Here is a 49,745-nt window from a genome sequence, read left to right as displayed (position 1 = left end):
TCCCCTTTAAAAGGGGGGTATTTTTAATTACTAATGTTCAAAAAGATTCTAGCTTTTTTTCAAGTAATGAATAAAAACATCCCGAATAGTTTCACCAGTAAAAATAATTTCTCCTGCTTTAAAAGCGGTAAAACCATCCCCTCCATAAGCAAGGTAATCACTTGTTACTACAGTATATATTTTATCTGGCTCTATTTCTTTTCCTATAGAATCTTTTAGCTCAATTATTTTATTTAATTTATTTTCTGTGTGGGTCATTTGATAACTAATTCCGCTAGATTGCAAAAGATTCTCTTTTTCGTGAGTCCATTGTTGGTTTAAAATGTTGATCAATTGTTGTCCAGTTACTTGCATTTTTACTAATTTGTGATTAAAAGGTAGTGACCTATAAATATCTTCAAGTGTGACCTTTCCTTTATTTAATGAAAACCTAATCCCTCCGTGATGCAGAAATGCAATGTCACTATTTGTTTTGTCTCGAATCGCCGAAACAATCATGCTTCCAAGTTCTGATTGTCCTTTAGTATTCTTTTTTCTAGAAAGATCATGAGGGAGTGAGGATATGATTTCGTTTGTTTGTCTAGAAAGCTTTTCCTCGTATTGAGTCAAAAGGTTTACTACAGTCTGGTCTGGGTTAATAAGAGAATGGAAGGTTAAATGAATGTCAGCTTTTTTGTTAATAATCTGACCATTTTGTGGATTGATTATAATTTTAACATCTGAAATGGCTTTTCCATAGGCATAACCTTGGACAATTAATTTATTATCTACAACTGTGTTGGCGTATCCATGACTGTGACCGGCAAATATAACATCCACTTCATCGTGTAGGAGAGGTGCCATTTTAATCATATCTAACTGAGGGTTTCCACCTTTTAAATTGGATTTAGCGGAAATATGTGCTAGTACAATAATGGAACGAACACCTTGATCGATAAGCTTTTCCGTTGCTAGATTTATTGCTGCAACTTCATCTGAAATTGTAATTTCTTGACGGTTTTCTGTAATGACAAATTTATTTGTTTCGGTAGTTAAAGCACCGATGAAACCTAATTTTACACCATTCATCTCTTTTATCGTGTATGGGGGGAGAAGGGGTGAGTTTGATTTATTTTCTATTACGTTTGCAGAAATATAAGTAGCAGTAGATCCTATAAAAAATCCATCTTTATTTCCTTCTACTAGTCTTAACATTTCTTGGACTCCTTCATCAAATTCATGGTTTCCAAGAGTACCTATATCAACATTTAGGTAGTTTAAAAACTCGATTGTAGGCTCATCATGGAATAGTGCTGAAAGTGGGGGGCTTCCTCCGACCATATCGCCTGAGTGAACAAGGAATGTGTTTTTGTATTGCTTCCTAAATTTATTGATATATGCTGATACATACTCTGCTCCACCAACTTTTTGGCCTAAAATGTTGTGGTGAGTGTTTAATTGACCGTGGAAATCGTTTAGTCCAAGTAAGTGAATTTCAATCGTATCTTCGGTTGACGTTAAGGTTGTTGCTGAATAAACGGTGGTTGATACAAGTAGTAAGCTAATAAGACAGTAAAGAATGATCATTTTATGTTTAGTCATAAGGGATCCCTCCTTCTTTTCTTACTATTAGCTTAGCAATGAAAAATGAACAGACAGCAAATATTCTGTAAAGTTTTAATGAATTTATTAAAAGTAACATAAGCTTTCCAATATGTAGGATTTTCACGATAATGTCTAGAATGTAAAGATAGGAGAACAAAAATAGCGGTTAGTTTCAATAGAATAGTCTATAAAGGCGGGATTTAATGGATACTTTTGAAAAAAATCTTCAAGATGAACAAATTAGAATAAATAATGTTTTACATAAATTGAAACATGATTTAATGGGTCTACAAAAACAAACGTCAACGGTGAAGACAGATATTATCGAAATAAGAAAGAATTTCTGGGAAGATGTAACGGTGAATTTTGATGATGCTGTAGAAGCAGGTGAAACAGCTACAAGTATAAAACAACAAGCTGAATTTTTAGCTGAACGAGAGCATCGACATAAAAATCTGGACCAAGACGAAAAAAACTTAAAACGACTTATTGAAGCACCGTATTTTGCAAGAATTGATTTTGTGGAAGAAGGGGAACAGGAGGTTGAAAGTATTTACTTAGGAATTGCATCTTACCTTGATCCGAGTACAGATGAGTTTCTTATCTATGATTGGCGTGCACCAATTTCTAGTTTATATTATGACTATTCTATAGGTTCTGCAGAATTTACTGCCCCAGGTGGGGTTGTTAGTGGGGAGCTTAAATTAAAAAGGCAGTTTATTATTAAAAACGGAAGCATTAAAAGTATGTTTGATACCGGAATTACAATTGGCGATGAACTTTTGCAGGAAGTGCTTGGAGATCAATCAAACACCCAAATGAAAAGCATTGTAGCTACCATCCAACAAGAACAGAATAAAGTAATTAGAAATGAAAAGGGGAAGCTACTATTTGTGCAAGGAACTGCCGGAAGTGGCAAGACGTCAGCGGCTCTTCAGCGCATGGCCTATTTACTATACAAGCATCGTGAGACTTTACAGGCAGAAGAAATTTTGTTGTTTTCTCCGAACTTTATGTTTAATAGCTATATACGTAATGTTTTACCTGAACTTGGTGAGGAAAATATGCAGCAAACAACATTTCAGCAATATTTACAACATTCACTTCGTGATCAGTATGAGGTGGAAGATCCATTCACTTCAATGGAATATATGTTAACGGAAAAAGATGATTCATTATATTCTGTTAGAAAAATGTCAGCTGCTTATAAATCTTCGTATGATTTTATGAGTGTAATTGATCAATATTTGGATTATTTGAGTAATGAAGGGTTATTGTTTCATAATATTACGTTTAGAGGAGATATTATTTTTAGATCAGATGACGTTTCATCGTATTTTTATTCGTTGAGCTCAACACTGTCTCTTTCTAATAGAGTGAAGCTTCTTTCAGAGTGGCTACTGAGCGAGTTAAAGAAAATGGAAAAAGGTGAGAGGGAAAAGTCATGGGTTGAAGAAGAAATTCAGTTTTTAAGTAAAGAAGAATACCAAATTTTTTATGAAAAATTAACGAAACAAAGAAAATTTACTGAAGATACGTTTGATGATTATGAGCGAGAGGAGAAAATGCTACGTAAATATGTTGTTAAGCGACATTTACGTTCAGTTCGAAAAGAAATCAATTCTCACTTATTCCTAAATATAAAGGAAATATATCGACAGTTATATAATATGCCTTCTCATTTTATGATTGGAAAAAATGAAAGCCTCTTAGAAGAAGAGTGGAAAGATGTTTGTTCTTTTACAATTTCCGAGATTAATCAAAACAGACTGCCTTATGAAGATGCAACTCCTTATTTGTATATAAAGGAGAAAATAACTGGATTTCAAGTGAATACGAGTGTAAAATATGTGTTTATTGATGAGGCACAAGATTATTCTGCGTTTCAATTTGCATTTATAAAGCAGCTTTTCCCGAACGCAAGATATACAGTGCTAGGTGATATAAACCAAGCAATTTATTCACACCATTCCAAATCTGGAATTGATGCATTAATGAGCTTATTTCAAGGAGATTCAATTGAAAAAATTACGTTAAACCGAAGTTATCGCTCAACCAAACCAATTATTGAGTTTACTCGTGAAATTCTTAATACTAAAAATGACATTGATCCTTTTAATCGACAGGGACCAAAACCTATTATTATTGAAAAAACAGAGCTCTCAAAAGTTGTTTCTAGCATAGTAAATAGAATCAGAACATTGGAGAACTACCAAACGATTGCGATCATTTGCAAGACTGCAAAGGAGTCACAGGAAGCTTATCAAGAACTTAAACAGCATATGAATGTACAGCTAATTGATAAAAAAAGCAATGAGTTCCAAAAAGGGATTATTGTCATCCCAGCATATCTTGCAAAAGGTATCGAATTTGATGCTGTTATTTTGTTCAATGCTTCTAAAGAGCAATATTATGAGGAAGATGTAAGAAATTTATTCTATACAGCCTGCACAAGAGCGATGCACGAATTATTTATCTATTCTGCAGGACAAGTGACTCCATTTGTTGAAAAAATCTCTAGTCATCTTTATAGCAAGGAAGAATAATGTCAAAAAGGAGGGACAATGTGGAAGTAATAGCTAACTTACCCTATATTACAGTCAAAAGAAATATTGAAGAAAATATTTTATTTCATAGAGAAGAACAACATAATATCACATTGTCTACTAGTGAAATTACCACTTCTTTTGAAACTTTCTTAATAAAGGATGTATTAGATATTTCGTATCGGATCATTTCAAAGGAAATAGGATTTCTTTACTTACATACAACAAGAGGTATGTATTCATTTCAAATGCGATCCAATCCTGAGCAATTTATCAAGGAGTTTAAAAAGATAAAATAAGGTTTTAAATAAAAGGGACAGATTTTTCAAGGAGAAATGAAAAATCTGTCCCTTTTACATATGTACCGAAGATTAAGTGCGTTTTTTTTCTTTTGCTTTTTGTTTCAAAAATTGTTTGAACTCTTCTTTACTAATATTGGACTTCATCGCTTCGAGTGTTAATTCTAAAACTTCATTTTTCCTGTCATTTTTCATAGCATCAGTCAAAATGTATCACCTCCGCAGTTAGTAAAGGATGCTTAGAAAGATACTAATTCTCTATACCCGGATGAAATACGATTAAAACCATTTTTCATTCATTTAATCATAATTTTTTAGAAATGTTAACTAAAATATATGTTAGATTAACAAATGAAAAACTGACAAGGAAAGTATTGTCAGTTTTATGATAAATCTTTACAAGTAAATCCCTGCTTCTTAAGCATTTTGGGTACGTCAGGGTAGTTATTATTATAATGTGAGCCTTTATAAAAGTTCGATATTCTTTCAGTCCACGAAGTATCTCTTTGACCATTTGTTTTATTGAGTTGGTGCTGTTTATACTGCTTGTTGTACTCTTCTATATATTTTTGTTGATTCTCATTATAGGACTCACTATGAACAAAAGCGTCTTTAGGTAATCGAGGGTTTAAACCGGGATCCTCTGAAGGGTAGCCAATACATAATCCTGATATCGGAATAACATATTCAGGTAATTGTAATAATTCAATTACTTCTAGTGGTCTTCGACGTATCCCACCTATTGGAACAGTTCCTAATCCTAATGATTCAGAAGCTGCTATTGCATTACTAAGTGCTATCCCAACATCTGTTGCACCAACTAATAAGGAATCAGCATCATTTACTACTTCAAAAGGAACATTTTCCATTTCACTTGCTATTTTCGCCCGGTAAAAATCCGCACAAAAAACTAAAAAGACTGGTGCCTGATCAATATGTTTTTGATTTCCACATAAAACAGAAAGCTCTTGCTTTTTCTCTTTATTTCTTATAACAATAACAGACACCTGCTGCCCGTTAATCCAATTCGGAGCTGCTTGAGCTGAGGAAAGAATCGCATTTAGGTGTTCTTGTTCAACCTGTTTATCTTCATATTGACGAAAAGAACGGTGACTTGTTAATGTGTTAATAACATCATTCACAAATTTTACCTCCTAACAATCTTCTTAATTGTACTTTACTTGATTTTACCTTTTCTTTCAAAGATTTGAATTTATGTGAGCGGTGTCCTAATATGAACAAGTAAAGGAGCTTGGAAATGTGAAGATGGTTCGTAAATTTAAAGAGAGCTTTCTATTCTCCAAAAGAAAACATCATGATATAAAAGGTAACTTCAAAGTTGTTGCACATCGAGGTGCTTCAGGGCATGCTCCTGAAAACACCATGGTAGCTTTTAATAGGGCAGTAGAGCTTGAAGCAGATTATATTGAACTTGATATACAGATGACAAAAGATGGTAAATTGGTTGTTATTCATGACCCTACCGTTGATAGGACAACGAATGGAACTGGTGAAGTCAAAGAATTTACATACGAGGAATTAAGAAAACTAGATGCTGGTTCTTGGTATCATAAGAAATTTTCTGGAGAAAAAGTTCCAAGTTTAGAAGAAGTATTGCTAACATTCAAAGGGAAAATAGGTTTGTTAATTGAAGTGAAAAATCCTGATTTATATGATGATCTTCATATGAAATTAGCTGAAGAACTTTATGTTTATAAGAAGGATATGTTTAAAAGTGAAGAGGTTATTGTTCAATCTTTTGATTTTGAATGGCTAGAGAAGTTTCATACTAAGTTAGCGCAGGTTCCTCTCGGCTTACTTGTTAAATATCGAGTGCAAGGAGTGTCAAATGTACAATTAAAAGATTGGTCTTCATTAGTCCAGTTTATAAATCCAAATAAAGCTCTTGTTACGAAAAGATTAGTAAAAAAAATTCACTCGTATAATATGAGGACTATGCCATACACAGTTAGAGATAAAAAAACAATTAAACCCCTACTAGATGCAAAAGTGGATGGAATCATAACAGACTATCCTGACTTTTTTATGAGCAACGAGAGATAAATGAACAGAAAAGAGGTTCACTTCGTGAGCCTCTTTGCATAAGGTTTAAAGATTTTCCTGCTGTTGACCAATTTCTTTTTCAGCAATTAATGAATTAGCTACTTCTTGGTTTTTATGCTCCATAACTGAATCACCATCAATATTTTTCTTATTAGGAAACGTACCATCCGTTTGTAATGTGAGTTGCTCTTGTTTTGGTGCATTAGATAGGTATTGTTCTTTTTTCATAAACAACATCCTCCTCCTTTATTTTGTATTCTTATGTTCCTCTAAAACATAGATATCATTCCAAAGAAGAAAATCCTTCAAGCTCTAACTTTTTTTTCTGAATACTAAAAATGAAAGCGTTTAATTTGTATATATAATAGAAGAAACTAGGAACAAGCTTACAAGGTAACTGAATGGGAAATCCCATTAATTTCTAATTTCATACAAACTAATAAATGTTATGATTAAGCAAGAGTTGACCTAGCAAAACCAAAGTCAACTCAGGTTGATTTATTGATATTGCTCTAGCATCGAGAAAAAGTCTTTTACAAACTTATAGAACACTTTTTCCGAAGGGGCAAGATCTCTTTTTTTCGAAACGATAATTCCAACTGAACGTCGAACTAAAGGAAGTTCAATTGGTATTTTTACTGTAAAGCGGGGAATGGACTCATGAAATGTACTTTCTGGTAACAAAGTAACACCCATTCCGGCAGAAACTAAACCTTTGATAGCGTCCAAATCTTCTCCTACAGAAGATATGTTTGGAACAAATCCTGCTTGCTTACATGCTTCCACCACAATTTCTTGTAAAACAAAGCCTCTAGGGAAAAGGACGAATGAGTCATTTCTTAACTCATTAAGCAGAATACTGCTTTTGGATGCTAGGTGGTGTGTTGATGGTATTAAAGCCGAAATGCTCTCTGTAAATAAAATTGTTCCTTCAATTTCAGGATTATTTTGAGGGACTGGTCCTAAAAATGCCAAATCAATTTCACGATTCACAACAGAATCAATTAAAAATTTATAAGAGCCTTGACGTAAATGAAAGGCAACATTTGGATGCTTATCCTTAAATGCTGATATAACGGTTGGCAACAAGTGACTTGCGAGACTTGTTGGAAAGCCAATCTTAATTGTTCCTCTCTCAGGGTCTAAGTACTCATCGATCTGTTTTTTCGCATAATCAATTGCTTTCATTGCAGTTTTTGTATGAGTAAGAAACACCTTTCCGATCGGTGTAAGCTTGACATTTCGACCTTCTCTTTCAAATAAGGTAACACCTAGTTCCGCTTCCAGATTAGCAATTTGTCTACTTATTGCTGATTGAGCAACATGTAAATATTGAGCAGCTTCAGATACATGCTCACGCTCGGCTACTTCCATAAAATAACGTAATTGTCGTAATTCCATTATAGGCCTCCAAACTATTTATATCAAAATGAGATTGATTTAATCTAAATTATATATTGTTAACATTAATTTTGAAAGATATAATGTAATTATCTGAAAATTCTCGGGTGTAAGATTATCTAACGGGGGGAGATATACATGACTTACAATCAAATACCTAAAGCACAAGGTCTCTACCGTCCTGAATTTGAACATGATGCATGCGGTATCGGTTTATACGCTCATATTAAAGGCCATGCTACACATGATATTGTAAAAAAAGGACTTAGTATGCTTTGTCAATTAGACCACAGGGGTGGACAAGGCAGTGACCCATTAACAGGAGATGGTGCCGGATTAATGGTACAAATTCCTGATGCATACTTTAAAAAGGCTTGTCAGGAAATGACCCTTCCTGAAAGTGGACGCTACGGTGTCGGGATGATGTTTTTCTCAAATGACGATTCAGAACGTCTACAGATTGAAGAACAACTAAACAACTTTATTGAAGCTGAAGGTCAAACTTTATTAGGTTGGAGAGATGTACCAGTAAACGCAGAGGAAATTGGACCAGTAGCTAAATTAAGCTGCCCAGTTGTTCGTCAGGTGTTTATTGGAGCAGATGAATCAATTCAAGATAACATTACGTTTGAACGTAAATTATATGTGATCCGTAAACAAGCAGAAAACTGGGCAAGAGAGCGTGAACTACGTTTCTATTTTACTAGTCTTTCAAGCAGCACAATTGTCTACAAAGGATTATTAACTCCTGAACAGGTTGATGCATTCTATCTTGATCTACAGGATGAAGATTTCGTATCTGCTTTCTCACTAGTTCACTCACGCTTTAGTACAAATACATTCCCAAGTTGGGAAAGAGCACATCCAAATCGCTATTTAATCCATAACGGAGAAATTAACACACTTCGTGGAAACATGAATTGGATGAAAGCAAGAGAACAACAATTCGTGTCAGAAGCATTTGGCGAAGATTTAAATAAAGTACTACCAATTTTAGATGCAGACGGAAGTGACTCATCTATTTTAGATAACGCATTTGAATTCTTTGTTTTAGCTGGTCGTAAGCCAGCACATGCTGCAATGATGATGATTCCAGAACCTTGGACTGAGAATCCTCATATGAGTCCTGAAAAAAGAGCGTTCTATGAATATCATAGTTGCTTAATGGAGCCATGGGATGGTCCAACCGCAATTTCGTTTACAAATGGTAAACAAATTGGTGCGATTCTAGATCGTAATGGTCTTCGTCCAGCACGTTATTATGTAACAAAAGACGACTACATCATCTTCTCATCTGAAGTAGGTGTTATTGAAGTCGATGAAAAAGATGTTTTATACAAAGATCGCTTAAGCCCAGGGAAAATGTTGTTAATTGACTTAGAACAAGGGCGTATCATCTCTGATGAAGAGATTAAAGAAGAGATGGCGCAAGAAGAGCCATATCAAGAATGGTTAAATGAACAGCTTATTAAGCTTGATGGCCAAGCGGCAGATTTAGAAGAAGAAGTTGTAACAGATATTGCTGAGCGTCAACAAGCTTTTGGTTATACGTACGAAGATATTCAAAAATATTTACTTCCTATTATTACAGAAGGTAAAGACCCACTAGGATCAATGGGTAATGACACTCCACTTGCGGTATTGTCAGATCGCCCACAATCTTTATTTAACTACTTTAAGCAATTATTTGCTCAAGTAACAAACCCGCCAATTGATGCAATTAGGGAACAAATTGTTACATCTACAATGACTTTATTAGGTACTGAAGGAAATATTCTTCATCCTACGAAAGAAAATGCACGTAGAATTCAAATAGATTCACCTGTTCTTTCAAATGGTCAATTAGCACAATTACGTTTAAACCTACACTCTAGTTTCAAGAGTAAAACACTTCAAGCATTGTTTACGGATAATCTTGATGCAGCAGTAAATGACTTATGTGCAGAAGCAGATCAAGCAATTGCTGATGGTGTAAATATCATCATCATCTCAGATCGTGCTATGAACTCTGACAAAGTTGCTATTCCAGCACTTTTAGCAGTAGGTGCACTTCACCAACATTTAGTACGTCAAGGAACACGTACAAAGGCGAGCCTTGTCATTGAATCTGGTGAAGCAAGAGAAGTTCACCATTTCGCTGCATTAATCGGTTATGGAGTGGATGCAATTAACCCTTATTTAGCTTTTGCAACTTATAAAGAAGCTGTTTTAGATGGCAGTCTTTCATATAGCTATGATGAGGTTGTTTCAAAATACATCAAAGGTGTTACTGAAGGTGTTGTAAAAGTAATGTCTAAGATGGGGATTTCTACTGTTCAAAGCTACCGTGGTGCTCAAATCTTTGAAGCAGTTGGAATCAGCCAAGGAGTTGTCGATCGATTCTTTACTGGCACAGCGACACAGCTTGGTGGAATTGATCTAGAAACAATTGCAAAAGAAGCTGTTTTACGTCATAAAGATGCTTTTTCTGAAAAAGTTGATAAAGTATTGGATTCTGGTAGTGACTTCCAATGGAGAAAGAATGGGGAACACCATGCATTCAATCCTAAGACAATTCATACGTTACAGTGGGCTTGTCGTAAAAATGATTACAGCCTCTTTAAACAATATTCAGAAGCTGCAAATGAAGAGAGAATTGGTTTCTTACGTAATCTATTCTCATTCAACAGCAAGAAACAATCCATTTCAGTTGATGAAGTAGAATCAGTTGATTCAATCGTAAAACGTTTCAAAACAGGTGCAATGTCATTTGGTTCATTAAGTAAAGAAGCACACGAAACACTTGCGATTGCAATGAACCGTCTTGGCGGTAAGAGTAACAGTGGTGAGGGTGGAGAAGATCCAAACCGTTTTACTGCTGATGAAAATGGAGATCTTCGCCGCAGTGCTGTGAAACAAATTGCATCTGGACGTTTTGGAGTTAAGAGTCACTATCTTGTAAACGCTGATGAACTTCAAATCAAAATGGCACAAGGTGCGAAGCCTGGTGAAGGTGGACAGTTACCTGGTAACAAAGTTTACCCATGGGTTGCCGATGTTCGTGGTTCAACACCTGGTGTGGGATTAATTTCACCACCGCCTCACCATGATATTTATTCAATTGAGGATTTAGCACAGCTTATCCATGATTTGAAAAACTCAAATCGCGATGCACGTATCAGTGTAAAACTTGTTGCTAAAGCTGGTGTTGGTACAATAGCAGCAGGTGTTGCTAAAGGTGCTGCTGATGTGATTGTTATTAGTGGTTATGATGGTGGTACTGGTGCTTCTCCAAAAACAAGTATTAAACATACAGGACTTCCATGGGAGCTTGGACTGGCGGAAGCGCACCAAACGCTAATGCTGAACGGTCTTCGTGATCGCGTTGTATTAGAAACAGATGGAAAATTAATGACTGGACGTGACGTAGCTCTAGCAGCTATCTTAGGTGCAGAAGAGTATGGCTTCGCTACTGCTCCACTTGTGGTTATGGGTTGTATTATGATGCGTGTATGTCATTTAGATACTTGTCCAGTAGGTGTTGCAACACAAAATCCGGAGCTTCGTGATAAATTCACTGGAGACCCAGATCACATTGTGAACTACATGCGTTTTGTGGCTCAAGAAGTTCGTGAAATTATGGCTGAGCTTGGCTTCAGAACAATGGATGAAATGGTTGGAAGCACAGATGTTCTTGAAGTAAGTGAACGTGCGAAAGCTCACTGGAAAGCAAAACATTTAGATCTATCTACACTATTATTCCAACCTGAGGGTACTCGTACTGCAAGAATGAAACAAAACCATAAAATTGATCAATCACTGGATATGGTTGAAATTTTACCTAAAGTTGAAAAAGCAATTGAATCTGGTACACCAATTGATGCTTCATTTACTATTAAGAATATTAATCGTGTTGCAGGTACAATTGTAGGTAGTGAGATTTCAAAACGTTACGGTGAAGAAGGATTACCAGAGGATACAATTACCCTTCGTTTCACTGGCTCTGCTGGTCAAAGCTTTGGAGCATTTGTTCCTAATGGTGTGACAATGCATTTAACGGGTGATGCCAATGACTACCTAGGAAAAGGTTTATCTGGTGGTAAAATCATTGTTAAACCTTCGGCTGATTCAAGCATTGTTGCTGCTGATAATGTGATCATCGGAAATGTACCATTCTATGGTGCAACAAGCGGTGAAGCATACATTAACGGTCATGCTGGTGAACGCTTCGGTGTTCGAAACAGTGGTGCAAATGTTGTGGTTGAAGGTGTAGGAGATCATGGCTGTGAATATATGACTGGTGGCCGTGTTGTCATCCTTGGTGAAGTTGGTAAAAACTTTGGTGCAGGTATGTCTGGTGGTATTGCATACGTGCTTACTGATAACAAAGATGAGTTCAAAGCAATCTGCAATGATGAAATGATTGAATTTGAGAGTTTAGTAGATGACCAAGAAATAAACTTCTTAAAAGAAATGGTTCAAAATCATTATGATTATACAGGAAGTCCGAAAGCAAAATTTGTTCTAGATCATTGGAGTGAAACAGTAGCAAAATTTGTTAAAGTTATTCCAAAAGATTACAAGCGTATGATGAATCGTATTGCTGAGCAAATGGCAGCTGGACTAACAAATGAAGAAGCAATTATGAGTGCGTTTGAAGCAAATGCGAAATCTGAGAAAAAAGGTTCGGCGACAAAAGCGTCACGTTCCAAAGCAGTAGTACAGTAGAAAGGGGAGAGGAAGATGGGGAAAGCAACAGGATTTTTAGAGTTTAAACGTGAAGAGGCAGCTGAGCGCGACCCTCTTAAACGTTTAAATGACTGGAAAGAGTATTCAGCTCCTTTCTCTGAGGAAAAGTTAAGCAGACAAGGAGCGCGCTGCATGGATTGCGGCACTCCTTTCTGTCACATTGGTACTGAGATTAATGGTTTCACTTCAGGATGTCCAATTCATAACTTAATTCCTGAGTGGAATGACTTAGTCTATCGTGGAAGATGGAAGGAAGCATTAGAACGTTTATTGAAAACAAATAACTTCCCTGAATTTACAGGGAGAGTTTGTCCGGCACCATGTGAAGGATCTTGTAACGTGGCGATCTCAGACCCCGCCGTTACTATCAAAAACATCGAAAAAGCAATCATTGATAAAGGGTTTGAAAATGGTTGGATCACTCCGCGTGTTCCTGAAAAACGTACAGGTAAAAAGATTGCTATTGTTGGTTCAGGTCCTGCTGGTCTAGCAGCTGCAGATCAATTAAACCAAGCTGGTCATACGGTTACTGTTTATGAACGTGCTGATCGCCCAGGTGGATTGTTAACATATGGTATTCCTAACATGAAACTTGATAAGGGCATTGTTGAACGACGTGTGAACTTACTAACTCAAGAAGGTATCACTTTTGTCACGAATACTGAAGTTGGAAAAGACATCACTTCAGAACAGTTACGTGAGCAACATGATGCAGTTATTCTTTGTGTTGGAGCTCAAAAGCAGCGTGATCTGAAAATTGAAGGTCGTGAAGCAAACGGTGTTCACTTCGCAATGGATTATCTTACTGATGTAACAAAAAGCTATCTTAACACAAACTTTGAAGATGGTCAGTTTATCAATGCTGAGGGCAAAGATGTTATCGTAATTGGTGGGGGAGACACAGGTGCTGACTGTGTTGCAACAGCTATCCGCCAAAATTGTAATAGTGTTGTTCAGTTTGGTAAGCATCCGAAATTACCAATGTCACGTACAAAAGAAAATATGTGGCCAGAAGCTCCACATGTTTTCACAATGGAATATGCTTATGAGGAAGCAGAAGCTAAATTTGGCGAAGATCCTCGCCAATATTGCATCCAAACTACTAAGCTTGTTTCAGATGAAAATGGAAATCTTAAAGAACTTCATACTATTCAAATGGAAAAACTAAAAGATGAAGAAGGTCGTTACTACTTTGAAGAAGTACCAGGTTCAGAAAAAGTATGGCCTGCTCAACTAGTATTCATTGCGATTGGTTTTGAAGGAGCTGAACAACCAGTTCTAAAGCAGTTTGGTGTTGACCAGACAGCTAGAAATGTTGTTGCTGCTAAATATGGTGATTTCCGTACAAATATTGATGGTGTATTTGCCGCTGGTGATGCTCGTCGTGGTCAAAGCTTAATTGTTTGGGCTATTAACGAAGGTCGTGAAGCAGCACGTGAAGTGGATCTGTATTTAATGGGTAGTACAGTATTAGCTTAATTTTCAAATAGATTCTTATATTAAAGACCTAAAGTCTCGTACTTTAGGTCTTTTGACATTTATTCCTATTGGACTGCTCTTTTAATCTTTAGTACAATAAACTTTATGTATCCTTCAAATAAGGAGAAGTAAATCTTGAATAAATACAAAATTCTTATTGGTTATGTTTTGTTTAGTTTTATATGGATTTTAGTCACTGACAATGTATTGGTTACTATAAATATATCAAAGGAAGCTTTATTAGTATTTCAAAATATCAAGGGGTTTATTTTTGTTTTAATAACTAGTATTTTTATATACTATTTGGTCTTAAAAAGAGAAGCCTATAAAACGGAAAAACAAGAAAAGACTAAGCTATCATTGTTAATTAATTCGATGGTTGACTTTGTTAATTTTAAGGATGGAGAAGGCCGGTGGACGCGGGCAAATGATTTTGCTCTAAGGCTTTTTCAGATTGAAAACGTAAATTATATTGGGAAAAAAGATTCGGAGCTTGCTGAGTATACGGAATTTTATGCTGATGCACTTAGGTACTGTGAAACTTCAGATGAACAAGCTTGGTTGGAAGGAAAACCAAGTCGATGTATTGAAATTATCCCAATGCCTGATGGCACTACTAAAACCTTTGATACAATAAAGATCCCAAGTTTTTATGAAAATGGTTCACGAAAAGAATTAGTTGTAATGGGAAGAGATGTAACAGAAAAAGTAGAGGCTGAAAAGAAGCTTGCTGAAAGTGAACAACGATATAAATCACTGTTTGAGTTCAATCCTGAACTTGTTTATATGATCAATTTAGATGGCAAGCTTACCGATGTGAATGAACATTTTGTTCGTTTTACTGGTTTTGAAAAAGGGAAATTTATAAATAAATCAGTATTACCTTTAATAGCTAGTAAAGACCATTCTAGAGTTAGAGAGGCATTTAACAGCGTTATTTATCAACATACACCATGGATAAACGAGGAAATTGAACTGATTCAAAAAGATCGTTCAGTTAAAGTGTTAAGGTGTACGTCAATGCCAATGATTATTAATGATAAAACCGTAGGAATTATTGGCTATGCAGTCGACATTACAAAAGAAAAAGAAACAGAGCTATTGCTTCTTAAATCAGAAAAATTATCTGTAGTTGGAGAGTTAGCTGCAAGTGTTGCTCACGAAATACGGAATCCATTAACATCTTTAAAAGGCTTCGTCCAGATGCTTCAGGCAGATTCTACGAAAAATAAACATTATTATAATATTATGCTTGATGAACTAGAACGGATTAACATCATATCAAGCGAGTTATTAGTACTTGCCAAACCCCAAAAAATACAGTTTCAAAAGATAAACATAAACCATCTCTTAGCAGATGTTCAGCAATTACTAAAATCTGAAGCAAATTTATATGGTGTTACATTGGATGTAGAGGTTAACACATCGATTTCTTTAATTGATTGTGAGCCAAATCAATTAAAGCAACTCTTTATAAATATAATAAAAAATTCAATTGAAGCATCAGCAAATTATGTTACAGTTACAGTTGGAATGGCTAATAATCAGAGTATTGATATTACGTTTAAAGATAATGGCTGTGGCATTGATGAGGATCGGTTGCAGCATCTTGGTGAACCATTTTATTCTATGAAAGAAAAAGGGACTGGTCTTGGTCTGACTGTTAGTTATAGAATTGTTGAGTTTCATAAAGGAAAGATTTCATTCAAGAGTGTCGTGAATAAAGGCACTGAGGTGAATGTATTACTTCCAACGACAAAACCCTAATTTTTTAGGGTTTTTTATATCTCTAAAAATTATATGTTTATTTAAAACAGGAATTAAAAATCCACACATTATTTTTGAGTAGGGATAATATATAATAAAAGTTGCATTAGTCAAATTTTTTTAGTGAAACGCAAAATTTAGATCATAAATGAAAAATTTATAAAGAAAGGTAGGTTGTGTATATGGAAAAATCTCGTCGTTTAGAGAAATATGACAAGTTGTTTGTTCAAAAAAGGATTTATCGTTTTCTAATGTCATTTTTACCAGTTTTTGTAGCATTTTGCATTCTGTCATTTTTACAATATTTAGAATTATAATCACGAATTATTGTAAACACCGTATATTATTTATGTGCAATTTTATTAAAAGGAGCTGCTAGTAATGACACAATTATACTGTTATCCAATGTGTTATTGTCCGCCTTACTTCAATGCTGCAAGACAGATTCATCCATTTCCTTCTATTGCTAGTTATTCACCTTCAATAAGACAATATCCTGAAGTAGACCCGACGTTGTTAGAGCAATCAGCAAAGTCTATGCAAAAGTTGATGAAAGAAGCTAGTTTAGTATTAAACAAGTTGGCTGATTCAAAAGACTTTGCAACAAAAGTAATGTCTGCGGCACAACAATCGAATAAGAAAGAAGTGGATAAATTAATTCAATCAACTGGTATTAAATCAAAAGTTAATACTACTTTTAATCCAGATGGAATTAATATGAGACTTTCATCGGCAATTGGAGAAGCTGAATGCTGTCATTTAACCATTGCACTAAGGTGGCTTTAATCTCTCTTAAGTCATAAGGAGCAAAAATTCCTCTATCCTTTTTATATCCTCTAGGTTAAATCTTTAATGACTATAGCACTAATAAAGTTATGCTCCTTAGCTATATTATTAACTTCCATTTTTAAGCACATTGGTCGTATTTTACAATGAATAACTAACCTATTTAGATAAATATTAAGTACAAACATATGAAAAAAGGAGAATTATTTTGCGAAAAGCTATCCTCATATTATCTGTATTTATCATTGGATTAATAGGCGTTATTACATATTTTTCAATAGTAGGATTCCAATATGCTTATATCCCTCCTGATGAAATTGTTGACAATAAAGAATCAGACAAACTTCCCGATGTGAAAAATGTTTCTTACATACAGGATGAGAATTCTGAAGAGCTTATTAAGCTAGGGAAAAAGCTATTTTATGAAGAAACGTTTGGTAATGAAGTGTTTTTTTCAGATATTATGGGGATGTTTGATGGAACTTTCACCTTAACGAATGTAGGAAAAGCGATAGTAAAGTTAAACGGACAAGGAACTGATAATTTATTAGTGGAGGCCGCTGAAACAGTAAAAATTGGTGATCGGACAATAGAAAAGGGAGAGCTGATCGAAACAGGACTTGATGTACCAAAAGGTGCTCTCACTCCACTTGGTGTTAAATTCGTATATGAAAAGGGAAATATTAAAGCTGGGATTAGTTGTGCTGTTTGTCACTCCACACTAAACGAACAAAAAGAAGTTGTACATGGAATGACAAACAGTGATTTAAATATTGGTTTACTTGTAGCCATGGGTACTAATTCAGCATCGTATTTTTCACATACAGAGATGGAAAGTATAAAAGAATTTATTTCAACAAATGATCGACTAGTCGAAAGTACAAAAGGAGAAAAAGTTGCGCTTCCTGATATTGAACAACTAGAAGATTTTGTTGACAGAGAAGTCATGAAGTGGCCAAAAGGAAGTAATGATACAACCATTGATTTTAAAAATAACCCGGTACAAATAATAGATGTTTATACAAAAGGTGATCATCCGTATGGCTGGAGTGGACAAGGTCAAATTGGACCCTTTAAAGGACTAAGTGCTGCTATAAACAATGCTCATGCTCAAAATATGGATACACTTTCGCAAACATCAATTAGTAATGAAATATTAAAAATTGATAAAGAGCTTTATTTAGGTACTCTTCTTCAAAACGCAGCAAGGAAAAGGTATCGTTATGACCCGGAGTCTGAGGAAAAGCCTTCAGAGTTTTTTGCAAAAGTTGATCCTACACCCGGTGTGGATGGAGTAAACACACTAATCCCAGCACCTACTTATCCAAGACCTTCATATGTAACAAGTGTTGGATTATTTTCAAGTTCTAAAGGATATAAAGCTTGGGAGCAAAAAAATGCATTATCTGCTTTTATGAATTCATTGCATCCTCCTAAAACAACTATAAAATCAAATGAAAAAACAGTAGAAGAGGGACGAAAAGTTTTTGTGAAAGCAGGATGTATAGCGTGCCACGGAGGGAATTATTTAACGAATAATAAAATAATCCCTTCTGAAGAGATCAAAACGGATGATTCTAGAGCAAAGGGCTTTCAAGCAACAGAGAATTATTTTACCTTACCATCCATATATGATCCAAGTACACCAGTGCCATTGCCAGAAAATCCGGTTGTGCAAAAAATTCCGTTAACAGAAGAGCAAAGGGAACAGCTAAGGTTAGCTTGGGCCCATGGTGGAACAAATGGTGCTTATAAAACAATTAGCTTAATTGGTTTGAACTGGAGTGCACCTTATTTGCATGATGGAGGAGTTGCAGTTGGTAAAGACCTTGTGAATGAAATTGGTGTACCTGGGACGATTTTGAGGGGTATAAAACCTGATCCACGAAATAGTTTGTTGGCAATGATTGACTCCTCATTAAGAAAAAAGGTCATCAAGGTAAATAATGAAAATCACAATTTAAAAACGGCTCATGTAAGTGGAAAAGGACATGATTTCTGGGTTGACCCCACAACAGGATTTACAAAAGAACAGCAACAAGCACTGATTGATTATTTATTGAAGGTATCTGATTAAAAAAATGATGGAGGGCCAAGCATGAAGGCAGTCACATATCAAGGATTTATGGATGTTAAAGTAAAAGAAATGCCTAATCCTGTGATTAAACAAAATGATGACATTATTGTCAGAGTAACACATACCTCCATCTGTGGCTCTGATCGACACTTTTATCATGGAATGGTCCCAAGTATGGGAAAAGATTATATTATTGGGCACGAAGCAGTTGGAATTGTTGAGGAAATTGGTTCGCGCGTTCATAAAGTCAAAAAAGGTGATAAAGTAGCAATTGCATATAATATCGCATGTGGTGAATGTCTAAACTGCCAAAATAAGCTTGAGAGTCAATGCCTCGTATCGAACCCTGAAGGAGAAATTGGTGCATGTTTCGGCTGTTCTAGACTCTATGGTGATTATAGTGGCAGTCAGACTGAGTATGTACGTGTTCCTTTCGCTAATTTCGGCACTTTTAAAGTGCCGAAAAATAATTCCGTTCCTGATGAAGAACTATTATTATTAACAGATGCTCTTTCTACTGCTTATTGGGGTATAGATCAAGCAGGTGTGAAAAAAGGAGATACAGTCATTATATTAGGTTGTGGTCCCATTGGTCTTCTCACCCAAAAGCTTGCATGGTTTAGAGGAGCTAAACGTGTTATTGCAATTGACCATGTTCCATATCGACTCGAACATTCAAAAAAATGGAATAATACAGAAGTGTTTAATTTTAACCAACATAAGGATCTTGAGCACCATATTAAGGAGATAACAAAAGGTGGAGCTGATGTTGTGATCGACTGTGTTGGAATGAGTGGGAAGATGACTCCGACAGAAATGGTAGAAACAGCCCTTCGTTTACAGGGAGGCGCTCTTGGTGCGATCGAACTAGCAAGCCAGCTTGTTCGTTCGGGAGGTGTCATTCAACTTATTGGGATATATGGACTAAGATATAATCAATTTCCGTTAGGAGACTTATTTGCAAGGAATATTACCTTAAAAATGGGTTTAGCTTCTGTTATACATATCATGCCATTTTTATATGAACTTCTCCAAAGTAAGCAGATTTCTATAAATGATGTTATTACACACACTTTACCTTTAGATAAGGCAGAGCATGCTTACAGGATTTTTAATAGCCATAAAGAGAAATGTTTGAAAATTATTTTAAAACCTTAAGAAGAGACAATGATGTCTCTTTTTTTGTATTGCATAATGTACAGCCCTTATTGAATAAGTAAAAGTAAACAAGTTAATTTTTTAAAAGAAGGGAGAAATAAGAGATGCCAAGTGATTTATATAAGGTAGAAGTAGATCAGCCGATTAAGGCTATATGGGAGTTTGTTAGTGTAATGGACCATTGGGCACCACTTGTACCGGGTTATATTGAACATGAAATAATAAACGATTCAGAATCAACTTGGAAATTCAAAACAGATTTAGGTGTAATAAAGAAAAAAATTCATTTGAAAGTCGATATTACAGACTGGATTGAGCCCAAAAAAGTCATGTTTAACTTAACGGGTATAAATGAGAAGATCATTGGAAGTGGTTACTTTGAAGCGGAGGAAATCTCAGCGAAAAAAACAATGATGTTAGGGTATCTGGATATCACACCTGAAGGAAAAATGGCAAAAATGATTAATTCTAAATTAAAGAAAAGTTTATCGGAAATTACACAAGAATTAACAGAAGCTATTGTAGAAAAAATTGAAAAAAAGGAAAATGTTCTTCGATAATATCGTAATGCTCAAACCAAAAACAGAAGCAAGATGTTTGTCTCTGTTTTTGGTCTTACATAATTACATTAGAGTCATATAGGATAATTTGAAGGATATCGGAAATATTGTCTTACTGCAAGACAAATTCCTTTTGCAATTGTTATTGTCATCGTATAGATAAGGTGTAGGTTTGTATGAAACAACGAAGAGTGTAGGGAGGAATCGTTTTCCTGAATAACACCCATAATACTGCAATCTCCAATGGCAGGGAGTTTTTTCCCTAGTCCCTCTCCTGGTCGTAATGACCCTTTTCGGATAGCAATGCTATTTACGATTTTTCTCGAACCAAGTACACTGTCAATAGCAATTATAAAGCTATTATTAGGCAGAGAGATGCTTCCATACTCTTTTTCTAGCGTTAAGGCATCCAATGGGAATTGCAGGTTTCCTAACACTGTTAAATGGTTTGGAAATTTTTCATTTAAAAGAGTTCCAACAAATGGACCCAGACTATCACCACTAATTTGATTTGAGCCAATTCCAATAACATATATATGCTCTGTACCTTGTGGAATAAGAGTAAATAAAGAGTTTCGAATATATAATGGAGCTAACTTATCATTATACGGAAAAACTCCTTCTAACATTGAATTCTTACTATCTGAACTTTGATCTATCATAGATCCCCCTCCCACATCCCTAAAAATTAAGCGGTAACAAATTAATTTGTTTACATATAAAACTATGTTAAATGACAATTCTTTTAAATATATCAAAATTCCTTCTTGATATTGATAAAAGTAATTAGTAATTTTTTGCATTTTTTATTCGGAATAAGTAAGATAAGTCTTACATAATAAGAATAAACTAGAGAGTAATTCCCGAGCGTATACATGTTAGAAGTGTACATGATATGATTTACACAACAATGTTTTAAGAGAGGGATTATAGATGAAAATAGCATTTATTTCAGATATTCACGGAAATGCAGTTGCTCTTGAAGCTGTCTTACGTGATTTGAAAAAGAAGGAAATTAATAAAGTATATGTACTAGGTGATATTTGTTATCGTGGACCTGAACCGGAGAAATCTTTATCTTTAGTACGTAATTTACATACAAAGGTCATAAAAGGAAATGCAGATGAATGGGTTGTTCGGGGAGTTAATGAAGGTGAAGTAGCTACACAAGCTCTTGAGATCATGAATAGAGAGCGAGACTGGACTTTTGAACGTTTGGAATCAGGAGATATTGACTATTTAAATACACTCCCACATTCTCTTGCTTTTGAAGAAAATGGGGTTAAAATTCATGCATTCCATGCAACACCAAACAGTTTATTTGATATTGTATCACCTGAGACAAAAGATGAAGACATAAAAGAAAAACTAATGTCTAAGGTTGATTCACATATATATGTTTATGGTCACATTCATAAGCCATATATACGTTACATAAATGGTAAAGTTGTTATGAATGTAGGCAGTATTGGCCTTCCATTTGATGGTTTAGCAAAAGCTTCCTACGGCTTGCTTAAGATAAATGAAAGTGGAATTAGTACATCAATTGAGCGGGTTGATTATGATGTTGAGAAGGTTATAAAACAATATCAAGATTCAGGATATCCTAATGCTAAGATGATGATAAATATTTTAAAAAATGCAAGCTTATAGGAAAGATTATTTCTCGGGAAAGCGCATAACTTGACATTTTAAAATATGAGAGTGTCGGAATATGGAGAGGGAAACTGCTAGTTAGTACTTATCCCTAAAAAGAGACAAGAAAAAGGATCAATCTCTATATATAGACTGATCCTTTTTTCTTGGTTACTTAATTACCACAATAAGAAGGGAAGTAAAGTAAGAGCAGTAAATCCGCCATACGGATATCTTACAAAAGGTCTTCTTCTGAATGGACGTGGACCGTAAAAAGGTCTTGGAGCAAAAAATCCGTATCCATATTCACTTTGATTTTCAGGGGAATGATATTCTTCTATTTCAATCCCGTTGTCATCAATATTCGCTACTCTTCCAACAACCCATTGATTTTCTTTATTTTTAAAACGTACCATCTTACCCTCATATTGCTTTTTCATTTCATTGATGTTTGACATCATTAGCACTCCTTTTAATGGAATGCTATAGTGTATGAAGACATATATTTTTTGATAGGGCTAATTACTAGATTAATTTGTCTATTTATTAAAAGTATCTAATAAACAAGATGTTCTACTTTACAAATTAATCAATAAATTGAACAATATCTTCCATCGATTTTCTTGTTTTTGGTCGAGGATCTTTTGCACGATATCCGAACGCAACCATTACGGAAACAGCTAGATGACCATCTTCTAATAACTCTTCCTCTTCTAATATTTTTTGGACTTTATCAAAATCAAATCCTTCGATTGGGCATGAATCAATTCCTATTAAAGCTGCGGCCGTCATCATATTTGCCAATGCAATATACGTTTGTTTACTTGCCCAGTCAAACATTGTTCGATCATTTTCTAGTAGCTTGAGATCATGTTCCTGAAAGTTTTTATAGCGCTCTTTAATTTGATCAAACAATTCTGGTGGGAATTGTTTTACGTTTAGCATCTGATTTTTCACATAATCTGAATCGTATTTTGTATCTTTTATTGTTCTTGCAAGGATAATCACAAAATGGCTCGCAGTTGGGAGCTGTCCTTGTGCCCCCCATGAAACTTCTCTTAACTTCTCTCTTAACTCTGGGTTTTGTACAACAAGAAATTTCCAAGGTTCATATCCAACTGAGCTTGGGGATAGCCTCGCAGTTTCCAATATATAGCGAAAATCATCTTCTGATATTGTTTTATTTGGATCAAATTCTTTTGTTGCATGACGTGAGCGAAATGCTTCAAGAATAGTTTCTTTTGTCATCGTTTTTTCTGTCATGATTAAATATCCTCCTTTTATGTATTTCACGTAAAAAAGTATAGATGATAGGTCGAGAATTGAAAAATAGTTTGCTCAAATAATAAAAAGGTCTAGCTATTTAAGTCTGAATGAATTGATATAACATTGATATTTCTTCTTGATGAGTAATTCCTTCATCAGAAGGGGTCTCTAGAACAAAGGGAATATCTGAAAGATTAGGTAACTGAAATAGATTTTTAAAGCACTCTTTTTCAATGTATCCATTTTTAAATATATTCGCATGGCGATCTTTACCGGAGCCAAGTTCATACTTTGAATTATTTAGATGGACTGCTTTTAGGGAATTTATATAGCCCAATTCTGATGCTTTGCCCCACAATTCTTCTTGATTCTTTCCGGACCAAAGTCCACTTGCATAAGCATGACAGGTATCTAAACAAAATCCAATTTTTTCAGGATAATCGGTTAAGTTCCGAACCTGGACAAGCTCCTCTAATGTTGTGCCTAGTGCTCCTGATTTCCCTGCGTTATTCTCGAGTAAAATAAGAGTTTGTCCGTTCCACTTCCTTAGAATAAGATTAAGCATCTCGATCATTAATTGATAACTGGCGAGTGGGTCAGTTTTACTAATTTGACTTCCAAAATGAACAACGACTCCAATTGAGCCACAACAATCAGCAATTTCTAAGTCATTAAGAAGAGAATCAATTGTTAGGTCTTTTTTATCTATTGTAGGTGTTAAGCTTGTTGGGTAAGGGGTATGGGCAATTGAAACAAGATTGTTTTCAACACAAAATTCATGACAGAGCTTTGCATCTTGCCGATTAAATTCCTTCACAGTTAAACTTCTTGGATTTTTAGGGAAATATTGAAATGCTTTGCCACCAATGCTATCCATATATTTAGCTGCTGCAAAATATCCATTCCGAATACTAACATGGCTACCAAATCTCATATAAGCTCCATTCTTTTAAAAAGTTTTTATTTTTCTCCGGCTTCATTCATAAGGAAAAGCTTAAATCAGTAGTCGTTAAAATAATATATAGAGGTATCTTTTTATTATTTTTAAAATAATTAACTTTATTCTCAAATAGAATAGTAAGAACGGTATGCATCTCTTGAAGCAACCTTTGAGCGAAAGAATCATATGAGTTGAAATAAGAGTTAGTAAAGAATAACCTTGAAGAGTAGGATACAAGTTAACTTAGTTAAATTTTCATTTGAAAAATGAGAAAAGGAGGGCTTTTTTGGATCAACAAGCTAATACAAACGGAATTACATTACATAAAGAAAAGATTTGGACACGGGATTTTGTATTGATTTGTTTATCAAACTTTTTCATCTTTCTCGGGTTTCAGATGACGTTACCAACTATTCCACTTTTTGTTAAGGAGCTTGGCGGAAATGATCAGTTAATTGGAGTTGTTGTTGGAATATTTACATTTTCTGCATTGCTTGTAAGATCATATGCTGGTCACGCTTTGGAATCAAAAGGAAGAAAGTTTGTTTATTTAACCGGCTTAATTATTTTTATCATTTCTGCAGGTTCGTTCGGATTTCTACCTACTATTGCTTTTTTATTTTTTATGAGAGTTATTCAAGGTATTGGCTGGGGTTTTTCAACTACAGCCTCTGGCACAATTGCTAGTGATATTATCCCTCCTAAGCGACGTGGAGAAGGAATGGGTTACTACGGTTTATCTGGTAATATCGCTTTGGCATTTGGTCCTTCTCTAGGACTCAGTTTGGTAGGAATGATAACATTTAAACAATTATTTGTTATTTGTGCTTTTTTAGGGATTGTAGCATTAATTCTGTCTTCACGAATACAGTATAAACAGGTGGAAAAGTCACAGCAAACAATAAAGAAAGATAAATGGGATTTTTATGAAAAAAGTGCACTTCAGCCAGCCATGCTTTTGTTTTTTATTACTGTAACATTTGGAGGAATTGCATCTTTCTTACCTTTATATGCTGAACAAAAGGGAATATTAGGGATTCAATGGTATTTCCTTGTATTTGCTATTGCTCTAATGGCATCAAGAACGTTCGCAGGAAAAATATATGATCGTAAAGGCCACCGGGCTGTTTTTATTCCAGGAGCCGTATTCATTATGATCGCAATGATCTTGTTGTCATGGCTCCCAAGCACAACCATTTTATTAACAGCTGCAGTATTGTATGGAATTGGATTTGGTTCTGTTCAACCGGCACTTCAAGCATGGTCAATTGAAAAAGCACCTAAAAATAGGAGAGGGATGGCAAATGCAACTTTTTTTTCATCCTTTGATCTTGGAGTTGGAATTGGTGCACTTTTATTTGGGCAAATTGGTCATGTTTTTGGTTATCATACAATCTACCAAACATCAGCTATTTCAGTTAGTATCTCAATTATTTTATATATTGTACTTCTTGTCAGAAAGACAAAAAGTTAGTATGTGGGAAAACCTACCATCCTATTGGATGGGAAAAGGGATGTTTTAAATAATGTGTAAGATTATCTCACAAACACCTTTTAATGCATGAATTTTCTGATAATATTAATTTAAATAGATTATTCGGAAGAAGGTTGATCATATGACAGTAATAGAATTAAGAGAAAATATTATTAAAAAAGTAGCGGAAGATTTTAATATATCTCTTGAACAGGCAAAGGACCTTATTAATAGCAGCTTTGAAATTGGGGAGCCTGAATGATTCAAAAAATACTGAAAAGCGGTTTATATTGCTTTCAGTGTGAAGTGTTTTTAGAAAACGACAAGATGGAAGATTGGGAATGCTGGTGTAACAGAAGTTACTGTGAAAAAGCAGATATTACTATAAATGTTCATTCTCATTCCGGATCTATAGAAAAAGACATCTAGATGGAGATGTCTTTTTCTATAGATTTTTTATAAAATTCTGTAAATTAATCTTGTTGGAAAACGCTTCCTATTGGTAAAGTAATGAAGAGATCAGAAAATAACGTACAAAAACCGGGGGCGTTTCTTTGGATAAGACGAAATCATATCGTGATAAAAAAGTGATATCAATGGGTACTGTGTGTGAATTGACCGGGTTGTCAGAAAGAAGAATCCGCTATTACGAGGAAAGAAAATTAATTTTTCCAGATCGTACGTCAACTGGATTTCGTAAGTATTCTTTTTCTGATATTGAGAAATTAATGGACATTGCTGAAAAGGTGGAGGAAGGCGTTCAAACCGACGAAATCCGTAGAGACTACAAAAAGAAAGAAACTGATGCTGATCTTAAGAAAAAAATGATTCGCGGTCAATTAAACTCTCATTTTCAAAGAAGTGGCTTTAAGTAAGGGGAAAAATAAAATGTTCTAATTTAGGATGCTCAACAAACAGCATTCTTTTTTATTTTGGATATTCAAGTATGAAGCAAGTGGAAAAAAGCTCGAATGTTTCATTTTATGCAAAACTTTACAATTGAAAAAAACGATTAAAAATTCAACTATTTCAAAAGATTTAAACTTCATTATTCCCGTATAACGTTTAGTTATGATACACTTATTTTCAGAAAAATGAGAACTTGCGATATAAGTGGGGTATAAAATGACTATTACATTATCAAATAAAATGAGCTTTTTTAAGCCTTCTATTTTTAGTGAGCTTGCACAATATAAACAGAGAAAAATAAGTGAAGGTGCACCGATTATTGATTTAAGTATTGGTAGCCCGGATTTGGCTCCACCATCTTTTATTACCAATGCTTTATCTAAAGAAGTGTTGAAATCAGATCAATATGGCTATTCTTTAACTGGAACTAATGAGTTTAATAGAGCAGTTTCTTCTTTTTATCATAGAAACTATAAAGTGGAGTTGGACTCAATAGAAGAGGTGCTATTATTAATGGGTTCTCAGGACGGACTTGTTCATTTTCCAATGGTTTTTGCAAATCCAGGGGATGTGATTTTAGTGCCGGATCCAGGTTATACTGCATACGCTGCTGGAATTGCGATGGCTGGGGCAACTCCTTATTTTATGCCATTGAAAAAGGAAATGAATTTTTTGCCTGATTTATCAATTATTCCTTCTGAGGTGGCTGAAAAAGCGAAGTTGATGATCTTGAATTTTCCTGGTAATCCGGTTCCCGCATTAGCTGATATAGAATTTTTTGAAAAAGTCGTTGCATTTGCTAAAAAATTCAATATACTCGTCCTACATGATTTTGCATACTCTGAGCTTTATTTTGAAGAAAAGAAGCCAGTAAGTTTTCTTTCGATCGAAGGAGCAAAAGACATTGGAGTTGAGATGTCTTCATTTTCAAAAAACTATAATATGGCAGGTACTCGAATTGGCTTTCTTGCTGGTAATAAAGAAATGGTACAAGCAATGAATCAATTGAAAAGCAATTTGGATTATGGTGTGTTTTTACCAATTCAAAAGGCTGCAATCCTTGCTCTTGAAGAGGGTGCTCACTTTTGTGAAGAAAGTAGACAGGTGTACCAAGAACGCCGAGATACTTTAGTTGAAGGTTTAAATGAATTAGGTTGGACCATAACAAAGCCTGATGCAGGTATGTTTATTTGGGCTGAAGTTCCTACGGGCTTCAGTTCGACAGAGTTTACTTATGAACTTATTGACAAAGCACATGTTGTTGTAACGCCTGGACATGCATTTGGTCCAACTGGTGAAGGGTATGTAAGGATTGCTCTTGTTCAGGATGTAGAAAAGTTAAAGAAGGTTATTACCTCAATAAAGAATGCGAATATCTTATAGATTCTCATCAATTAATAGTGAGGGACCCATGAGCTTTTTAACAACACAAAAAGAACATTAATAACAATCGAACAAGTGGAATAAGATATTTTATATAAAAGAGTGGGAAGGCTACCCACTCTTTTTGATTGGATTAAATACCAAGAATAAAAATTTTTCTATAGAAAAATAACTTTAATATTGGGCTGAAATAATATTTTTATTGATTATTTTGAATCTTTTGTCGAAAAACAGTTGTTAACTGCTCCATGAAAGTTATAAAATAGTGAAATATAGAAAGTTTGATTAGATACCTTTTGTAAAATGATCAGAGGTTAGTTCTAGAAAATGATAACTTCTTTAAATTTTGTTGATTGGGAGAGTTTAAAATGATGACAAAAACAAAAATTGATGTAACACTTAGTACAACACGAAAAGAAAAGCCCAAATCAGATCAGTTAGAGTTTGGCCGCGTTTTTACTGATCATATGTTTGTAATGGATTATAGTCCAGCAAAAGGATGGCATGATCCAAAAATTGTTCCATATGAACCAATTACACTTAGTCCAGCTTCAATGGTCTTCCACTACGGACAAACAGTATTTGAAGGGTTAAAGGCATATCGTACGGAAGATGATAAAGTATTATTGTTCAGACCTGAGAAAAATATGGAAAGACTTAACTTATCAAATGATCGACTTTGTATCCCTCGAATTGATGGCGAGTTTGTTATTGAGGCCCTAAAACAACTTGTTTCGATTGAAAAGGATTGGATTCCTACTGCGGAAGGAACATCTCTTTATATTAGACCATTTATTATCCCAACTGAGTATTACTTAGGGGTAGCTCCATCGAAGTTTTATCGATTTATGATAATTCTTTCTCCTGTAGGTTCGTATTATAAAGAAGGAATTCATCCGGTAAAAATATACGTTGAGAACCATTACGTTCGTGCTGTAGAAGGTGGAACAGGGAAAGCTAAAACCGGCGGTAACTACGCTTCAAGCCTAAGAGCCCAAGAAGAGGCTGCGCAAAAGGGCTACTCACAAGTTTTATGGTTAGATGGAGTTGAAAAGAAATATATAGAAGAAGTAGGAAGTATGAATATTTTCTTTAAAATTAATGGGGAAGTTGTCACACCTGAAGTAAATGGTAGTATTTTAGAGGGAGTAACAAGAAGATCAATCCTAGAATTACTAAAATCATGGGAAACTCCTGTTTCTGAGCGAAAAATATCAATGGAAGAAGTGTACCAAGCATATAAAGATGGACAATTAGAAGAGGCTTTTGGTACTGGTACTGCAGCAGTTATTTCTCCAATTGGTGAATTCTTATATGACGATAATAAAATTGTGATTAATAACGGAGAAACTGGTGAATTATCTAAAAAACTTTATGATACATTAACTGGCATACAAAAAGGTACGAAACAGGATCCATTTAATTGGGTTACTGAAGTAAACTAATTAGTTAAAAAGGTTAATTCAACAAACTAAGCTGTTCTAAGTTTTGTAACCACTCACTTTGCAAACGGGAACTATTGTTGAATTGGCCTTTTTTGTTTTAAACAAAAAAGAATGATAAATTTTACATCCCATTTGGAAAAAATATGAAACATTTTCCCTTAATTAAACGTCTTACTAATGAGAAGAATATTAACTCATATATATTGTTTAGGAAAATTTTAACAAATATTAGGATATTTTGATTAAGTGAAAAATATATATGAGAATATAATAAGTGGTAAAGAAAATTTAATGGGAAATGTGGGAGAGTTATGCGTAAGAAATATGTTTCAACGTTGATTTTCTTGTTCATGATGACGGGTTGTAGTTCGAATGTAGTTAGTGGCAATGAAAAAGATGAACCTTTACCAGTGAAGAGCTTGGCAATGAATAGTTTTCAATTAGCAGAGAAACAAGTGGAATTTCAAGTTCAATTGCTGCATCCTGACACACAAAAAATATTATATTCCTTTTCTCCTTCACTAAATCAAGAGTCGGAAGCTTATGAGGAAGAAGTCAGGCAAGTTGCGAAGGACTTAGCTGAAAGTCTTGATCAACCGATGATACCGGTGAAGTATACGGGCAATGGTGGCTTAACAGGAGGAACAAGTCGTGTTCTTTTAGATGAAGAAAAATTAGTTGATATGTTATTGAATGTTCATGCGCTTGATAAAACATTAGATCTACCTATAGAAGTGATGTCACCGAATGTATCAGCAGAAACTGTAAAAAATATTGACGAAGTAGTTATTGGCCATTATAAAACATCTTTTAATCCCAACGTAGCTGGTCGATCACAAAATATATTTTTATCAGCAAATGAGATTAATCAAATTGTATTGGGTCCAGGTGATCGCTTTTATTTTAATTTAGTTGTTGGTGAGCGTACTGCAGCAAGAGGCTATCAAAAAGCAAAAGAAATTGTAGATAAAGAATTCGTTGAAGGAATTGGTGGGGGTATTTGTCAGACTTCCTCTACTTTATATAATGCAGTTGCAAATGCAGGATTGGAAGTTTTAGAAGTTAACTCACATACAAGATCTGTTGGCTATGTTCCTACCGGGAAGGATGCAACAGTATCCTGGGGAGGTCCAGATTTTAAATTTATGAATAACAAAGACTTCCCAGTTATGATTAAAACATTTGTGAATAAACAATCTGGAACAATAGAGGTTCAAGTAGTTGCTTCAAAGCATGATGCATCAAGGGTTTAATAGCTTAACACAAACTGGTTTGTAAGTATCTAACTGGTTCGGTTCCGTATACAAAAACTAAATTAGCCCACCAATTAGCAGCCTTATCACAACTGAGTAAGACTGCTAATTTTTTGTTGATATATTGGAGGTTAACAAAATGGACGGTAAATTAAAATGGTGACATAAATCAAGCTCTTTGTTATTCCAATTGGTATCCTGAAAATGATATTTATCTACCAGGGGTGGAGGATGATGGTGATTGAAGCGCGGATAAATAAAGAAGGCCTTGTTGAATTGAGTAACGGATAGTTTAAATAAGTGGAATTTTTACGGTTAGACTGAAGAATGGAACTCGGTTTGGATGATATAAGCGGATATATTCCGGTTAAGCAAAGTGAAATGGTCCATCTTCACCTTTTTAGATAAAATAAAAGGAACCTTTCCGTCTATTAAATCTCTTTTTTGTGCTTTTTCCTCAATAAGAGGAATTTCTCCGCTTATTTTCGTGTGATTTACTTATCAAATTGCCTTTTAATCCTAGTACGAATTACTCTATGTTAATTTTTATTTTCTTCAAATCAGAACTCGTTAGTGGATGTTAGACCAGTATTTTTATTTGTTGATAAGAGTTAAAGCGGGGCTCTAATGATTAATATAACATTAATTTTGAATTCCGGAATGTTTCTTTCCCTTAAGCCTCTTTTTATAGTAGGATATGAATATAGTGATCTATGTATAGAAAGGACTTAAAACATGACATATAAAATGATTGTATTAGATTTGGATGATACGTTATTATGTGACGATCATTCGATATCACCTCGTACAAAAGAGGCGTTAATGAGAGCGCAAGAACAAGGTGTGAAAGTGGTTTTAGCATCAGGTCGTCCTACTTTTGGAATGAGAGAGTATGCAAATGAATTATTACTACATCAGTATGGAAGCTATATTCTATCTTTTAATGGTGGTAAAATCATTAATTGCTCTTCAAATGAAGAAATGTTCAGCAGTACATTAAGTGCAGAATCTGTTCATCAATTGTTTGACATAAGCCGTCGTGAAAATGTATTTATTCATACATATATAGGTGATGAAATTATTACGATGGATGAAAATCCTTTCACGAAAAAAGAATCTACTTTAACCGGATTACCTATTAAGATGGTATCAGACTTTGTACAGTCAGTAACTGTGCCAGTAGTAAAAACATTAATGGTAGCGGAGCCAGATGTACTTAAGGATGTTGAAAAGAAGTTGCAGAAAGAATTAGACGAACAATTTTCAATCATGCGCTCAAAGCCGTATTTCCTGGAGTTTACTGAAAAAGGTGTTACAAAGGGAACAAGCTTACATCAACTAATTCAAAAATGTGGCATTAAACAGGAAGAAGTTATTGCAATTGGAGATAGTTATAATGACATATCCATGATTGAGTTTGCAGGTCTTGGAGTTGCAATGGGAAATGCTCCTCAAGAAATTAAAGATCTGGCAAATTTTGTTACAGATACGAATATGAATGATGGAGTCGCAAAGGTAGTAGAAGATTTTATTCTAAATGTTACTGTTTAAGTAGTGATAAGGGTTGCTTACAATCATGTAGGCAACTCTTTTTTATTTCAGCTGAATAATAGAAAATACTTTCATTTAAAACTCTCTGTGAGAATTTCTGACATAAATGTAACAATAATTTACAATTGAGGATATAATTTAGCTAATTTAATAGATGAGAATGAATGTTTCTCTAGAAAGCAAGCTTTGTGTATTTATGATTGTTAGATTTAGTAACAAGGTGTTGGGATTGTCAGGTAGGTGGGAGGCGGAACTTAGTGGAAATTTTAATTAAAAATGCTGAAATCATAACGATGAATGAAAAAAGTGAAATTTTGCACGGAGATCTTTTAATAAGGGATGACCGAATTGTTGCAATAGAGGATAAAATTGAGAATGTGACTCCGGATAAAATGATTGATGCAACAGGGAAGACGGTTATTCCTGGTTTAATTCAAAGTCATATTCATCTTTGTCAAACACTGTTTCGCGGGCAGGGTGATGATTTAGAGCTTTTAGACTGGCTCTCCAAAAAGATCTGGCCCCTTGAAGCTGCGCATGACGAGGAATCAATTTACTATTCAGCTATGCTTGGTCTAGGAGAATTAATTAGAAGTGGAACAACATCCATAATCGATATGGAAACAGTTAGGCATACCGAATATGCTTTTCAAGCTATAGCAGAAAGTGGAATTAGGGCTATAGCTGGTAAAGTTATGATGGATCAAGGAGCAAATGTTCCATCAATTTTATTAGAAAATACTAGTTCTTCCATACAAGAAAGTGTTGACCTATTAGAAAAATGGCATCTGTTTGACAATGGTCGTATTCATTATGCATTTTCACCACGGTTTGTTATTTCATGTTCAGAAAAGATGTTAACGCAAGTAAGGGATTTATCTCAGCAGTATCAAGTAATGGTACACACCCATGCATCAGAAAATCAAACAGAAATAGAAATGGTTGAACGTGAGCGAGGAATGAGAAATGTTGTTTATTTGGATCATATCGGCTTAGCAAATCCCAGATTATTACTAGCTCATTGCATTTGGCTCGACGAACAAGAGAAAAGAATTATTCGTGATAGAGGAGTAAAGGTAAGTCATTGTCCTGGCTCAAATTTAAAGCTTGCTTCTGGAGTGGCAAATACTCCTGAGATGCTTGATCAAGGAGTATTTCTAAGTATTGGTGCTGATGGTGCACCTTGTAACAATAATCTTGATATGTTCAATGAAATGAGGTTAACAGCACTTATTCAAAAGCCAGACCATGGTCCAACGGCTATGGATGCAAAAAAAGTATTCAAAATGGCAACGATGGGGGGAGCAGCTGCAATGGGAATGGAAAAAGAGATTGGTAGCTTAGAAGTCGGGAAAAAAGCTGATGTTGTGATATTAGACTTAAATGATTTTCATACGTATCCTTCAACAGAGGTTGATCCTATTTCAAGAATTGTCTATTCAGCAACGAGAGCAGATGTAGAAACATCGATCATTAATGGAAAAATTGTGATGGAAGACCAACGTTTACTAACAATTGATAAATCAATTGTGCTAAAAGAAGCAAATTCTTCTATTCAGCGATTAGTACGAAGAATATCGAGAGTCGATACGATGATTTAATAGAGAGGGAGGAGCAGGATGGGAACCGACATTTATGAAATCCTCGACACCATTTCAGAATCCACACAGGAAATGGTATTAGCAACGATTGTTAATGTGGATGGCTCTTCGTATAAAAAGGCTGGATCCACTATGCTTTTTCATGAAGATGGAGTTCAAACGGGACTGTTAAGTGGAGGATGTTTAGAAGAAGACTTAAAAGAAAGATGTAAAGAGTATTTTCATCAGAAGGGCTCCACTTTGATAACGTATGACTTAACAGCAGAAGATGACTTGTCATGGGGACAGGGGGTTGGATGTAACGGGACAATAAAGGTATTAATTGAGTCAATAACCCCAGAATTGATGTCGCACTTAAAAAAGGTAAGAGAGCTTACTAATCATGGTATATCGGTCTCGTACATTAAACAACTATCTCTTGAAGGTGATGTTTACGGTTATCTTTTTTATACAGAAAATGCTGAGTATTTTGGACAATGGAAAGGAGATTTTCCCCAAAAAGAAAAATGGCAATCAGAAGCAATAAGGATGGAGAATGACTATCTCCTTTTTAAACAAGAAATTCAAGCGAGACCTAGACTATTTATCTATGGAGCAGGAGCTGATGCTAGACCTCTTGCACAACTTGCTCAACAATCAGGCTATGGAGTCATTGTTGCAGATTGGAGGCCAGCTTATTGTCACAAAGATTATTTTCCTTCAGCAACCGAAACCGTTGTACGATCTCCTGAAGAATTTCTATCTAGCTATACGTTTACAACCTCAGACTCAATTGTGTTAATGACACATCATTTTCAAAAAGATCTCGAGTTAGTGAAGTACTTACTAAAAAAACAACTATCATACTTAGGGATCTTAGGCTCAAAAGATCGAGCGCAAAGGTTGTTACAAGGAAAAAAGGTTCAAGATTGGGTTCATTCACCTGTTGGTTTATCAATAGGGGCTGAAGGACCACATGAAATTGCTGTTAGCATTGTTGCTGAATTAATCGAACAGAAAGCAAGGAGGTGTGTAAATGTATAACGAAAACATCGTGGGAATTTACTTGGCAGCAGGTCACAGCTCACGTATGGGTACTTGTAAACTATCATTGCCTTTAGCAGGTGACACTCTTGGAACAATGGCATTAAAGGAAATTGTTAAATCTAAGATTAATCATTTAGTAATTGTCACAAAAGACTTTCAACCAAACTGGCTTCGAACGATTGAGCCGCTTCTTACAAATTCTATTCATTGGGAGCATATTATCAGCTTGCAAGCACATCTCGGTCAATCTTATTCACTTCAAGCAGGTATTCAAAGAGCAAAGCAAGTAGGAGCTGATGCCGTTTTAGTTTTTTTAGCGGACCAACCGTTTATTACTTCACAATTGATAGATAAATTAATAAGTCGAACATCCAATGAACATGATTTTATCGCCTCGTTCGATGGAATTTCAATGAAACCACCAATCTTATTTCAAAAGAAGGGATTTGATTCTTTATTAAAAATTAAAGGTGATCAAGGGGCGAGAAGCCTTTTGAAAACGGGAATGTTAAATGGTTTAAAAATAAATACAGATTATCACCAATTAATAGATATTGATACACTAGAACAGTATGAGACTTATAAACAAATAGTAAGTCCCCAACTTGGCTAATCAAAGAATGTACTAGGTTTTAAATTAACCTCAAACTACTAACCTCCATTTTCTATTCTCATCTGTTTTGTTCACAAAAATTCTAAATGAAATTAGGTGATGTAATGCATGCCGAACAACAATCAACTATGCTGAAATCCGAGATCTTCGTCGAACATCCAATAACAATTGAGAATGCAATAAAATTGAAAGTGCTTTTTGAAGGCGAATATGTAGCAGGAGGTACGCTTCATCAAATCCAATGGGAATCAGGTGTTCCCCTTCCTTCAAGACTAATTAATCTTTCCTGTATTGAACAATTAAAAAAAGTTAGATATGAAAAGAATGATGAGAATATTTTAGCAATCGGTGCACTTACATCGATTGCAGAGTGTATCACGCATCCTGAGATAGTAGAACACTGTCCATTATTAACTGAAGCTTGTAGAAACATTGCTGCACCTGCTGTTCGGAATCGTGCAACAATAGGAGGAAATGTAGCAAGTGGAATTGGTGACGCAATTCCAGCCCTTCTTGTGTTAGATGCGAAAGTGAAAATAGCGCTTAAAGACCAAATATACGTGATTGATTTAGCAACCTGGTTAAAAGAAAAAGGATCATACCCCTTTTTGCTTCTTGACATTTTAATTCCTCTTCAAGCTAAGAAAACAAAAAGTTTTTATCGAAAGGTTGGAAGAAGAGAAGCCTTTACAGCTTCTTTAGTGACGGTTAGTTGTTGTTGGAGCAAGTGCGGTCATAATGAAAATTCATTTATTCGCATAGCTGTCGGGGGAGGAACACATTTTCCTATTAGACTACAAAAACTAGAAAAGCTATTGACCGGTAGTAGATCTCAAATAACAAGAGACATTATATACAATACAATTTTAGAAGAATTTCACTCATATTCGGATGCCTTTGTAACAGAGTCGTACCGGAAGAAGGTTACAGCAAACATTCTTACAGAAAAATTAGAAACGATCCTAAGGGAGGGATAAGAGGGATGAAGGAGTTAAATAAAAACGAGTACAAAAGTAAATGGAGAATCCGTCCTGATGGCCATGATAAAGTAACTGGCTCGCTAAAATATTTAACTGATTATTGCTTCCCAAACATGTTAATTGGGAAAGTGTTAAGAAGTTCGTTTCCTCATGCAAAAATTAACTCAATTAACACAACTGAAGCAGAACAACTTGAGGGGGTTGAAGCGATCATCACATATAAAGATGTTCCAGGGATGAATCGTTTTGGATTAATATTTCCTGATCAGCCTGTTTTGTGCGAAGACACTGTTCGCTACGTAGGTGACGCAGTTGCTGCAGTTGCAGCGATTAATGAGGAAATTGCTATGAAGGCACTTTCGCTCATTCTTGTTGAATATGAACCACTGGAGGTGATTGATTGCCCGGACAAAGCTTTAAGTTCACAAATGAAATTACATCCTGCTGGAAATGTTTTGCATCGTGCAGGGTACAAGAACAGTGAACATGTTTTAGATGAACTTAAAAAATGTCCTTACATTGTTGAGGAAACCTATGAAACTCCAAGACAAATGCATGCATATATGGAAACAGAGGGAGGAGTTGTTGTTCCAGAGAATGATGGTAAATTAACGGTTTATGCGGCAACACAACACGGTTTTAAAGACCGGATGCAGCTAGCTAGAATCTTATCTATACCTGAAAGTTCAATCCGAGTGATATCAAGTCCAATCGGTGGTTCATTCGGTGGGAAAGATGAGTTAAATATCCAACCATATGCGGCTTTGTTAGCTATTAAAACACAAAAACCAGTAAAGCTCCATAATAAGAGGACGGAATCAGTAAGAGCGGGTATTAAACGACATCCTATGAAGATAACCATGACAACAGGGGCGAACGAAGAAGGAAAATTAGTAGGACATATTGTTCGAATTGTTGCAGACACAGGGGCATATGCAACACTTGGACCAGCTGTTTTAGACTTCGCAGTTGAGCATTCAACGGGTCCTTATATCATTCCATATGTTGATATTGAAGGAGTCTCTGTGTTTACAAATAATGGAGTTTCAGGTGAATATCGTGGATTCGGAGGAAATCAAGTTACCTTTGCATTAGAGTCACAAATGGATAGACTAGCTGAGTTGTTACAAATTGATCCATTAGTATTTAGAGAACAAAATCTTAGAAATGCAGATGATCCCGGGCCGTTAGGACAACGAATAGTAAGGAATGATGGAGCTAGAAGTGTTTTAAATATGATTAAAAAATCTCCCATATTAACGCAGCCTTTAAAAACAGAGCCTCTAAATGTGAAAGGTAGAGGCGTGGCAATCACTATGCATGGCGGGGGTCTTGGCTTTGGTCGACCTGATCCTTCAGGTGCTCGCCTTTCTTTAACCAAGGATGGGAAAATTGAAATTGCTTTCGGATTTGAAGAATTTGGCCAAGGATTGTTGGCTTCAATCGAAATTATGATGATGGAAGCTTTAGGGTGTAGAAAAGAAGATTTAAAGATTGTAATAGGTGATACAGATCTCGTTCCTTCTTCAGGTTCCTCAACTGCATCTCGTTCAACAAATATGATTTGGAATGGCATTCAAAAGCTAAGAGATCCATTTTTAAATAAAATATTAGATGAGGCAGCCTCTTACACAGATACGACACGTGATCTCCTTTATTTAGGGGGAAAAGGAATTTGGCGGAAAGGAAAAATTGATCAACTTATTATCAGTTATTATGATTTAGCAAACTATTTATATGATAAACTTCCCGTTTTTCATACACAATTCCATTTTCCAACCACCCCAGATGCAGTTATAGGGGGACATTATTTATACTCCTTTGCCGCAGTTGTAGCAGAGGTGGAAATCGACCAGTTGACAGGGAGGGTAAAGGTAACAAAAATGGACCATTGTGTGGCTGCGGGGCCAGTAGTGAATCCACTAGGTTATTTAGGGCAGATTGAAGGCGGGGCAGTTATGGGGCTTGGTTTTACAATAAATGAAGATTCAGTGATGGAAAATAGTCGCTATCATACACAAAATCTTGATTCGTATCTCATTCCAACCATTAAAGATATTCCAAAAGAAATGAAGGTGTTTGTTGACGAGTCTTTAATGGAGGGAGATGTATTTGGTCCAAGAGGTGTTGGTGAAATTGGTACTGTTGCAATTGCACCTGCAGTAACTGCTGCTATTCATGATGCATGTGGCTTATGGGTGAAGAATCTCCCCGTTTCTCCCGAAGAAGTTTTGGATGCATTAACAATTAACACCTTTGTCGATAAGTAACAGGAGGTGCTTCTATGAAAGAGGCAAAAGTGGAAAATAAAATAGATCTTTCTTTTGAATTAAATGGTCAACCGTATCATTTAACCGTACCGCCAACTTATCGGTTAGTCGATATTATAAGAACAGATTTACAATTAACAGGCACTAAAATATCTTGTGAAATCGGAAGGTGCGGAGCATGCTCGGTATTACTAAATGGAAAAGTTGTAAATTCTTGCTTAGTCATGGCCTATCAGATACATCTTTCAACAATAGAAACAATTGAACATGTATCACATCAATCACTTCATCCTATTCAGCAGGCATTTCTTGAAGAAGGTGGACTTCAATGTGGATATTGTACTCCAGGAATGATCATAGCGCTAAAGGATTTATTAGAGCAAAATCAGCAGCCAACAGATGAGGAGGTTATTGAACATTTATCAGGCAACCTTTGTCGGTGTACTGGTTACACAGGAATCATTAGAGCTGTTCAACGATACAGAGAGGTGGTAAACAAAAAATAAGAAATTCAATAAGATAAAAATCTTTAATGGAGAGTGATATCTAGTGATGACAATTCATGATGCGAATGTGCTTACACGTGAGGAATTTGTTTCAACTTTTCGTTGGATTTTTGAGCATTCAATTGCCGAACAGGTATCCGAATTAAGACCTTTTCCCTCTTATCAATTTCTTCATCATGCAATGAAAAAACGTGTGAAAAAATATACAATCGAAGAAAGAGTTGCCCTACTTCAAACTCTTCCGGATTTTATTGAAACAATTCGAGGTCAAAACCCTTACAATTATGTAGGCAAGCAATCGGGATTTAGATCTTTAACACCTAGAGAATATAAAAAATTCATCGCTTATCATAATAAATATATAAAGAAATTCGGTTTTCCCTTTATCATCGCAATGCGTGGACACAATAAACAATCTGTTTATGAAGCATTAAAAAAGAGATTAAAAAACAATGAAAATGAAGAAATAGAAGCCGCAATTGAAGAAATATTCCGCATTTATTTTTATATTTTAAGGGAAAGTATTTCTAATGAAGATCGAGATGAAATAAAGAAACAATCTGTATAAATTAAATTGTAACTTTAAAAACTGCTCGCTAGTGAGTGGTTTTTTGCTGTTTTGAATATTTCAACAAAGGATTTTCTCAGGTGCTATTTACTTATTGGTCAATTATTTGTAAGCTATTGTTTGAATAGTAAGAGTTTTTAATTTAAAAATACATAGGTTTTAAGGGGGACAAACATTGATTAAAGCTATTTTCTTTGATTTAGATGATACGTTATTATGGGATCAAAAAAGTGTAAAGGAAGCATTTGTTGCGACATGTCAATTAGCCGAACAAAAATATGGAATCGATTCTGAAAAGCTTGAAGAAGCTGTTCGAAACGAAGCGAAAGAGCTTTATTCCTCATACGAAACATTTGATTTTACGCAAATGATTGGAATCAACCCGTTTGAAGGTCTTTGGGGTAACTTTTTAGACGATGAAGAAAATTTTCAAAAGATGAAAAACATCGTTCCTACATATCGAAAAGAAGCATGGACAAGAGGCTTAAAAGCTTGTGGAATTGATGATCCTGAATATGGAGCAACACTAGCTGAAGAATTCCCAGCACAAAGACGAAAAAAACCTTTTGTTTACGATGAATCTTTTCAAGTGTTGGACAAGTTAAAGGAATCTTACCGTCTTCTTTTGTTAACAAATGGTTCTCCAGACTTACAAAATACTAAATTAGAAATTACTCCAGAGCTTGTTCCTTACTTTGAGCAAATTATTATTTCCGGTGCTTTTGGAAGAGGAAAACCTGATCCAACTATTTTTGAGCATGCTTTAGAAAAAATGAATCTTTCAAAAGATGAGGCAATAATGGTAGGAGATAATCTTATGACAGATATTTTAGGTGCATCAAGAGTTGGAATGAAATCTGTTTGGATTAATCGTCATAACAAAGAACGTAACGAAGTACAACCAGACTTTGAAATCACTCATCTTGAAGAGCTGTACCCAATTTTAGATCAATTTAACAAGTAAGGGTATCTTTCATATTAGTAAGACAATGCCTGAAACTGTAAGCTATAGCAAGCTAGCTATAAAAAAATGATCAGATTCAAATCCGATTACTTGATAAAACCATCTAAAAGCATCTATATTTATATAAGTTAATAACATTGTCATTTACTTCTTAGAGGGGGAAGGGAGATGCTTTATCTCATAGCTGGTATTATTCTTATTGTGTTAACCGGAAGTTATTTAAAAAGGTCAATTTCTATTAAGAATGTACCTTGTGTAGATATAGATCATCATGATCAATCTAGTCAAGTTGTGGATGTAAGAGATTATAATAATTTGTCAACGATGAAGAACTTCGATTCAATTGTGATACCTATTGCATATTTAAGAAGATATTTTCATGAAATTCCTAATAAAAAAGTACATCTTGTTGCTGGAAGCCAACTTGAAAAGAACATGGGTGTTCGTTTTTTACAAAAAAATGGATTTCAAGTCACAGGTTACAGCTTAACTGAATGTACATGTACCAACCATTCTAAGGATATGTTGGTATAGATAAGATCTGCGTAAATGGGACCAATTTTGGTCCTTTTTTATTTCTAATTAGTATCCTTTAAAAGGAGTTCGCTTTTCAAACACCTTCATGGTATAGTTTGTTTCGGTGAAAACTGTTAGAAAAACAATAAGGAAGTTATAAACATGAAATCTACTAATTTTTATATAAAAACTTGGCAAAAGGCAATACGTGTGGAAATTATGCATCTAAAAAAATATGGAAGTACGAGGTACACACTAAAAGGTGGCCAACTGATGTCAAACGATGGATCATTTACTTATTATTTTGATACAACTGTTCCCATTCGTGTGCCAATGGGCTCTTCAATTAAAGTTGAATTTGGAAAAAGAATAGTAAACGGTAAAATTCTTTCATCAGAGGGAAAAAGTGTGATCTTATCCTTAGAGGAATCTCTTGGACATGAGCCTTCCGAGCTATTTTTGCTTCATGATCCATGGGAGTTGTTAGACCAACTACATGAAAGATTTGATGAAATAAAAGAAAGTAAGCGGAAGAAAGCACGTATTAAAAGATTGATGAATCCATCTAATGATCCAAAGCATCCTACAGAAAAAGTAAAATCATCTGTTCATGAACTTGTTTTACGAAGTAAATATAATCCTGTCACATTTGTTTGGGGTCCCCCTGGTACAGGTAAAACCTATACATTGAGCAGGGTAGCAGGAAATAAATATGTAAAAGGTGATCGAGTATTAGTTCTGTCTCAGAGTAATCAAGCAGTTGATGTGTTAATGATGGAAATATCCCGTTTTATAAATAAGAAAGGCCATTTTCGCGAAGGTGATTTGCTTCGTTATGGTTCGCAAACGTCGATTACATCAAACGATAACCTTACAACATTGGAGCTTATTCATAAAAGACACCCCGAATTAGCGAAACAAAGAAATGAATTGCATGAACAACGAAGGGGGATGAAGCAAACTCTTTCACAATCTTACAGTCAAAGAGATTCTGAACAATTGCTTGAAATTGAACGAAAGTTAGCAACAGTTTTAGAAAAAATAAGACAGAAGGAAATTGAACTTGTAAAGGATGCCGATCTTGTAGGAACAACATTATCAAAAGCTGCGAATGATCCGAGCATTTATGAAAAAAACTATGATCTTGTCATAATTGATGAAGCAAGTATGGCCTATATTCCGCAAATTGCTTTTGCTGCAACTCTCGGCCGAAGAGTGATCATTTGCGGAGATTTTAAGCAGCTTCCTCCAATTGCGGCTGCAAAACATGCTCTTGTTGATGAATGGTTAAGAAACGACATTTTTCATAAAGCAGGTGTAGTTGATTGGCTTGATGATCATTCAAGTAGTACTCTACATCCTCATCTTTTTCTTTTAAAAGAACAAAGAAGAATGCACCCGGATATTTCTTCATTCACAAATAAGTACATTTATCATGATCTTGTTGGAGATCACGAAAGTGTGAAATCTGCTAGAAATTCAATTGTAGAAAGAGAACCATTTTCAAATTGTTCGTCCATATTGTTAGACAGCAGTTATAGCGGAATGTACAGTATGCGTGAAAAAACATCAAATTCACGATATAACCTTTGGCATTTACTTTTATCCTTTCAAATAATACACGAGTCATTCTTAGCAGGAGCAAGGTCAATTGGATATGTTACACCTTATCGTGCTCAGGCAGCTTTAATGGACATGCTACTAAATGATGTATATTCAATAGAACGATTGGATTCGGACATTATTTCTGCAACAGTTCATAGATTTCAAGGAAGTGAAAGGGATGTTATGGTATTTGATACGGTCGATAGTTATCCGCAAGAACGACCTGGAATGCTTTTAATTGGCAAGGATAGTGAGCGACTTATTAATGTTGCCATGACAAGAACTAGAGGAAAGTTTGTTCATCTGGCTGATCAACAATTTCTTCAATCTAAGGTGTTCCGGGGAAAAACAATACGTCAGCTTGTTGATCATCAGGTAAGTAAAAATCAAAAAGTCGGACAACAGCAAATAGGGACATGGATTAAGAACCAACATGCAAATTTAACATGGGTTCATGCAAAAAAGCTGGAACTTATCATGAAAGATGTGAAAAAGGCCTATTCTTCAATAATTGTTGGACTACCTACTACCAAAGGGTTATCCGAGGAGTGGAAAGACATAATCAATAGCCGAAGCAGCAATGTCCGTTTAACTACAATATCCCCTGATAACATGAAAAGCATTAAAGCCCAATCAGTTTCATTTCCATTCATAATTATAGATAAAAAATATCTGTGGTTAGGTATGCCATATGAGATGAACAACCATATAAGGCCTCCATATGTTGGAGTACGTTTACATTCTGAAAGTGTTATTGATTACTTTCTTTCACAAATCATCTCTTAATTGCCCTTGTACTAAACAGGTAAAGCTGTTCATAACTTAAAGTAATTGCTTTATCTGTAATGTAATGGAGGGAATAGAGTGGATTTTTTGTTTTGCCTTTATGTGTTTTTATCATTGATAGCAGGTGGGGTTCTATCACTTATCATTAGTAAAATAGGAAATTGGAAGATCGACTACTTGTTCTCTCTTAGTGCCGGTATGATTGTGGGAATACTATGTCTTGAGTTTATTCCACATAGTTTTTCACATTATCAGCCTTTATCTATTATTTTGGGAATAGGTGTTGGTCTTCTATGTATGATAGTAATGGATCAGTATGTACATCATTCATCAAAAGATGAATCAAAATCAACGTTTTTTCTTCTGCTTATTGCCATTACATTACATAATGCACCTTCAGGGTTTGCTATGGGGAACCATGCGGACCACGAAGGACATCTTTATCATCTCATTATTTTACATCACTTACCGGAGGGGATGGCATTAATGATGCTAGCTATTGCATTAAAGCTTAAGCCTCATCTTATAGTCACTGCTTTTCTTTATCTTACATTTAGTCTTTATGGATTTGTCTTACTAGGAAATATTGTGACGATAAAAAATGACATGATTTTAGGGGCCTTATTAGGTGTTGCAATTAGTACAATGCTATACATTTCGATTGTTGAATTATTTCTAACATCAAGTAAGAAGGCAAATCGTTTTTATCATTTGCTTAGTTTATTAACCGGTATTTTCATATTGGAGGTATTTTTATTAATTGGTTAGGATTGACAAGAGTCAATCTTTTTTTTATTATTTAATTAGATAATATGAACATATATGCATATTTTGATATATACTAAAAAGTAAGAGGTGCTGATCATGGATGAATCAGGTAAAAAGGAACCACAAGATCAATTAGACGAAGAAACATTATTTATTGTTTCACAGACGTTTAAGGCATTAGGTGATCCAACCAGAATTAAAATATTACACTTACTCTCGCAAAGTGAACATTCAGTGAATGAAATTGCTGAAAAATTATCGTTACTTCAATCAACCGTTTCACATCAATTAAGATTTTTGAAAAATTTACGCTTGGTTAAGTATAGAAGGGAAGGGACAACATTATATTATTCGCCCGATGATAATCACGTAATGAATGTTCTGCAACAAACAATTAACCATGCACAGCATCATTAAGCATTTATTTTGGAGTTGAGCACAATGGAAGAATATAAAGTTAAAGGATTAACATGTGCAAACTGTACAAGAGAATTACAGGAAGAAATAAATAAATTACCATCAGGACATACAGCATCTTTAAGCTATAACACAGGTAAGCTTAAACTAGAAAGTAATGTTGATATTGAAAAAGTAAAAAAGATTTTATCTTCAGATGGGGCATATATAGAAGCTGACGAACACGAGCATGATCATGAGCATCATCACCCTACAGGGGTTAATTGGATTTTACTTTTATCCCTATCAGCTGGTTTCTATCTTGCAGGTTTTCTAACAGATTTCTTTTTTAATGAATATATTGCAATCGGACTTTTTCTAGCAGCAACCGTTTTAAGTGGATACCAAACCTTTATAAAGGGATTGAAAAATCTATTTAAATTAAAATTTAATATCGAAACGTTAATGACAATTGCCTTAATTGGTGCATTAGGTATTGGAGAATGGAAAGAAGGAGCTTTAGTTGCAATTCTTTTTGGTTTAAATGAATACCTAGAAGGCTTGGGGATGCAAAAAGCTAGAAATTCAATGGAAAAACTGCTAGCGATAGCTCCAAAGGAAGCAACTGTACTTGAAAATGGTCAAGAAAAAATAGTCGAAATTTCATCTTTAAAGGCAAATCAAATTGTTTTAGTTCGTTCTGGTGAAAAAATTCCTTCGGATGGTTTAGTGTTAGAAGGAAAAAGCTCTGTAAACGAAGCAGCTATCACAGGAGAGAGCATGCCAGTTGAAAAAGATAAAGATGAGCCGGTTTATGGAGGAAGCATTAACAATGAAGGTGTACTAAAAATAAAAATTACTAAAGCATATGAAGAATCGTCATTAGCAAAAATTCTCCATTTAGTAGAGGAAGCGCAAGAAACAAAGACACCAACAGAATTGTTTATAAATAAGTTCGCAAAATATTATACGCCCTTGATCATGATTATTTCTGCAGTTGTGATGCTAATTCCACCATTGTTATTCAACGGTAGCTGGGGAGATTGGTTTTATCAGGGATTAGCGGTATTAATTGTAGGTTGTCCATGTGCCTTAGTTTTATCTTCACCGATCGCCATTGTGTCTGGTATTACCAAAAATGCTCGCAATGGAATACTTGTAAAAGGCGGAGTATTTTTAGAGCAGTTAGGTAAAATTCATACGATTGCCTTTGATAAAACAGGCACCCTAACAAAGGGGCAGCCATTTGTAGAGGATTTTGTAGAATATGATCCGAAGTTTTTACAAATTGCAGCTTCCATTGAAAAAAGCTCATCACATCCGATTGCAAAAGCAGTGATGAGAAAGGCTGAAGGACTATCTTTGATTGAACCAGAGGAAATAACAACAGTTTCGGGAAGTGGAATTGTTGCAAAAATAGATGGAGAGACTTACTTCCTTGGTAACGAAGCACATATGAAAAATGTGCATATAGAGGAAGGTGTAAAAGCACAAATTAAACAATATAAACAATCAGGCATGACATTAGTAATATTAGCTAGTACTGAAAAAGTACTTGGCATCATGGGGATCGCAGATGAAATAAGAGAAGAGAGTGCGGATGTTATTAGGGCTTTACATGCAGCAGGAATCCAAAAGACAGTCATGTTAACTGGTGACCATGAAAGCACAGCAGAGAAAGTAGCATCAAAGGTAGGTTTAACTTCATATTTCGCTGGCTTGCTACCAGATGAGAAAGTTGAAAAAGTAAAAGAGCTCTCTAAAGGGACTAAGGTTGCAATGATTGGTGATGGAATAAACGATGCACCAGCACTTGCAACAGCAGACTTAGGAATTGCCATGGGGAAAGGGACTGATAGTGCAATTGAAACAGCTGATATTGTATTAATGCAGGATCACCTTGGGAAATTACCATCCGCAATAAAGTCAGCAAAGAAAGTGAATTCCATTATTAAGCTTAATATTACACTTGCACTTGGATTGAAGCTAATTGCCTTATTGTTGACGATCCCAGGCTTGCTAACATTATGGATTGCAATCCTTTCAGATATGGGAGCAACGATACTTGTCACTTTAATTAGTTTAACTGTTTTGTATGAAAGAAAATAGGGAACGGGATTGTGAATGTATGTAGAGGGTTTCGTTAGCTAGTATGAAATTAAAAGTATTATCTGAGGTGACCATCAAATTAGCACTGTTTTGATGGTCATTTTTGTTTTATCACTGTAAAATGATATGCAAATGGATAAAAATTACAATTAAGAACATTTTTAATGTTGTTTTTTACATTTATTGGATTAAACGAATGGTTTTAAACTTTCAATCTAAGCAAAAGCATACACATTTGTCGTTTTCGAATGCAATTTGTACCATTCTAACTATAAAACCATACGCAAATGGATAAAAATCACAATTAACACCACTTTCAATGTCATTTTTACCAGTTGTTGGATTAAACGAATGGTTTTAAACTTTCAATCTAAGCAAAAGCATACACATATGCCGTTTTCGAATGCAATTTGTACACTTTCATTATAAAACGATACACATATGGTTTTCACATACAAATAATGGTCCAGTTCGTCAATACTGGACCATTATTATAATTGGATTAGAAAACACTTTTTATTAATGTAATTAGCCATACATATAGTGTGTTAGGATAACAGTATCCCATTCCTCTTTTATCTTTTAAAAGTTCAATGTTGTCTCCTTTGTCTCAAATCCAATCGAAGTTGTTAAATCCACAACATCAATTGATATAATGGCAGATTCAAAATCTGAAAAGCGCCCGAGACCGACATCATCTAAAGAAAATTCGATCTCATTGTCATCATTATCTGTAATCTTATAGAGCTCTACCGTTTGTAGTTCGCTAGATGGACTAAAAAGTTCTATATTTAATCTATAAGCAATGTTCGTCTTTTCGGAGACAGAAAAGCTTATTTTGTCATCTTCAATATTTGTGAAAAATGGTGTTTGGATAAGGCGCTCTTTATCAATAGCAACTCCGCTTTTTTCTTCTAAATAAGCTAGAAGTTCTTTATTTTCTAACACGTTTGGAAGTTGCTGATTTTCATGCTGTGTTCGGAGGTAAAAGGCTTCATTACTATAAACATCTTTTGGATTAACATAATTTGTTGCACCATATAAAAGTACATAATCATCTGCAATAATTTCTTGCGGATAGAAAGAATGATTTTTCTCTTCATAGTTCCAAAACGCATCCCAACGCAGCTGAGCAATGTTTATGCCTCTTAACTTTCGCCACTTAGAAAAAGGGAGGTGGTGGGAGGGAAAATAATAATAAGCAAAATGATGGCCATATTCGTGTGACAATGTTTCTCGATAATCATCAGGTTCACGATACTTGTCACCTTGATAAAGTACAATTGTCTTTGATATTGGATGGTAGCTGCCCTTTGTATCTCCTGAGGAATGATTTCCTGCCACAACCCTAATTTCTTGAAGCATATTTATTTCTTCTCCATACTTGTTTTGTTTAAGTTCCTTATATAAATCTATTAATTTATGCTCGTCCCATTCATGGGAATAACTAACAAATTGAATACCTTCTGGAGACAGAAAGGATGAATAGGCCCCAACCGTACTGCCTGAAGTAAAACTAACAAGAATAGGCAATGATAATAGTAATATAATAAAAAAAACTATAAATTTTTTCAAAATCATCACATCCTCCATCACATTTTAACATGAATATTCTCTTTGGTAATTGGTATCATTTGCTTATATCCTTGAGAAAAGGGGAGTGGTGGTATGATAATAAATGGCAAAGATTTTGAGATTTTACTATAGTCATAATATGACAAGAAAAAATAATAATAATTTTTAAAAAATAGTTTTCAAACGAGAAGTTTTGGTGTATTATATAAATAATCAGAAAATACAGAAAACAAAGAAAATAAAAAGGTGAGGTGCTTTAAATGAATTTTTACAACATTCCTTTAGAAAAACGTCTAGAAACAAATCCTTTCGTCCACTACTTACAGGAGGGGGATTTACAATTTTACTCTGAAAATGAAATTCTTTTGAAGCATTTACACGAACTACCACAAGATTTTATGGAAATGACATTATTTGATATTGATGGATACGGATGTGTCTACAAATTCTCACATATTACTAATTATCAAGCAGGAGAAATAACGTCACAAGCTGCTATTTTCAAAAAAATATAAACAACAAAAAGGTGTGGCAATTTGCCACACCTTTTTCAATGCTCTTTTTAAGAGTAACCCTCATTAACTGTATCGTTTTCTTCGATTTTATCTAATAATTGTTTTGGGTTTCTTATAACGGAATGATCATAATGCTGTAGAAGTTTGATAAAAACATTAGCGGTCATAACAGCGTCATTTAAAGCATGATGTCGTTCGCGCTCTGATATATTAAAACGCTCTATGAGATTATCTAAATAATTTCTTTCTTCTGTAAATAAGTCATTTGCGATCAAATGGGAGTCAAGAAAATCCACTGAGAAATCCGGAAAATTCCATTGATTAAGAACTGTTTTCATAAACTCTATATCGAATGTAGCAGGGTGGGCAACCAAAATACTTCCTTTGCAATAGTCAAGAAATTTACTTATGCCAACAGGAAATGATTCGGCTTTTGTTAAGATCTCTCCCGATAATCCTGTTAGTTCTTCAACTGTTTTCGGAATTTTATTAATTGGTTTCATAATCGTATAAAATGCCTCATCATATAATATTTCAAAGTTTTTTACTTTAATTGCCCCGATTGAAATAATTTCATCCCCCATGTTTGGAAAAAATCCAGTTGTTTCAAGATCAAAAATTGTAAACGTACAGGAGCTTAAA

42 protein-coding genes are annotated in these 49,745 nt (G+C 34.9%); 31 read left to right on the top strand and 11 right to left on the bottom strand.

What is annotated here, in order from left to right; translation table 11 throughout:
* Nucleotides 1-48: 48 nt before the first annotated feature.
* Nucleotides 49-1,581, bottom strand: coding sequence for a bifunctional metallophosphatase/5'-nucleotidase (locus ACEWK1_RS16070; protein WP_121662418.1), 1,533 nt, complete (start codon nucleotides 1,579-1,581; stop codon nucleotides 49-51).
* 206 nt (nucleotides 1,582-1,787) lie between these two features.
* Here ACEWK1_RS16070 and helD point away from each other — a divergent pair, with 206 nt between their 5' ends.
* Together helD and ACEWK1_RS16060 are read left to right on the top strand one after the other, a co-directional pair.
* On the top strand, nucleotides 1,788-4,130 hold the full coding sequence (gene helD, locus ACEWK1_RS16065; protein WP_212134149.1) for an RNA polymerase recycling motor HelD: 2,343 nt from the start codon (nucleotides 1,788-1,790) through the stop codon (nucleotides 4,128-4,130).
* Between the two features lie 20 nt (nucleotides 4,131-4,150).
* Nucleotides 4,151-4,429 carry a hypothetical protein gene (locus ACEWK1_RS16060; protein WP_121662416.1) on the top strand — a complete coding sequence of 93 codons (279 nt, stop codon included), beginning with the start codon at nucleotides 4,151-4,153 and terminating at the stop codon, nucleotides 4,427-4,429.
* 72 nt (nucleotides 4,430-4,501) lie between these two features.
* Here ACEWK1_RS16060 and sinI read toward each other — a convergent pair whose 3' ends face one another.
* Both sinI and ACEWK1_RS16050 read right to left on the bottom strand, forming a co-directional pair.
* On the bottom strand, nucleotides 4,502-4,636 hold the full coding sequence (sinI, locus tag ACEWK1_RS16055; RefSeq protein ID WP_232273337.1) for a DNA-binding anti-repressor SinI: 135 nt from the start codon (nucleotides 4,634-4,636) through the stop codon (nucleotides 4,502-4,504).
* A gap of 176 nt (nucleotides 4,637-4,812) precedes the next feature.
* The gene (locus ACEWK1_RS16050) at nucleotides 4,813-5,571 is read right to left on the bottom strand and encodes an NADPH-dependent oxidoreductase (RefSeq protein WP_121662415.1); all 759 of its coding nucleotides are present in this window, start codon (nucleotides 5,569-5,571) and stop codon (nucleotides 4,813-4,815) included.
* A 124-nt stretch (nucleotides 5,572-5,695) separates the two neighbouring features.
* On the opposite strand from ACEWK1_RS16050, the gene ACEWK1_RS16045 reads away from it, so the two are divergent.
* Complete coding sequence (locus tag ACEWK1_RS16045; RefSeq protein WP_232273915.1) at nucleotides 5,696-6,493, top strand: glycerophosphodiester phosphodiesterase; 798 nt, start codon at nucleotides 5,696-5,698, stop codon at nucleotides 6,491-6,493.
* A gap of 45 nt (nucleotides 6,494-6,538) precedes the next feature.
* On the opposite strand, the gene ACEWK1_RS16040 is transcribed toward ACEWK1_RS16045, so the two are convergent.
* Nucleotides 6,539-6,721 (bottom strand): hypothetical protein, encoded by a 183-nt coding sequence (locus ACEWK1_RS16040; protein WP_121662413.1) that lies wholly within the window; start codon nucleotides 6,719-6,721, stop codon nucleotides 6,539-6,541.
* 270 nt (nucleotides 6,722-6,991) lie between these two features.
* Nucleotides 6,992-7,894 (bottom strand): LysR family transcriptional regulator, encoded by a 903-nt coding sequence (locus ACEWK1_RS16035; protein WP_121662412.1) that lies wholly within the window; start codon nucleotides 7,892-7,894, stop codon nucleotides 6,992-6,994.
* Between the two features lie 138 nt (nucleotides 7,895-8,032).
* Here ACEWK1_RS16035 and gltB point away from each other — a divergent pair, with 138 nt between their 5' ends.
* From gltB to ACEWK1_RS16000, 7 genes are all read left to right on the top strand, one after another.
* On the top strand, nucleotides 8,033-12,601 hold the full coding sequence (gene gltB, locus ACEWK1_RS16030; RefSeq protein ID WP_121662411.1) for a glutamate synthase large subunit: 4,569 nt from the start codon (nucleotides 8,033-8,035) through the stop codon (nucleotides 12,599-12,601).
* Between the two features lie 15 nt (nucleotides 12,602-12,616).
* Complete coding sequence (gltD, locus tag ACEWK1_RS16025) at nucleotides 12,617-14,101, top strand: glutamate synthase small subunit (protein ID WP_121662410.1); 1,485 nt, start codon at nucleotides 12,617-12,619, stop codon at nucleotides 14,099-14,101.
* Between the two features lie 135 nt (nucleotides 14,102-14,236).
* Nucleotides 14,237-15,868 carry a PAS domain-containing sensor histidine kinase gene (locus ACEWK1_RS16020; RefSeq protein ID WP_212134147.1) on the top strand — a complete coding sequence of 544 codons (1,632 nt, stop codon included), beginning with the start codon at nucleotides 14,237-14,239 and terminating at the stop codon, nucleotides 15,866-15,868.
* Nucleotides 15,869-16,249: 381 nt separating this feature from the next.
* Nucleotides 16,250-16,654, top strand: coding sequence for a hypothetical protein (locus ACEWK1_RS16015; RefSeq protein WP_212134145.1), 405 nt, complete (start codon nucleotides 16,250-16,252; stop codon nucleotides 16,652-16,654).
* A gap of 208 nt (nucleotides 16,655-16,862) precedes the next feature.
* Nucleotides 16,863-18,731 (top strand): electron transport protein, encoded by a 1,869-nt coding sequence (locus ACEWK1_RS16010; RefSeq protein WP_232273338.1) that lies wholly within the window; start codon nucleotides 16,863-16,865, stop codon nucleotides 18,729-18,731.
* 21 nt (nucleotides 18,732-18,752) lie between these two features.
* The gene (locus tag ACEWK1_RS16005) at nucleotides 18,753-19,889 is read left to right on the top strand and encodes an alcohol dehydrogenase catalytic domain-containing protein (protein ID WP_212134143.1); all 1,137 of its coding nucleotides are present in this window, start codon (nucleotides 18,753-18,755) and stop codon (nucleotides 19,887-19,889) included.
* Between the two features lie 104 nt (nucleotides 19,890-19,993).
* The gene (locus ACEWK1_RS16000; protein WP_121662406.1) at nucleotides 19,994-20,449 is read left to right on the top strand and encodes a CoxG family protein; all 456 of its coding nucleotides are present in this window, start codon (nucleotides 19,994-19,996) and stop codon (nucleotides 20,447-20,449) included.
* A 74-nt stretch (nucleotides 20,450-20,523) separates the two neighbouring features.
* Here the strand turns inward: ACEWK1_RS16000 and yyaC are convergent, their stop codons facing one another.
* Nucleotides 20,524-21,111, bottom strand: a complete 588-nt coding sequence (yyaC, locus tag ACEWK1_RS15995) for a spore protease YyaC (protein ID WP_416636465.1) — start codon at nucleotides 21,109-21,111, stop codon at nucleotides 20,524-20,526.
* A 271-nt stretch (nucleotides 21,112-21,382) separates the two neighbouring features.
* Between yyaC and ACEWK1_RS15990 the strand changes: the two genes are divergently transcribed.
* On the top strand, nucleotides 21,383-22,102 hold the full coding sequence (locus tag ACEWK1_RS15990; protein WP_121662405.1) for a metallophosphoesterase family protein: 720 nt from the start codon (nucleotides 21,383-21,385) through the stop codon (nucleotides 22,100-22,102).
* 161 nt (nucleotides 22,103-22,263) lie between these two features.
* Here the strand turns inward: ACEWK1_RS15990 and ACEWK1_RS15985 are convergent, their stop codons facing one another.
* From ACEWK1_RS15985 to ACEWK1_RS15975, 3 genes are all read right to left on the bottom strand, one after another.
* Nucleotides 22,264-22,542, bottom strand: coding sequence for a hypothetical protein (locus ACEWK1_RS15985; RefSeq protein ID WP_098798989.1), 279 nt, complete (start codon nucleotides 22,540-22,542; stop codon nucleotides 22,264-22,266).
* A 127-nt stretch (nucleotides 22,543-22,669) separates the two neighbouring features.
* A complete protein-coding gene (locus ACEWK1_RS15980; RefSeq protein ID WP_212134141.1) occupies nucleotides 22,670-23,347 on the bottom strand; it encodes an NAD(P)H-dependent oxidoreductase in 678 nt (225 codons plus the stop codon).
* A gap of 100 nt (nucleotides 23,348-23,447) precedes the next feature.
* Nucleotides 23,448-24,284 carry a deoxyribonuclease IV gene (locus tag ACEWK1_RS15975; protein ID WP_121662403.1) on the bottom strand — a complete coding sequence of 279 codons (837 nt, stop codon included), beginning with the start codon at nucleotides 24,282-24,284 and terminating at the stop codon, nucleotides 23,448-23,450.
* Between the two features lie 292 nt (nucleotides 24,285-24,576).
* On the opposite strand from ACEWK1_RS15975, the gene ACEWK1_RS15970 reads away from it, so the two are divergent.
* The 19 genes from ACEWK1_RS15970 to ACEWK1_RS15880 all read left to right on the top strand — a co-directional run bounded on the left by ACEWK1_RS15970 (nucleotide 24,577) and on the right by ACEWK1_RS15880 (nucleotide 47,013).
* The gene (locus ACEWK1_RS15970; protein WP_232273340.1) at nucleotides 24,577-25,764 is read left to right on the top strand and encodes an MFS transporter; all 1,188 of its coding nucleotides are present in this window, start codon (nucleotides 24,577-24,579) and stop codon (nucleotides 25,762-25,764) included.
* Between the two features lie 596 nt (nucleotides 25,765-26,360).
* On the top strand, nucleotides 26,361-26,639 hold the full coding sequence (locus ACEWK1_RS15965) for a MerR family transcriptional regulator (RefSeq protein ID WP_098799007.1): 279 nt from the start codon (nucleotides 26,361-26,363) through the stop codon (nucleotides 26,637-26,639).
* Nucleotides 26,640-26,889: 250 nt separating this feature from the next.
* Entirely contained in the window at nucleotides 26,890-28,056 is a 1,167-nt protein-coding gene (locus tag ACEWK1_RS15960) for an LL-diaminopimelate aminotransferase (protein WP_212134139.1), read from the top strand.
* A gap of 371 nt (nucleotides 28,057-28,427) precedes the next feature.
* The gene (locus ACEWK1_RS15955; RefSeq protein ID WP_121665021.1) at nucleotides 28,428-29,501 is read left to right on the top strand and encodes a branched-chain amino acid aminotransferase; all 1,074 of its coding nucleotides are present in this window, start codon (nucleotides 28,428-28,430) and stop codon (nucleotides 29,499-29,501) included.
* Between the two features lie 311 nt (nucleotides 29,502-29,812).
* Nucleotides 29,813-30,754 carry a VanW family protein gene (locus tag ACEWK1_RS15950; RefSeq protein ID WP_212134137.1) on the top strand — a complete coding sequence of 314 codons (942 nt, stop codon included), beginning with the start codon at nucleotides 29,813-29,815 and terminating at the stop codon, nucleotides 30,752-30,754.
* Nucleotides 30,755-31,489: 735 nt separating this feature from the next.
* Nucleotides 31,490-32,305 (top strand): Cof-type HAD-IIB family hydrolase, encoded by an 816-nt coding sequence (locus ACEWK1_RS15945; RefSeq protein WP_212134135.1) that lies wholly within the window; start codon nucleotides 31,490-31,492, stop codon nucleotides 32,303-32,305.
* A gap of 257 nt (nucleotides 32,306-32,562) precedes the next feature.
* Nucleotides 32,563-33,906: a 5'-deoxyadenosine deaminase gene (locus ACEWK1_RS15940; protein WP_212134133.1), complete on the top strand. Its 1,344-nt coding sequence runs from the start codon at nucleotides 32,563-32,565 to the stop codon at nucleotides 33,904-33,906.
* Between the two features lie 18 nt (nucleotides 33,907-33,924).
* A complete protein-coding gene (locus tag ACEWK1_RS15935) occupies nucleotides 33,925-34,929 on the top strand; it encodes an XdhC family protein (protein ID WP_212134132.1) in 1,005 nt (334 codons plus the stop codon).
* Complete coding sequence (locus ACEWK1_RS15930; protein WP_212134130.1) at nucleotides 34,922-35,545, top strand: nucleotidyltransferase family protein; 624 nt, start codon at nucleotides 34,922-34,924, stop codon at nucleotides 35,543-35,545. Before ACEWK1_RS15935 ends, ACEWK1_RS15930 begins: the two co-directional genes overlap by 8 nt.
* Before the next feature lie 104 nt (nucleotides 35,546-35,649).
* Nucleotides 35,650-36,522: an FAD binding domain-containing protein gene (locus ACEWK1_RS15925; RefSeq protein ID WP_212134128.1), complete on the top strand. Its 873-nt coding sequence runs from the start codon at nucleotides 35,650-35,652 to the stop codon at nucleotides 36,520-36,522.
* A gap of 5 nt (nucleotides 36,523-36,527) precedes the next feature.
* Nucleotides 36,528-38,795, top strand: coding sequence for a xanthine dehydrogenase subunit D (gene pucD / locus ACEWK1_RS15920; protein WP_212134126.1), 2,268 nt, complete (start codon nucleotides 36,528-36,530; stop codon nucleotides 38,793-38,795).
* 14 nt (nucleotides 38,796-38,809) lie between these two features.
* Nucleotides 38,810-39,301 (top strand): (2Fe-2S)-binding protein, encoded by a 492-nt coding sequence (locus ACEWK1_RS15915; RefSeq protein ID WP_121662395.1) that lies wholly within the window; start codon nucleotides 38,810-38,812, stop codon nucleotides 39,299-39,301.
* A 46-nt stretch (nucleotides 39,302-39,347) separates the two neighbouring features.
* Entirely contained in the window at nucleotides 39,348-39,869 is a 522-nt protein-coding gene (gene uraD / locus ACEWK1_RS15910) for a 2-oxo-4-hydroxy-4-carboxy-5-ureidoimidazoline decarboxylase (RefSeq protein WP_251406240.1), read from the top strand.
* A 175-nt stretch (nucleotides 39,870-40,044) separates the two neighbouring features.
* Nucleotides 40,045-40,833, top strand: coding sequence for an HAD family hydrolase (locus ACEWK1_RS15905; RefSeq protein ID WP_212134122.1), 789 nt, complete (start codon nucleotides 40,045-40,047; stop codon nucleotides 40,831-40,833).
* A 168-nt stretch (nucleotides 40,834-41,001) separates the two neighbouring features.
* Nucleotides 41,002-41,367 carry a hypothetical protein gene (locus tag ACEWK1_RS15900; protein ID WP_212134120.1) on the top strand — a complete coding sequence of 122 codons (366 nt, stop codon included), beginning with the start codon at nucleotides 41,002-41,004 and terminating at the stop codon, nucleotides 41,365-41,367.
* 144 nt (nucleotides 41,368-41,511) lie between these two features.
* The gene (locus tag ACEWK1_RS15895) at nucleotides 41,512-43,740 is read left to right on the top strand and encodes a DEAD/DEAH box helicase (RefSeq protein ID WP_212134118.1); all 2,229 of its coding nucleotides are present in this window, start codon (nucleotides 41,512-41,514) and stop codon (nucleotides 43,738-43,740) included.
* 78 nt (nucleotides 43,741-43,818) lie between these two features.
* On the top strand, nucleotides 43,819-44,508 hold the full coding sequence (locus ACEWK1_RS15890) for a ZIP family metal transporter (RefSeq protein ID WP_121662390.1): 690 nt from the start codon (nucleotides 43,819-43,821) through the stop codon (nucleotides 44,506-44,508).
* A 96-nt stretch (nucleotides 44,509-44,604) separates the two neighbouring features.
* Nucleotides 44,605-44,925 (top strand): ArsR/SmtB family transcription factor, encoded by a 321-nt coding sequence (locus ACEWK1_RS15885; RefSeq protein ID WP_121662389.1) that lies wholly within the window; start codon nucleotides 44,605-44,607, stop codon nucleotides 44,923-44,925.
* Nucleotides 44,926-44,949: 24 nt separating this feature from the next.
* The gene (locus ACEWK1_RS15880; RefSeq protein WP_212134116.1) at nucleotides 44,950-47,013 is read left to right on the top strand and encodes a heavy metal translocating P-type ATPase; all 2,064 of its coding nucleotides are present in this window, start codon (nucleotides 44,950-44,952) and stop codon (nucleotides 47,011-47,013) included.
* Between the two features lie 582 nt (nucleotides 47,014-47,595).
* Here the strand turns inward: ACEWK1_RS15880 and ACEWK1_RS15875 are convergent.
* Nucleotides 47,596-48,588, bottom strand: a complete 993-nt coding sequence (locus ACEWK1_RS15875) for a hypothetical protein (RefSeq protein WP_212134114.1) — start codon at nucleotides 48,586-48,588, stop codon at nucleotides 47,596-47,598.
* Nucleotides 48,589-48,848: 260 nt separating this feature from the next.
* On the opposite strand from ACEWK1_RS15875, the gene ACEWK1_RS15870 reads away from it, so the two are divergent.
* Nucleotides 48,849-49,103, top strand: coding sequence for a hypothetical protein (locus ACEWK1_RS15870; RefSeq protein WP_121662386.1), 255 nt, complete (start codon nucleotides 48,849-48,851; stop codon nucleotides 49,101-49,103).
* 47 nt (nucleotides 49,104-49,150) lie between these two features.
* On the opposite strand, the gene ACEWK1_RS15865 is transcribed toward ACEWK1_RS15870, so the two are convergent.
* Nucleotides 49,151-49,745: PolC-type DNA polymerase III (locus tag ACEWK1_RS15865; protein ID WP_416636464.1), on the bottom strand; the 595-nt coding region annotated here is incomplete at its 5' end.

Source organism: Metabacillus sp. YM-086 (assembly GCF_048059995.1).
In the GTDB taxonomy this organism is placed as follows: Bacteria; Bacillota; Bacilli; order Bacillales; family Bacillaceae; genus Metabacillus; species Metabacillus litoralis_B.
Note: the sequence above shows the minus strand (reverse complement) of the source record. Positions and strands in the feature narration are given on the sequence as shown.

Excerpts from the sequence above, each read along its gene's own strand:
- ACEWK1_RS16070 (WP_121662418.1), bottom strand. The coding sequence starts at position 1,581 with ATGACTAAACATAAAATGATCATTCTTTACTGTCTTATTAGCTTACTA.
- helD (WP_212134149.1), top strand. The coding sequence starts at position 1,788 with ATGGATACTTTTGAAAAAAATCTTCAAGATGAACAAATTAGAATAAAT.
- ACEWK1_RS16045 (WP_232273915.1), top strand. The coding sequence starts at position 5,696 with ATGGTTCGTAAATTTAAAGAGAGCTTTCTATTCTCCAAAAGAAAACAT.
- ACEWK1_RS16040 (WP_121662413.1), bottom strand. The coding sequence starts at position 6,721 with ATGAAAAAAGAACAATACCTATCTAATGCACCAAAACAAGAGCAACTC.
- ACEWK1_RS16035 (WP_121662412.1), bottom strand. The coding sequence starts at position 7,894 with ATGGAATTACGACAATTACGTTATTTTATGGAAGTAGCCGAGCGTGAG.
- gltB (WP_121662411.1), top strand. The coding sequence starts at position 8,033 with ATGACTTACAATCAAATACCTAAAGCACAAGGTCTCTACCGTCCTGAA.
- gltD (WP_121662410.1), top strand. The coding sequence starts at position 12,617 with ATGGGGAAAGCAACAGGATTTTTAGAGTTTAAACGTGAAGAGGCAGCT.
- ACEWK1_RS16015 (WP_212134145.1), top strand. The coding sequence starts at position 16,250 with ATGACACAATTATACTGTTATCCAATGTGTTATTGTCCGCCTTACTTC.
- ACEWK1_RS16005 (WP_212134143.1), top strand. The coding sequence starts at position 18,753 with ATGAAGGCAGTCACATATCAAGGATTTATGGATGTTAAAGTAAAAGAA.
- ACEWK1_RS16000 (WP_121662406.1), top strand. The coding sequence starts at position 19,994 with ATGCCAAGTGATTTATATAAGGTAGAAGTAGATCAGCCGATTAAGGCT.
- yyaC (WP_416636465.1), bottom strand. The coding sequence starts at position 21,111 with ATGATAGATCAAAGTTCAGATAGTAAGAATTCAATGTTAGAAGGAGTT.
- ACEWK1_RS15990 (WP_121662405.1), top strand. The coding sequence starts at position 21,383 with ATGAAAATAGCATTTATTTCAGATATTCACGGAAATGCAGTTGCTCTT.
- ACEWK1_RS15985 (WP_098798989.1), bottom strand. The coding sequence starts at position 22,542 with ATGTCAAACATCAATGAAATGAAAAAGCAATATGAGGGTAAGATGGTA.
- ACEWK1_RS15980 (WP_212134141.1), bottom strand. The coding sequence starts at position 23,347 with ATGACAGAAAAAACGATGACAAAAGAAACTATTCTTGAAGCATTTCGC.
- ACEWK1_RS15975 (WP_121662403.1), bottom strand. The coding sequence starts at position 24,284 with ATGAGATTTGGTAGCCATGTTAGTATTCGGAATGGATATTTTGCAGCA.
- ACEWK1_RS15965 (WP_098799007.1), top strand. The coding sequence starts at position 26,361 with ATGGGTACTGTGTGTGAATTGACCGGGTTGTCAGAAAGAAGAATCCGC.
- ACEWK1_RS15960 (WP_212134139.1), top strand. The coding sequence starts at position 26,890 with ATGACTATTACATTATCAAATAAAATGAGCTTTTTTAAGCCTTCTATT.
- ACEWK1_RS15955 (WP_121665021.1), top strand. The coding sequence starts at position 28,428 with ATGACAAAAACAAAAATTGATGTAACACTTAGTACAACACGAAAAGAA.
- ACEWK1_RS15950 (WP_212134137.1), top strand. The coding sequence starts at position 29,813 with ATGCGTAAGAAATATGTTTCAACGTTGATTTTCTTGTTCATGATGACG.
- ACEWK1_RS15945 (WP_212134135.1), top strand. The coding sequence starts at position 31,490 with ATGACATATAAAATGATTGTATTAGATTTGGATGATACGTTATTATGT.
- ACEWK1_RS15935 (WP_212134132.1), top strand. The coding sequence starts at position 33,925 with ATGGGAACCGACATTTATGAAATCCTCGACACCATTTCAGAATCCACA.
- ACEWK1_RS15930 (WP_212134130.1), top strand. The coding sequence starts at position 34,922 with ATGTATAACGAAAACATCGTGGGAATTTACTTGGCAGCAGGTCACAGC.
- ACEWK1_RS15925 (WP_212134128.1), top strand. The coding sequence starts at position 35,650 with ATGCATGCCGAACAACAATCAACTATGCTGAAATCCGAGATCTTCGTC.
- pucD (WP_212134126.1), top strand. The coding sequence starts at position 36,528 with ATGAAGGAGTTAAATAAAAACGAGTACAAAAGTAAATGGAGAATCCGT.
- ACEWK1_RS15915 (WP_121662395.1), top strand. The coding sequence starts at position 38,810 with ATGAAAGAGGCAAAAGTGGAAAATAAAATAGATCTTTCTTTTGAATTA.
- uraD (WP_251406240.1), top strand. The coding sequence starts at position 39,348 with ATGACAATTCATGATGCGAATGTGCTTACACGTGAGGAATTTGTTTCA.
- ACEWK1_RS15900 (WP_212134120.1), top strand. The coding sequence starts at position 41,002 with ATGCTTTATCTCATAGCTGGTATTATTCTTATTGTGTTAACCGGAAGT.
- ACEWK1_RS15895 (WP_212134118.1), top strand. The coding sequence starts at position 41,512 with ATGAAATCTACTAATTTTTATATAAAAACTTGGCAAAAGGCAATACGT.
- ACEWK1_RS15885 (WP_121662389.1), top strand. The coding sequence starts at position 44,605 with ATGGATGAATCAGGTAAAAAGGAACCACAAGATCAATTAGACGAAGAA.
- ACEWK1_RS15880 (WP_212134116.1), top strand. The coding sequence starts at position 44,950 with ATGGAAGAATATAAAGTTAAAGGATTAACATGTGCAAACTGTACAAGA.
- ACEWK1_RS15870 (WP_121662386.1), top strand. The coding sequence starts at position 48,849 with ATGAATTTTTACAACATTCCTTTAGAAAAACGTCTAGAAACAAATCCT.